Source organism: Pelomonas aquatica, assembly GCF_026712205.1.
GTDB classification, from domain to species: domain Bacteria; phylum Pseudomonadota; class Gammaproteobacteria; order Burkholderiales; family Burkholderiaceae_C; genus Pelomonas; species Pelomonas aquatica.
This window is the reverse complement of the sequence record NZ_JAPPUW010000018.1, coordinates 1-56,134: the sequence shown is the minus strand read 5'-3', so window position 1 is coordinate 56,134 and position 56,134 is coordinate 1. Positions and strand designations below refer to the sequence as shown.

Below are 56,134 nucleotides of genomic sequence, written 5' to 3'. Positions count from 1 at the left end.
CGTTGCAGGCGGCCTCGGGCAGGCCCGTGGCCACGCAGGCCGCGAGGCCGCCGAACAGCTCCGCCTCCGTGAAGCGTTGTGCGGCGCCGTCGTGGATGAAGCGCTCGAAGCGGTCCGCAAAGGCATCGAAGGCGGCCAGGTTGGCGTTGTGGCTGCGGCCGGCAGGCAGGGCCGCGTCGCTCTGCTCCTGCAGCACGACGCTGTCCCAGCGCCGGCTCGCGACATTGGCGCGCAGCGGCCAGTCGGCGTTGTAGGCCTGCAGGAAATGGCCGCGCAGCGAGGCCGCGTTGCGCGTGGACAGCGATACGTCCCAGGCCAGGCCGGCCTCGTCGGCCATCTTCTTGACGATGCCGGGCACGCCGCCCCAGGGATGGGGCTCGAAGCTGCCGGCGCCCGGCGTGCCGGCCGGGTGGCTGTTGGTGCCGGCCGGGTTTGCGGCGTTGAAGCCGGCCGTCAGGTCGTGCACGGCGGCGGCGTTGTAGCCCATCACCGGGTCAGCGCGACCGAAGGTGTAGCTGTTGCCGACGAAGAGCACGGCGACGGGCTCGGCGGCGATGGCCGGCCCGGCGAGTACCGCCGCGAGCGCGAGGAGCGGCAGGCCCCGGTTCATGGGCTCAGGCCCGCTTGAGCGCCGGGTAGTCGGTATAGCCCTCGGCGCCGCCGCCGTAGAAGCTCTCCTTCTGCGGCACGGCCCAGGGCAGGTCGTGGCGGATGCGCTCGACGAGGTCGGGGTTGCCGATGAAGGGCCGGCCGATGGCCACCGCGTCGGCACGGCCGCCGGCCACGGCGTCCAGGGCCATCGCGCGGTCGTAGCCGTTGTTGGCGATGTAGGGGCCGGCAAAGCGGCGGCGCAGCGCGGCGTAGTCGAAGGGCGCGTGGTCGCGCGGGCCGCCGGTGGCGCCCTCGACGACCTCCAGGAAGGCCAGCTTCAGCGGCGCGAGCTGCTCGGCGACGTGGTTGAAGAGGGCCTGCGGGTCGCTGTCCTGGCCGATGTCGTTGCTGGGCGTCACCGGGCTCAGGCGTAGCGCCGTGCGGCCCGCGCCGATGGCGTGGGCCACGGCCGTCATCACCTCGACCAGCAGCCGCGCGCGGTTCTCGATGGAGCCGCCGTATTCGTCGCTGCGGTCGTTGGCGCTGTCGCGCAGGAACTGGTCGAGCAGATAGCCGTTGGCGGCGTGCACCTCGACGCCGTCGAAGCCGGCGGCCATCGCGTTCTTCGCGGCCTGCACATAGTCGGCGATCAGCTGCGGCAGCTCATGCGTGGCCAGCGCGCGCGGCGCGTCGGTCGGCACCAGCTCGCCATGGGCGGCGTAGGTGCGCGTCTTGGCTGCGCGGTGGGTTGACGATACCGGCGCCTGACCGCCCGGCTGCAGGCTGTTCACCGAGATGCGGCCCACATGCCAGAGCTGCACGACGATCCTGCCGCCCTCGGAATGCACCGCGTCGGTCACCTGCTTCCAGGCGGCCACCTGCTCGGGCGTGTGGATGCCGGGCGTGTCGAAATAGCCCTGGCCGTCGGGGCGGATCTGGGTCGCCTCCGTGATGATGAGGCCGGCGCCGGCGCGCTGGCGGTAATACTCGACGTGGAGGGCCTGCGGCGTCTGCTGCGTCGCGCGGTTGCGCGTCAGCGGCGCCATGACGACGCGGTTGGCCAGCGGGATGTCGCCGAAGCGGATGGGGTCGAAGAGGGTGGTCATCGCAGGGAAATGGGGATGAAACGAATGGCCGCAAGGCTAGCGGCGCCACGGCTTTCCCCGGCCGAGCGGGGTTGATGGGGGTGTGTTAGCGACAATCACGCCATGCTCGCCTACCGCCACGCCTTCCATGCCGGCAACCATGCCGACGTCCTCAAGCACCTCGTGCTGACCCGCGTGCTGCGCTATATGGGTGAAAAGGACAAGCCCTACACGCTGATCGACACGCATGCCGGCGCCGGCGGCTACTCGGTCGAGGGCCGCTATGCGCAGAAGAATGCCGAGTACGCCGGTGGCATCGCCAAGCTCTACGACGACAAGGATCTGCCCGCGCCGCTGGCCGACTACGTCAGCCTGGTGCGCGCCTTCAACCCCGACGGCCAGCTGCGCCAATACCCCGGCTCGCCGGCCATCGCCAACTTCGTGCTGCGCGAGGCCGACCGGCTGCGCGCCTACGAGCTGCACCCGACCGACCACCGCATCCTGGCCAGCTACCTTGAGGCGCGGCCCAACACCCAGGTCAGCGACCGCGACGGCTTCGCGTCCATCAAGGCCGAGCTGCCGTCGCCGACGCGCCGCGCGGCCCTGCTGATGGACCCGCCCTACGAGATCAAGACCGACTACGCCAAGGTGCTGGCGGCGCTGCGCGAGGCGCTGGAGCGCGCGCCGGACACGGTCGCCATGGTCTGGTACCCGCAGCTGCAGCTGCTCGAATCGACGCAGCTCGCCCAGCGCCTGAAGGCCAGCGCCGATGCCCTGGCCAAGAAGGGCTGGCTGCATGTGCGCCTGACCGTGGCCCAGGCCGACGAGCGCGGCTTCGGCATGATGGGCAGCGGCATGTTCATCGCGAACCCGCCGTTCACGCTGCACGACGAACTGGCCGAATGCCTGCCGCTGCTGGTCGAGCGGCTGGGGCAGTACGACGGGGCGAATTACGTGCTGGAACAAAAGGCGGTATGACCACCGAGTCAAAGCCCGTCACGATGGAGCAGATCGCCGCGCTGGCGGGCGTCAGCACCATCACGGTCTCGCGTGCGCTGCGCGACAGCCCCTCGGTCACGCCGGCCACGCGCGAGCGCGTCAAGACGCTGGCCGAGGCGGCCGGCTACCGCTTCAACCACCATGCCCGCAACCTGCGCCTGCGCCGCAGCCACATGGTCGCCGTCATGCTGGAGATGCAGCCCGACACCGACCGGCCGATGACCGACGCCTACCCGCTGCAGCTGCTGGGCGGCATCACGCAGGAGCTGACCTCGCGCGGCTACAGCGTGCTGCTGTCGGCCCTGCAGAGCCCGGGCCAGGGCGTGGCCAGCTCGGCGGATGGCGTCATCCTGCTCGGCCAGGGCGCCAACGGCTCGGCCGTCAAGTCGGTCGCGGCCATGGGCCTGCCGCTGGTCGTCTGGGGGGCCGAGCATGGGCGCGGCGACTCGGTCGTCGTCGGCGGCGACAACGCCCACGGCGGCGCCAGCGCGGCCGAACGGCTGGTGGCGCTGGGCCGGCGCGAGCTGCTCTTCCTGGGCGATGTGCGCCATGCCGAGATCCGCGACCGCCAGCAGGGCTTTGCGAAGGCGCTGAAGAAGGCCGGCATCGAAGGCATCCGGGCCCAGACGCTGACGCCGGCGGCCTTCACCTTCGGCGCCGGCTTCACGGCCGTGCAGGCCCATCTGGCCAGGGGCGGGCGCGCGCCGGACGGCCTGTTCGCCGCCAGCGACCTGCTGGCCATGGGCGCCGTGCGCGCCTTCACCGACGCCGGCCTGGCCGTGCCCGAGGCCGTGTCCGTCATCGGCTACGACGACTCCCCCGCCGCGCAGAGCTTCGCGCCGCCGCTGACCAGCGTGCGCCAGGACTGGCACCACGGCGGCGTGCTGCTGGCGCGCAAGGTGCTGGACCTGATCGCCGGCCAGGCCGCGGCCAGCGAGATCATGCCGACCGAACTCGTCGTCCGCGCGACCTGAGCGGGCCGAGGGCGGACAATCGCGCCCATGAGCACCCTCCAAGACCTGACCGACGCCGAGTTCGCCGAGCTCGACGAACTGCTGGCCGCCACGCCCGCGCCGCTGCAGCCGCTGGACGCCTCCATGCTGGACGGCTACCTCTGCGGCGTCATCGTGCAGCCCCGCCTGATCGAGACGGACGAGTGGCTGCCCAATATCTTCGACTACGACGGCGGCCTGCTGCCCGAGAGCGTCGATGCGGCCTGGCTGGACAAGCTGACCCAGCTCGTCGAACGCCGCCATGCCGCGCTGAACCGCAGCCTCGTCGAGGACGGCTGGTTCGACCCCGTCATCCTCGACATCGACGAGGAGCGCGAGCCCGAGCCCCTGCCCGAGGACGCGACCGAGGAGGAACGCGCCGCGCGCGAGAGCTATGACGCCCTCGGCCCGGTGTCGCGCGCGCTGATGCCCTGGGTGGCCGGCTTCCAGCATGCGGTCCTGTGCTTCCCCGAGCTGGCCGACCTGCCCAACGACGATGTCGCCGCCGCGCTGGCTCGGCTCTACCGCCACCTGCCGGCCGAGACGCCCGAGGAGAAGGAGGTCGTCGCGACGTTGAACCGCGAGCATCCGCTGAAGGACCTGGACGACGCCATCGAGGAGCTGGTCGTCGCCGTGGCCGACCTGGCCGACCTGACCGAGGAAGAGCGCTACCGCGTCGAGACCATCCGCCGCGACGCGCCCAAGGTCGGCCGCAACGACCCCTGCCCTTGCGGCTCCGGGCGCAAGTACAAGCAGTGCCACGGTAGCAACTAATGACTTTGCGGGACAGACCGACGGCGCGTAGCGCCTAGCTCTGTCCTCAACTGACTTGAAAATCCAGCTTCTCTCCGACCTGCATCTGGAAACCGAGTCCTACCAGCCGCTGCCCGCCCCGGGCGCCGAGCTGCTGGTGCTGGCCGGCGACATCGACACGAGCTGGCGCAGCTTCGAGCTGTTCCGCGGCTGGCCGGTGCCGGTGCTCTTCGTGCCGGGCAACCATGAGTTCGACCAGCGCGACGTCGACGAGGCGCGCGAGGCCCTGCGTGCCCATGTCCACGGCATCGGCCTGCGCATGCTCGATGACGAGTCCGTCGTGTTGAGCGACGCCGGGGGCCGCCGCGTGCGCTTCGTCGGCAGCACGCGCTGGTGCGACTTCGACGCCTTCGGCCCCGCCGGTCGCGAGCGCGCGATGCGGGCCGGCGGCTATTTCCAGAAGGTCATGCGGGCCGAGCGCCACGGCCAGCCCTTCGGCGTGGACGCGGTGCGCGCGCTGGCGCTGGAGAGCCGCGCCTGGCTGGCCGGCGAGCTTGCGCGCACGGGCGACTGGGACGCCACCGTCGCCATCACCCATTTCGCGCCCAGCCTGAAGAGCGCCGATCCGCGCTACGGCCGCCAGCCCGGCACGGCCAGTTTCTGCAACGACGACGAGGGCCTGCTGCCGGGTGCCGGGCTCTGGCTGCACGGCCACCTGCACTGCCGGCACGACTACCGCATCGGCGACACGCGCATCGCGAGCAACGCGCGCGGCCATCTGCGCCGGGGCGAGGCCGATGGCTTCGACGGCCTGCGCACTATTCAGGTGTTCGCACCGGCTTGATCCTCAACGCCCAGACCACGCCGGCGATCAGCAGCGCGATGCCGGCCAGCGTGGCCGGCGGCGGCAGGCGCTGCTGCCACGCGAAGGCATAGGCCAGCGCGGCCAGCGTCTCGAAGACGATGAGCTGGCCCGACAGCGAGGTCGGCAGGCGCTGGCTGGCCTCGTTCCAGCACAGCGTGCCCAGCCATGACGAGCACAGGCCGATGGCCACCATCAGGCCCGCGTAGGCCCAGGGCTTGTCGCCGAAGGGGAAGGCGTAGCCGGTGGGGATCAGCGTGCCCGGCGCCATCAGCTGCAGCAGTGCCAGCAGCAGCACGCACGCCAGCGCCATTGGCAGCGTGACCAGGCCCTGCGCCGTGGCCCAGGCGCGTGGGCTGCGGTCGGCATGCGCCCGCAGCCAGTCGGCATTGCGGATCGGGTACCAGGTCCAGCAGGCCACGGCCGCGATGGCGAGCAGCGCGCCCTCGGCATAGCGGCGCGGGTCGCCGGCCCCGGCCTGCAGCGCGGCCAGCTCGTCGCGGTTCACGAGGGCCAGGCCGGCGGCGATCAGCGCGAGCGACGGGGCCAGCCGCGGCCACGGCAGATGGCCGTCGCGCACGCGGTTGCGGTGGTTGGCGCACAGCGCGATGACGACGGGCAGCGTGCCGATGATCATCGTCGGCAGCGGCGCGCCGGCGCGCTGGATGGCGGCCGACAGGCAGAGGTAGTACAGGAAGTTGCCGATCAGGCTGAGCCGGGCCGCCTCGCGCCAGTCGCCGGGCTGCAGCTCGCGCAGCGCGCGCCGGTCCAGCAGCAGGCCCAGCGGCAGCGCGATCAGGCCGAAGGCGAGGTAGCGGCCCACCGTCAGCAGCGCGGGGGCATAGCCGGGCAGCATGACGGGGGCGACGAAGACCAGGCCCCACATCAGGCCGGCGACGAGGGCGAACAGCAGGCCGAGCAGCATGAGACCGCCTTGCAGGCTCAGCGGGTGCCGAACCAGGTGGCCACGGCCGCGCGCTGCTCGGCCGTGTAGTGCAGGCCGAGCTTGCTGCGCCGCCACAGCACGTCCTCGGCGTCGCGCGCCCATTCGGCCTCCACCAGATGGCGCAGTTCGGACTCGAACAGCCCCGGCGCGACCTCGGCGCCGGTGGGCGCTGCGAGCAGCCCGGCCGCGCGGCTGCCATAGGCGCCGGCGATGCGGCGCACGTCGTCGGGCGCGCGGCCCGGGTGGCGGGCCTGCAGCTCGGCGGCGAAGGCGGCTATGTCCACGCCATGCCGGCCGAGGTCGCCGCCGGGCAGGTGGGCGCCGGCCGTCCAGGGCTTGCGGGCGTCGCCAAGAAGTTGGCCGAGCTGGCTGGCGCCGTCCTCGGCGAGCTTGCGGTAGGTCGTCAGCTTGCCGCCCCAGACATTGAGCAGCGGCGCGCCGCCGGCCGCGTCGGCCTCCAGCAGGTAGTCGCGCGTGACGGCCGAGGCCGAGCCGCCCTCGTCGAGCAGCGGGCGCACGCCGGCATAGCTCCACAGCAGGTCGGCCGGCCTGACCGGCTGGGCCAGGTAGCGGCTGGCCTGGGCGCAGAGGTAGTCCACCTCGGCCTGCTCGATCTCGGCGCGGGCGGGCGGGTCCTCGTGCTCGGGCAGCTCGACGTCGGTCGTGCCGATCAGCGTGAAGCGGCCCTGGTAGGGGATGGCGAAGATGATGCGGCCGTCGGGGTTCTGGAAGATGTAGGCGTGGTCGTGCGTGAAGCGCTGGGCCACGACGATGTGGCTGCCCTTCACGAGGCGCAGGCCGCGCGTCGGCAGTGGCTGGCCGCCGGCGCCCTGCGTGTGGTCGCGCAGGAAGCGCTCGGCCCAGGGGCCGGCCGCGTTGACGAGGGCGCGGGCGCGCAGGCTGCGGCCGTTGGCGAGCGTGATCTGCCAGGCGTCGGCGCCGCGCACGGCCCGCGTGACGGCGCAGCGCGTCAGCACCTCGGCGCCGCGGGCCTGGGCGTCCTGCGCGTTCAGCACGACGAGGCGGGCGTCGTCCACCCAGCCGTCGGAGTAGACGAAGCCGCGCGTGAACTCGGGTTTCAGCGGCGCGCCATAGGGGCTGTTCGACAGGCGCAGGCCCTGCGAGCCCGGCAGCAGCTCGCGGCGCGCGAGGTGGTCGTACAGGAAGAGGCCGATGCGGATCATCCAGGCCGGGCGCAGATGCGGCGCATGCGGCAGCACGAAGCGCAGCGGCCGGATCAGCTGCGGCGCGCTGCGCAGCAGCACCTCGCGCTCCTGCAGCGCTTTGCGCACCAGCGAGAACTCGTAGGTCTCCAGGTAGCGCAGGCCGCCGTGCACGAGCTTGGTCGATGCGGACGAGGTGTGCGAGGCGAGGTCGTCGCGTTCGGCCAGCAGCAGCTTCCAGCCGCGCCCGGCCAGATCGCGCGCCAGCCCCGTGCCGTTGATGCCGCCCCCCACCACCACAACGTCAAAATGATCCATACAACCACTCTAAGTGAACAACAGCCATGGACGCACTGCTCGCGCTGGATCAGGGGACTTCTAGTTCGCGCGCTCTAGTTTTCGACCGCTCGGGCCGGCTGCTGGCCGTGGCCCAGCGCGAGCTGACCCAGCATTTCCCGCAGCCCGGCTGGGTCGAGCACGATGCGGAGCAGATCTGGGCCGACCAGATCGCCTGCGCACGCGAGGCCGTGGCCAAGGCGGGTATCAAGGTGGCCGCCATCGGCATCACCAACCAGCGCGAGACCGTCGTGCTGTGGGACCGCAAGACCGGCCAGCCCCTGCACAAGGCGTTGGTCTGGCAGGACCGCCGCACGGCCGCCTTCTGCGAAAGCCTGAAGCAGCAGGGCCTGGAGCCGCGCGTGCGCGAGCTGACCGGCCTGGTGCTGGACCCTTATTTCTCGGCCACCAAGCTGCGCTGGCTGCTCGACAACGTGGCGGGCGCGCGCGAACGCGCCGAACGCGGCGAGCTGGCCTTCGGCACCGTCGACAGCTGGCTGCTGTGGCAGCTGACCGGCGGCAAGGTCCATGCGACCGACGCCAGCAATGCCTCGCGCACGCTGCTGTTCGACATCCACCGCGGCGACTGGAGCGACGAGCTGCTGGGCCTGTTCGGCATCCCGCGCGCGCTGCTGCCCGAGGTCAGGCCCTCGGCCGGCGTCTACGGCATGGCCGAGGAGTTCGGCGTGCCCATCTCGGGCATCGCGGGCGACCAGCAGGCCGCGCTGTTCGGCCAGGCCGCGCTGCAGCCCGGCCAGGCCAAGAACACCTATGGCACCGGCTGCTTCCTGCTGATGCACACCGGCGATCAGGCCCGCACGTCCACGCAGGGCCTGCTGACGACGCGCGCGGCCCAGGTCGGCCCGGCCGCGCAATACGCGCTGGAGGGCAGCGTCTTCGTCGGCGGCGCCGTCGTGCAGTGGCTGCGCGACGGGCTCAAGGCCATTGGCGGCAGTGGCGAGGTGCAGGCGCTGGCCGGCAGCGTGGCGGATGCCGGCGGCGTGATGTTCGTGCCGGCCTTCGCGGGCCTGGGCGCGCCCTACTGGCGGCCCGATGCGCGCGGCGCGCTGCTGGGCCTGACGCGCGGCACGACGCAGGCCCATATCGCGCGGGCCGCGCTGGAGAGCATCGCCTTCCAGAGCGCGGCCGTGCTGGCGGCCATGAATGCCGACGTCGGCGAGCGCGACCGCCTGACCGAGCTGCGCGTGGACGGCGGCGCCAGCGCCAACGACCTGCTGATGCAGTTCCAGGCCGACCTGCTCGGCATCCCGGTGCTGCGGCCGCGGGTCATCGAGACGACGGGCCTGGGCGCCGCGCTGCTGGCCGGCATCGGCGCCGGGGTCTATGGCGCGGCCGAGGAGGTCGGCGCCATCTGGCGGCTGGACCGCGCCTTCGAGCCGCGCATGTCGCGCGACGAGGCCGGTGCACGGCTGGCGCAGTGGGGCAAGGCCGTGCGCCAGGTGTTGGCCGACTAGGGCTGAGCCACGGCGCCGCTGCTGACACGCGCTGGCAGCCGGGCCGGCGCAGCATGCCGGCATCGTCACCCCAGGAGCCGCGCATGAACTTCGCCTACACCATCGTCTATGTGCCCGACGTGGCCGCGGCGCTGGCCTTCTTCGACCGCGCCTTCGGCCTGTCGACTCGCTTCCTGCACGAGAGCGGCGCCTATGGCGAGGTCGAGACCGGTGCCGGCGGCGCGCGGCTGGCCTTTGTCGACCACGCCACCGCGCGCGACAGCCTGCAGCACGACTATGTCGCCGCTGACGCCAGCCCGCGGCCGCTGGGCATGGAGATCGGTTTCACGGTGGCCGACGTGCAGGCCGCCTACGACCGCGCCGTCGCTGCCGGCGCCCAGCCGCTCGCGGCGCCCGTGGCCAAGCCCTGGGGCCAGGTCGTGGCCTATGTGCGCTGCCCGGACGGTTGCCTCGTCGAGCTCTGCACGGCCTTGGGTTGAGGCTTGGCTTTCGCAGAGCGGCGCAGGGAGCCATGAGCGGGGGCGGCGTCGTTGCCGGTGACACATGCCTTCCGCAAGGGGCATGCCGGCTGACCCACAATGCCCGCCCATGCGCCGTGCCGACCGCCTCTTCCAGATTGTCCAGCTCATCCGTGGGCGCCGCCTCACGACGGCGGACTACCTCGCCCAGCGGCTGGAGGTGTCGATGCGCACGGTCTACCGCGACATCGCCGCGCTCGGCCAGCAGGGCGTGCCCATCGAGGGCGAGGCCGGCGTGGGCTACCGCATGCGGGCCGGCTTCGACCTGCCGCCGCTGATGTTCAGCAAGCAGGAAGCGCAAGCCCTGGTCGCCACCGTGCGCATGGCCGAGTCGCGGCTGGACGCGGCGCTGGCCCGCCAGGCCGAGAACGCGCTGTCCAAGATCCTCGCCGTGCTGCCGCTGGACGCGCGCGCCGCGGCCGAGAGCCTGGCCCTGTATGCGCCGCTGCCGGCGCTGGACCCGGCCACCAGCGCCCACCTGACCGCGCTGCGCGAGGCCACCGAGGCCAGGCGCAAGCTGAGGATGGGCTATCTCGACCTCGGCGGCGTGAAGAGCGAGCGCACCGTGCGCCCGCTGGCCTGCCTGTTCTGGGGGCCGGTCTGGACCGTGGCCGCCTGGTGCGAGCTGCGCAACGACTTCCGCAGCTTCCGCGTCGACCGCATCGAGACGCTGCAGGCGCTGGACGAGAGCTTCCGCGACGAGCCCGGCAAGACGCTGGCCGACATGAACCGCCGGCGCGAGGCGCAGGAGAGCGGCGGCGCCTGAAGCCCAAATCAAAGGCAACCACAGAGGCACAGAGCCACAGAGGAAGCCCGGAGAAGGCTTTTCTCTGTGGCTCTGTGCCTCTGTGGTTGCATTTCTGTATTTGCTTCTCTATCCGCTGCGGATGGAGAGCCGAGCCATGGCTTGGCCCGGAAGCGTCGGACTGAGCCACGCTTACTTCGCGCCCGGCGCGTAGATCTGGTCGAACACGCCGCCGTCGTCGAAGTGGGTCTTCTGCGCGTTGCGCCAGCCGCCGAAGAGCTCGTCCACGGTGAACAGCTCGACCTTGGCGAACTGCCTGGCGTATCTGGCCGCGACCTTGGCGTCGCGCGGGCGGTAGAAGTTGCGCGCGGCGATCTCCTGGCCCTCGGGGCTGTAGAGGTAGTTCAGATAGGCCTCGGCCTGCCTGCGCGTGCCGCGCTTGTCGACGACCTTGTCGACCACGGCCACCGGCGGCTCGGCCAGCACCGAGACGGCCGGCGTGACGATCTCGAACTTGTCCGGCCCCAGTTCCTTCACGGCCAGATAGGCCTCGTTCTCCCAGGCGATCAGCACGTCGCCGATGCCGCGCTCGACGAAGGTCGTCGTCGCACCGCGGGCGCCGGAGTCCAGCACCTTGGTGTTGGCGTAGATGCGCTTCACGAAGGCCTTGGCGCTCTCGGCGTTGCCGCCCGGCTGCTTCAACGCGAAGCCCCAGGCCGCCAGGTAGTTCCAGCGCGCGCCGCCGCTGGTCTTGGGGTTGGGGGTGATGACGTCGACGCCCGAGCGGGCCAGGTCCGGCCAGTTGGCGATGTGCTTGGGGTTGCCCTTGCGCACCAGGAAGACGATGGTGGACGTGTAGGGGCTGGCGTTGGCCGGCAGCTTCTTCTGCCAGTCGGGCGCGAGCAGCTTGCGGTCGGCCAGCGCGTCGATGTCGTAGGCCAGGGCCAGCGTGACGACGTCGGCCTCCAGGCCGTCGATGACCGAGCGGGCCTGCTTGCCCGAGCCGCCGTGCGAGGCCTTGAGGCTCAGCGTCTCGCCGGTCTTGGCCTTCCACTGTGCGGCGAAGGCCTTGTTGAAGTCCTGGTAGAGCTCGCGCGTCGGGTCGTAGGAGACGTTCAGCAGCGAGCCCTGGGCCAGGGCGGGGAGGGCGGCAGCGAGGCCAAGGGCGAGGGTGGCGAGCAGGCGGCGGCGCATGAAGTGAAGGCTTGGAGTGCTTGGACGCCCGCACTCTAGGCAGTGGCCCGAGTGCTGGCAAAGAACAAGAAATCACAAGCTCATGCGTTCACAGCTTGTAGGTCGCTCCCACGTTGAAGCGGCGGCCGAACTGGAAGTTCTCCTGGCGGTAGGGGTCGTTGGAGTAGGTGTAGAAGACCTTCTGGCTGGTCGCGTTCTCGATGCCGAAGCGCACCGAGACATGCTCGTTGAGCTTCTGCGACAGGTTCAGCGATACCCAGGTCTCGGCACCGTTCTGCTGGATCAGTGTCGAGTCCCAGGTCGGCGCGCGGTTGTAGGCCGTGTGGTGGTTGGCCGACAGGCGGGCCTCGAAGCCCTTGTGCTCATACCAGGCCGTCAGGCCGCCGTTGCCCTTCATCAGGCCGTTGGCAGAGATGGGCGCGAAGGTCTTGCCGCTCTGGTCGCCGTTCTCCTTGATGTTGCCGGTGCTGTAGGTGTAGTTGGCCATCAGCCCGAGGCCGCTGGCGAAGGACTGCTGGTAGACCAGCTCCAGCCCGTGCACGTTGCCGCCGTCACGGTTGACCTGCTGCGTGCAGTAGGCCGCCTTGCCGGCATAGCTGCAGGCCACGGAGGCGAGGCCGATGTAGTCCTTCACCTGCTTGTAGAACAGGCCGGCGGAGAAGAAGTTGCCCTTGCCGAAGTAGTGCTGGTAGGCCAGGTCGAGCTGGTCGGCCATCATGGGTTTCAGGCGCGGGTTGCCGCCGGAGACGATGGTGGGGTTGACGCCGTTGGGGTCGGTCGTGACGGTCTGCGCGGAGGTCATCACGTCCAGCGGCGCACGCGACAGCGCACGGGCCAGGCCGAAGCGCAGCTGGTTCGCGTCGTTCTCGTCCAGGCTCAGCACCAGGTTGAGGCTGGGCAGCGCGCGGGTGTAGCCGATGCCGTCCTGCGTGGGCGTCACGACGTTGTCGATCAGCGAATTGCCATAGCCCGTCTGGCTGGTGTGCACGACGCGCAGGCCGACGTTGCCGCGGTAGTTCAGGCTGCCGACGGTGCCGAGCAGGTCGCCCTGGACATAGGCGGCCGTGCTGCTCTCCTTGGCGCGCCAGTCCTTGGCCACGAGGTCGCTGGTCGTGGGCGTGCGGCCATCGGCGCTCAGCGTCGATGCGCCGAAGAGCTGGGTAATCGCGTCCTCGACGTTGCCGAAGGCGACGAAGTCGGGGCGGCCGGACACGGCCACGCGGTGCAGGTCGCCGGTGTTGAACTGGACCCAGTTGTAGTCCCAGGAGGTCTGGTCGTAGCGCTTCTCGCGTTGCGTTGCGCGCAGGCCGAACTTCAGCTTGTTCAGGTCGCCGAAGTTCAGTTTGCGCGTGAAGTTGAGCTGCTCGGAGTCCAGCTTGTCGTGCAGCGTACCCGCATAGGTCGGGCCCCAGGTCTCGCCGGTCCAGTTGTTGAAGTTGGCGGGGTTGCCGCTGTCGGCGCTGAAGTTGTAGGTGCTCCAGCCGTCCTTGGGGAAGCTCCAGCTCAGCGTGCCGGTGCCGGGGTTGTTCATGTCCAGCTCGACGGCCGTCCAGAGCGTGTCGCGGTCCGCGGTGGAGTGGGCCAGGTCGGCGTCGATCTGCCAGTCGTCGAGCTTCCACTTCGCGTTCAGGCCGGTGGCGAAGTCCTTCATGTCCTGCTTCCACAGGCCGTTGATGGTCTTCAGCGCGGCGTTGGGCAGGGTGCCGCCGGTCACATAGCCGCCGCTGATGGTGGGCGGCGTGCCGTAGGCGGCCGCGCAGCCGGCGTTGGCCCACTGGCAGGTGTCGGCCGTGTGGATGTATTGCTGCTCCTTGATGTTGGAGCGGGCCGCGTAGACGTCGCCGGTCAGCGCGAACATGCCGTTGGGCTTGTATTCGACCTTGCCCAGCAAGCTGCTGCGCTTGTTCGTGCCGTTCTTGACAGCGTTCTGGAAGCCCCAGGACTCGATGGCGGCGTTCTTGTTGCCGTTGCCGCTGTCGAAGCCCCAGTTCTGCACGCCGTCCTGCAGCACCGGCTGGTCGTAATAGCTGAAGGCCAGCGCCACGCCGATGGTGCGGCCGGCGAACTGGTCGACGTAGATGCCGCCCAGGCGCGGCGACCACTTCTTGGCGCCGGCTATGCTGGCGGCAAGCTGGTAGTAGTTGGCGTCGGCCTTCAGCGACAGCTCGCGGCCCTTGTAGTCCAGCGGGCTGACGGTCTGCAGGTCGATGGTGGTGGCGATGCCGCCCTCGGCGATGTCGGCCTGCTGGGTCTTGTAGATGGTGGCGCCCGACACCGATTCGGCCGGGAACATCTCGAAGCGCACCGCGCGGTCGGGCTCGGAGGACGCGAACTCGCGCCCGTTCAGCGTCGCGCCGACGAAGCGCGGGCCCAGGCCGCGCGCGACGATCTGGCTGGCGTTGCCGCGGTCGATGCCGGCCGACAGGCCCGGCAGCCGCGCCAGCGACTCGGCGATGGTCGTATCCGGCAGCTTGCCGATGTCCTCCGACGCGATGACCTCGATCTGGCCGTTGGACGCCTCCTTGGTGTCCAGCGCCTTGCGCACCGAGGCGCGGATGCCGCTGACGACGACGGTGTCCAGCCTGTCGGCATCGGCGGGCGCGGTCTGGGCGGCGGCGGGCAGCAGCATGAGGGCCTGGATCAGCAGGCACAGCCGGGTCGGGGTGAAGGGAATCTTGGGCATGGGGTCTCCGATTTCTTTGTGGCAACGGCCCACGAGGGGCCGGTGCGAGCCATGGTACGGAGCGGTTACAGCCGGCAGATATGACTTCTTTGCGTCTTCGTATAGTGATTTCGGATGCGTCGGCGCGGGGGCTTCACGGGCCCCCGACAAGGCGTGCGGGGCGGGCCGCCTAAACTTCCAGCCCCGAATCCTCCATGTTGCGCGGCCTGCGCCGGCACTGTCTTCCCGATGCGTCTTCATGTTCTTGCCGCGGCCCTGGCGCTGCTGACCGCCTCCGGCCAGGCCCTGGCGGACCGTGACGTGCTCTGGAAGATCATCGACGGCGGCTGCGTGCCCGGCGCGGCCAGCGGCCAGATACCGCCGCCCTGCAAGCGCGTCGAGATGCCGGCCGGCCGCGAATACGGCTGGGCCGTCATGAAGGACATCCGCGGCGTGCTGCAGTACCTGCTGCTGCCCACGGCCCGCATCAGCGGCATCGAGAGCGCGGAGCTGCTGAAGGCCGGCACGCCCAACTTCTTCGCCCAGGCCTGGCATGCGCGCGACCTGCTCGACCAGCTCAACGGCCGGCCGCTGCCGCGCGACGCCGTGTCGCTGACGCTGAACCCGGTGCGCCGCCGCACCCAGGACCAGTTCCACATCCACATCTCCTGCACCCAGCCCGAGCTGCGCGCGCGCCTGCTGGCGGCCGAGTCCGAGCTGTCGACGAACTGGGCGCCGCTGCCGGGCGGCTGGCTGCGCCACGGCTGGCTGGTGCGCCGCGTCGACGGCGAGGCGCTGGACGGCGTCAACCCCATCACCGACATCGCGGCCCATGTGCCGGGCGCGGTGGACGACATGGGCAGCGTCGGCATCGGCGTCGTGGCCATGAGCTTCAAGGGCGGCAAGCCCGGCTTCGTGCTGATGGCCACGCGCAGCGACGACGCCGACCTGAGCAGCGGCCTGGCCGAGCACGACATCCAGGACCACGACTGCGCCATCGTGAAGGCCGAGTCCGACACCGCTTCGCCGGCCGCGCGCTGACGGGGTTTCCGGCCGTTGGCTGCCGGACTGGTTGCGCTATCATTTTTGATCGCATACCAGGAGCGGCAGGGCCATGACTGAAGCTTCGAACGCCGGCCGCCGGCCCCGCATCGGTTGGGCGGCGCTGCTGCTGGCCCTGGCCGGCTGCGCCGGCCCGCTGCAGCGCGGGCCGGGCGATGGCTGGGTGGCAGCCTGGGGCAGCGCGATGCTGGGGCAGGCGCCGCCAGCGCCGGCCGCGTCGGCGCCCTGGCAGCAGCCGATGCGCGATGTCAGCCTGCGCCAGGTCGTGCGCGTCGACGCCGCCGGCACGGCGCTGCGCGTGCGCATCAGCAATCTCTTCGGCGCCGAGCCGCTGCTCGTCGGCGCCGCCAGCGTGGCCCGCGTCGCCGAACTCGCGCCGCAGCCGCGGCTGGACGCGGCCAGCCTGAGGCCGCTGAGCTTCGCGGGCCGGCGCGAGCTTGTCGTCGCGCCGCATGCGGAGGCCTGGAGCGACCCCGTCGAGATCGCGCTGCCGCGCCAGGCCGACGTGGCCGTGCAGCTGCACCTGCTGCGCGGGCCGGCGGTGGCCAGTGTGCACCTGGGCTCGCGCATGCGCAGCTGGGCCGTGGCCGGCAACCGCGTGGACGCCGCCGCCTGGCCAGAGGCCGTCGTCGAGGAGGGCTGGTGGCATCTGGCTGCGGTCGATGTGCGCGCCAGCCCGCGCGCCGTGCTCGTCGCGACGGGCGACTCCATCACCGACGGCTATGGCGTGCCCTCGGGCAGCTACCAGCGCTGGACCGATGCGCTGTCGCGCCGGCTGGCCGCGCAGGGCCGCGACGCGGTGGTGGTGAACACGGGCATCGGCGGCGGCCGGCTGCTGCGCGACGGCCTCGGCCCCAGCCTGGCCGCGCGCTTCGAGCGCGACGTGCTGGCGCGCAGCGGCGTCACGCACGCCGTCGTGCTGATCGGCGTGAACGACCTCGGCGTCAGCCACCGCGGCCGGGCGACGACGCCCGAGTCGCGCGCCGCGCTGCTGGCCGAGCTGCAGGCCGGCTTCGCCGATCTCGCCAGGCGCGCGCGGGCCCGCGGCGTCTGCCTGATCGGTGCGACCCTCATGCCCTATGCGGGCAGCGGCTACTACGCCCCCGGCCCCGAGAACGAGGCCGACCGCCAGGCGCTGAACGCCTGGCTGCGCGAGCCGGGCCGCTTCGACGCGCTGCTGGACTTCGACGCGCTGCTGCGCGACCCGGCGCGGCCGGCCCGGCTGCGCGCCGAGGTCGACAACGACGGCCTGCATCCGTCGCTGGCCGGCTACCGCGCGATGGCCGCGGCCTTCCCGCTGGAGGTGCTGGAGCGCCGCTGCGCCACCGCCCGGTAAGCGGCTCAGCGCGCGTCGAACTCCAGCCGCATCCAGCGCGACAGGCGCTGGCCGGGGCGCAGCACGCAGCCCTGCTCGCGCCAGGCCGGCTGGTTGGGCGCGTCGGGGAAGAACTGCGGCTCCAGTGCGATGCCGGCGTGGCGCGCGAACGGCCGGCCGTCGCGGCCGCGCGAGTTCTGCACGAAGTTGCCGCTGCAGACCTGCAGCCCGGGGTAGTCGGTGTAGAGGCGCATTGCGAGCCGGCCGTCCGTGGACGCGAGCTCGGCCGCCGCCAGCTCGCCGCGCGCGGCCGGCGCATCCAGCGCAAAGCAGTGGTCGTAGCCGCCGGCCAGCAACTGCTGCCCGCCCCGGCCGAGGCCGTCGCCGAGGCGCCGGGCCTGGCGCAGGTCGAAGGCCGTGCCGGCCACCGGCGCGAGCTCGCCGGTGGGGATCATGTCGGCCCGCACCGGCAGCATCGCGGCGGCGACGACGCTCAGGCGGTGCCCGCGCACGGAGGCGGCGTCGCCGTCGAGGTTGAAGTAGGGGTGGCTGGTCAGGCTGACGGGGCAGGGCGCGGTGACGCGCGCGCCGAAGCGCAGCGTCAGCGCGGGGCGAGCGGGGTCGACGCGGTACTCGACCTCGGCGTCCAGCGCGCCGGGGTAGCCCTGGTCGCCGTCGGGCGAGTGCAGCGCCAGGCGCAGATGCCGGGGGCCGTGGTCGACGACGCTCCAGCGGCGGCGGTCGAAGCCCTCGGGGCCGCCGTGCAGCTGGTTGGCGCCTTCGTTGGCCGTCAGCGCGTGGCGCCGGCCGCCGAGCGTGAAGGCCGCGCCGGCCAGGCGGTTGGCATAGCGGCCGACGACGGCGCCGAAGTAGCCGGGCTCGCGGGCATGAGCCGCGACCGTCGCGTGGCCGAGGATGGCCTCGCGCCGGCTGCCGTCGGGCAGCGGCACGAGGCAGGACAGCCAGCGCGCGCCAAGGTCGCTGACCTGGATCTGCAGGCCGCCGTCGGCCGTGCCGAGCGTGAAGACCGCGGGGGCCGGGTGGGCGCCGGGCGGCGGCACGGGATTGCGGATCATGGCTGGGTGACGGGCGTGGCTGTGCCGGCTGCGGTCGATGGGCAAAAGGTTACGCTACCATAAATCTGCTGATGCGCCGGCCTGGCTGGTGTTGATTGCGTAACCATCGATGGCGAACGAGCGCCCGCCCAGGTCGCCGGAGTCTGGAGGCAAGCGGTGATGCGTTTCTTGAAATCGATGGCCGGCCTGCTGGCCCTGGCCTGCGGCACGGCCCTGGCCTGCGGCACGGCCCTGGCCTGCGAGGCGCCGGTGTCGGTCTGCGACCACGACCCGGGCCGTGGCCTGGCCCTGGTGCGCGCCGGCGAGCCGGCGGCCGTCTTCGTCGAGGCCGATGCCGACCCGGCGCTGCGCCATGCGGCGGCCAATTTCGCGGCCGACCTGGCGCGCGTGTCGGGCCGCGCCGCGCCGCGGCCGGCCAGCCTGGCCGATGCGCGCGGCGAGCTCGTCGTCATCGCGGCGCTGGGCCGCAGCGCCGTACTTGACGATCTCGTCGCGCGGCGCAAGCTGCAGCTCGACGGGCTGCAGGGGCAGTGGGAGGCCTATCGCCAGGTCGTCGTCGAGCAGCCCTGGCCGGGCGTCGCCCGCGCGCTGGTCATCGCCGGCAGCGACCGGCGCGGCGCGGTCTTCGGCACCTACGAGCTGTCGGCCCGCATCGGCGTCAGCCCCTGGGCCTGGTGGGCGGACGTGCCCGTCGAGCGCAAGGCCGATGTCTTCGTCGGCGCCGGCGCCGGCGCGCGCGGCGACCGGCCTACGGTCAGGTACCGCGGCATCTTCATCAACGACGAGGCGCCGGCGCTGAGCAGTTGGGCGCAGGCGAAGTTCGGCGGCAGCAACGCGGCCTTCTACGAACATGTGTTCGAGCTGATCCTGCGCCTGCGCGGCAACACCCTGTGGCCGGCGATGTGGCCGCCGCGCGCCTTCGCCGCCGACGACCCGCGGAACGCGGCCCTGGCCGACGAGATGGGCGTCGTCATGGGCACCTCCCACCACGAGCCGATGATGCGCGCCCACGACGAATGGGCCCGCTCCAAGGGCGGGGCCTGGGACTATGCGAAGAACGCCGAGCGGCTGCGCGAGTTCTGGCGCGGCGGCCTGCAGCGCATGCTGGGTCGGCCCGACGGCACGCCCTTCGACAGCCTCGTGACCGTCGGCATGCGCGGCGACGGCGACGAGCCGATGGGCGAGGGTACGGCCATCGGCCTGCTCGAAGGCATCGTCAGCGACCAGCGCCGCCTCATTGCCGACGCGACCCACCGGCCGGCCGAGCGCACGCCGCAGGTCTGGGCCCTCTACAAGGAGGTGCAGGACTACCACGACCGCGGCATGCGGGTGCCCGACGACGTGCTGCTGCTGTTCTGCGACGACAACTGGGGCCAGCTGCGGCGCCTGCCCGAGCCGGGTGCCAGGCGCCCCGGCGGCTACGGCGTCTATTACCACTTCGACTACGTCGGCGCGCCGCGCAGCTACAAGTGGTTCAACACCAACGCCATCGGGAAGACCTGGCAGCAGCTGGACCTCGCGCACGAGCGCGGCGCCGATGCGCTGTGGATCGTCAATGTCGGCGACATCAAGCCGATGGAGTTCCCGATCAGCTTCTTCCTGGACATGGCCTGGTCGCCGGAGCGCATGACGCCGGCGGCGCTGGCGGCCTACCCGCGCGACTGGGCGGCGGCGAACTTCGGGCCGGCCCGGGCGGCCGAGATCGGCGACATCCTGACGCGCTACGGCCAGTACGCCGCGCGGCGCAAGCCCGAGCTGGTGGACGAGAACAGCTTCACGCTCGGCCGGGCGACGCCCGAGGCGCTGGACGGCGGCGACTTCGGCCGGCGCGTGGCCGAGTGGGCCGCGCTGGAAGCCCGCGTGGCCCAGGTCAAGGCCGCGCTGCGGCCGGATCAGCTGGACGCCTATTTCCAGCTCGTCGAGCACCCGGTGCTGGCGCTGGCCAACCTCTACCGCCTTTACGAGGCGGTGGCCTGGAACCGCCGGCTCGCCCCGGCCGGCGACGCACGCGCCAATGCCTTCGCCGACCGCGCCGAGGCCGCCTTCGCCCGCGACCAGGCCCTGGCCGACCAGTACCACGCCCTGCAGGGCGGCAAATGGGCCGGCATGATGCTGCAGACCCATATCGGCTACACGGGCTGGCAGCAGCCGGAGCGGAATGTGATGCCGGCCGTGCAGCGCGTGGCCGGCGCGGCGGCCCATGCCGCCGTGGCGCGGCAGCTGGAACCTGCCGCGCCCGCGCAGGCCATCACGCTGGAGGCCACGCGGTTCAGCCGCGCCGTCAACGGCCGGGGCCTCGCCTGGACGGCCATCCCCCATCTCGGCCAGGGCCTGGGCGCCATGGTGGCCCTGCCGCAGGGGCGCGCCGCGACGACGCTGGCCGACGGCCTGCGGCTGGACTACGACGTCGAACTCCCGCAGGGCGCGGACCTGCGCCTCGACCTGCACCTGCTGCCCGCGCTGGACACGCGCGGCAGCGGCGGCCTGCGCCTGGCCGTGGGCCTGGACGAGCGCCCGCCGCAGGAGCTGCGGCTCGGCCTGCAGCCCACGGCCGGTGCCGAGCAGACCGCCGCGGAAAAGGCCTGGGCCCAGGCCGTCAAGGACAACGACGCCGTGCTGAGCGCGCGCTTCGACGGCGTCGCGCCCGGCCGCCACGTCGTGCGCGTCTGGCGCCTGGACGACAACGTCGTGCTGCAGAAACTCGTGATCGTGCCGCTGGCCGGCGAGGCTGCACCACGGGGCGCGGCGCTGACCGGCCATTACCGCAACCTGCTGCGCGAGATCCGCCCCGACATCTCCGAGGCCGACATCGGCGCCAGGCTCGCCGGCTACTGGCGCTCGCTGTTCGAGGGCGATGCCGAGCACCGCGTCGTCTACCCCGCCGCGCCCACGGCCGACGGCCCGGCCGCCTATGTGCTGGACGTCGGCAACGCCGATGTGCGCAGTGAAGGCATGTCCTACGGGATGATGATTGCCGTGCAGATGGGCCGCAAGGCCGAGTTCGACGCGCTGTGGAACTGGGCCGCGACGCATATGCGCTATGCCTCGGGCCCGCGCGCCGGCTACTTCCGCTGGCAGTGCCAGCCGCAGGGCTGCGCCCGGGATGCCGTGCCGGCCTCGGACGGCGAGGAATATTTCGCCACCGCGCTGCTGATGGCCGCCTCGCGCTGGGGCAAGGGCCTGGGCCTGTACGACTACGACGCCCAGGCCCAGGCTCTGCTTGCCACGATGCTGCACAAGGAGGACATGAACGGCGGCATCGTCGACGGCGTGCGCTCCATGTTCTCGCCCGCGCATGGCCAGGTCGTCTTCGTGCCGATTGGCGACGCGGCCGACTTCAGCGACCCGTCCTACCACCTGCCCGCCTTCTACGAGCTCTGGGCCCGGCGCGCCGCCCGGCCCGAGGACCGCGCGCGCTGGGCCGAGATCGCGCAGGCCAGCCGCGCCTACTTCTCCAAGGCCGCCAACCCGGAAACCGGGCTGACGCCCGACTACGCCGAGTTCGATGGCCACCCGCATGTGCACGAAGGCCACGAGGACTTCCGCTACGACGCCTTCCGCACGGCCGTGAACTGGAGCGTCGACCAGGCCTGGTGGGACGAGAACCCCGCCGCGCCCGAGCTGAGCCGCAGGCTGCTCGGCTTCTTCGCGGCCCAGCCGACCCAGCCCTATCCCCACCTCTACACGCTGGCCGGCCAGCCGCTGAATGACGAGCCGTCCAAGGGCCTGGTCGCCAGCAATGCCGTCGCGGCCCTGCTCGTGGACAAGCCGCTGGCCACGCGCTTCGTCAACGACCTGTGGGCGCTGGACCCGCCCGCCGGCCGCTGGCGCTACTACGACGGGTTATTGCAGTTCATGGCCCTGCTGCATGTGACGGGGCGGTTCCGGGCCTGGTGAAGCTGGCCGGACAATGCGCCGGATGAGGAGCGAGGGCATCCCCACCACGGAGCAGGGAGCGGCGGCGTGCGGCTGAGCGCTGCCGGCGTGGCTTCGGCCCCGGTTCTCGGCTCGCGCCTGAACCGGGCGCTGCTGTTCTCGCTGCTCGTCCACGGCCTGCTGCTGAGCCTGAGCTTCGGCCAGGGCCTGGGCCTGCCGGGCCTGGATTTCCCGTGGCAGACCCGCCGTGGCGAGGCGGCGGAACTGCGCGTCGTGCTGGCACCGGCCGCGGCGCCCGAGCCCGAGGCGGTCATGCCGCCGCCGGCCCATGCCGATGCGCCCAACGAGCCGGCGGCCGCGACGCTGCGGCTGGCCGAGCCGGCCGGCGACGTGGCGCCGCTGCCCGAGAGCGGCCTGGCCGTGCTGGCCGTCGAGCGGCCGGCCGCCTGGACCGTCGCGGCGGCGTCGGCGGTGCCGACCTCGGCGATCGCGGCCTTCTCGAGCGCATCCAGCCCCGTCGTGCCGGCGCTGAGCCGCGAGGCGCTGCGTCCGCCCGAGCGGTCTGTTGAATCGGCATCGCTGGACGCAGCCCGGCAGGCGCCGCCGACGGGCGCCATCGCGGCCTTGCCGGGCGCATCGAGCCCGGCCGTCGACGCGCTCGACCGCGCCGGCGTCGACCTGCGCCCGCGCACGGCCGACCGCGCCACGGCGCTGGCCGAGCTGGAGAACGCGCGGGCGCCGGACAAGCCCGCCGCCATCGCCGCATTCGCCAGCGCATCCAGCCCGGCCGTGGAGACGCTGCGCCGCGCGGGCGACGCGCTGCGCGTGCGCGCCGAGCCGGCCGAGCGCAGTGCCGAGCTGGCCCGGCTGGACGGCTCGCGCCAGCAGGCGGCCCGTGCCGACGCCGCACGCCAGGACGCCGCGCGCGCGGACGCGGCCCGGCTGGCGGCGGCCCAGCAGCAGGCGCAGGCCGAGGTGGAGCAGCGCGAGGCCCGGCTGCGCGCCATCGGCCGCCAGCTCGACGAGGAGGCGGCGCGGCGCGATGCGGCGGCGCGCGGCCCCTCGTCGGCCCTGCCGACGTCCTACAGCAGCCCGCGCCGCGGCCGGCTGTTCGGGCTGATCGACGCCAACACCGAGCTGGTGCTCTACGCCGAGGCCTGGGCGCGCAAGATCCAGCTCAACCAGACCTTCGAGCGGGTCCGCGAGGCCGCGCGGGCGGAGCACACCGACCCGCTGGTCATCGTGGCCATCCGCAGCGACGGCTCGGTGGAGTCGGTCAGCTTCGTGCGCTCCAGCGGCGCGCCGGCGCTGGACGAGGCGATCCGGCGCGTCGTGCTGGACCTGCAGAACTATCCGGCCTTCCCGCCGGCGCTGGCGCGGGACTACGACGTCATCGAGATCCGCCGCACCTGGCGCTTCGACTCGGCCATCCGGCTCTACTAGGGCCTGTTCACACGGCGGCAGGCGACCTGCTGCCGTCGTGTGAACAGGCCCTAACCAAACTCGGCGCGCAGCGCGCCGTACAGGCGCTGGAAGCGTTGGTGGCGAGGCCGCAGTGCCGCCGCCAGCGCGGCATCGGGCTCGGCGACGCGGGCGATGTCGGGCGTGCGGCAGACCTCGCCCGGCGTGCCGCCGCAGGCAAGCCAGGCCAGCCGCGCCGCGCCCAAAGCGCCACCGGCTTCGGCGCCGACGCCGTTGACGAGACGGGTGCCCAGCAGCGACGCGAGCAGCCGCGCCCACCAGGCGCTGCGCGCGCCGCCACCGACCAGCCAAAGCGACTCCGCCGCGCCGCCTCCCGCCTGCAAGGCCTGCCAGCCATCCAGCAGCCCGAAGCCCACGCCCTCCAGCACCGCATAACCCAGCGCCGCCGCGTCATGCTCGTGCGTGAGGCCGAAGAACACGCCCTGGGCGTTGGCGTCGTTGTGCGGCGTGCGCTCGCCGCTGAGGTAGGGCAGGAAGAGCGGCGCCCGTTCGCGCTGGGCCGGCGTCAGCCGGGCGACCTGGTCGATCAGCACGGCCTCGCCCGGCTGGCCCAGCGTCTGCGTGACCCAGCGCAGCGCACTGGCCGCGCTGAGCATGACGCTCATCTGGTGCCAGGTGCCGGGCAGCGCGTGGCAGAAGGCGTGCACCGCGCGGGCCGGGTTGGGGCTGAAGCTTTCGTTGCACAGGAAGATGACACCCGACGTGCCGAGCGACAGGAAGCCCTGGCCCGGCTTCACGACGCCCATGCCGACGGCGCTGGCCGCGTTGTCGCCGCCGCCGCCCGCGATGGGAATGCCGGCGCCCAGGCCCCAGCGCGCGGCCAACGCGGGCTTCAGCATCGCGCTGGCTTCGCTGCCTTCGACGAGGCGCGGCATCCGGCCCTCGTCCAGGCCCGTCAACGCCAGCGCCTCGGGCGACCAGCGGCGCTGCGCCACGTCCAGCCACAGCGTGCCGGCGGCGTCGCTCATCTCGCTGACGTATTCGCCCGACAGCTGCAGGCGCAGCCAGTCCTTGGGCAGCAGCACCCGGGCGACGCGGGCGAACAGCTCGGGCTCGTGCTGGCGCATCCACGCGAGCTTGGGGGCCGTGAAGCCCGGCATCGTGAGGTTGCCGGTGATGGCCGGCAGCTCGGGGCAGGCGGCCATCATCCCGGCGCACTGCGCGCCGGCCCGGCCGTCGTTCCACAGGATGGCCGGGCGCAGCACCTGGCCGGCCGCGTCCAGCGTGACGGCGCCGTGCATCTGGCCCGACAGGCCGATGCCGCGCACCGCGGCCAGATCGGCGCCGTGGTCCTGCCTCAGCCGCGCCATGCCTTCGTCGAGTGCGGCCCACCACGCGGCCGGGTCCTGCTCGCTGCACAGCGGCTGCGGGCGCTGCACGGTGAGGGCCACGCCGGTGGTCGCGGCGATGCGGTGCTGCTCGTCGAGCAGCAGCAGCTTCAGCTCGGAGGTGCCGAGGTCGATGCCAAGAAACATGGATCAGACGAAGGCGTTGACGATGTTTTCCAAACGCTCTTGGCGTCCCGAGCGCGGTTGAGGCGAGATGCCCTGCGCGTGCACGACGGCGGCCAGGTCGTCGAGGCTGGCGCCGGCCTGGATCCGCCGGCCCAACGCGCCGTTCCAGCCGGCATAGCGTTCGCTGACGGCGTTCTCAAGCTGACCGCTTTCGTACAGCGCGGCGGCGCTGAGGAAGGCGCGGGCCATGGTGTCCATGCCCCCGATATGGCCTTCGAGCTGGTCGATGGGGTCGATGCTCTGGCGGCGCACCTTGGCGTCGAAGTTGGTGCCGCCCGTCGTGAAGCCGCCGGCGCGGATGATCTCCAGCATGGCCGGCACCAGGGCCGCGTGGTTGTTGGGGAACTGGTCGGTGTCCCAGCCGAGCTGCTCGTCGCCGCGGTTGGCGTCGATGGAGCCGAAGATGCCCAAGGCGCAGGCGGTCGCGACCTCGTGCTCGAAGCTGTGGCCGGCCAGCGTGGCGTGGTTGACCTCGAGGTTGACCTTCACCTCGTTCTCCAGCCCATAGGTCTTCAGGAAGCCGTGGACCGTGGCGCTGTCGTAATCGTACTGGTGCTTGGTGGGCTCCTGCGGCTTGGGCTCGATCAGGATGCTGCCCTTGAAACCGATCTTGTGCTTGTGCTCGACGACGGCCGTGAGAAACCGGCCGTACTGGGCCAACTCGCGCTTGAGGTCGGTGTTCAGCAGGGTCTCGTAGCCCTCGCGGCCGCCCCAGAGCACATAGTTCTCGCCGCCGAGGCGGTGGGTCCACTCCAGCACGTGCTTGACCTGTGCGGCCGCGTAGGCGAAGACCTCGGGGTCGGGGTTGGTGGCCGCGCCGCTCATGTAGCGGCCGTTGGAGAACAGGTTGGCCGTGCCCCAGAGCAGGCCGACCTTGCCGTCCTGCATCTTGCGGGCGGCGGCTTCGAGCAGGCCGTCGAGGATGCGGTTGGACTCGGCCAGCGTCGCGCCCTCGGGAGCCACGTCGCGGTCATGGAAGCACCACCAGGGCAGGCCCAGCCTGGCGAAGAAGTCGAAGGCGGCGTCGAGCTTCAGGTGCGCGGCCTTGACCGGGTCGCTCTCGGCGAACCAGGTGCGCTGGAAGACGGTCTGGCCGAGGCCGAAGACGTCCTCGCCCTTCCAGCAGAAGTTGTGCCAGTAGCAGACGGCCGGGCGCAGGTGCTCGGCCAGGGTCTTGCCGAGCACGACGCGCTGGGCGTCGTACCAGCGGTAGGCCAGCGGGTTGGTGGATTGGGGGCCTTCGTAGCGGACGACGGGGAGATCGGAATAGGCGGTGCTCATGGCGAGGTCCTTGACTAGCGGGAAAGTGGTGGTGATGGAAGGTCAGGCGGCGGCCGGCGCAAGGCCAGCCTGCAGGCGCCGTTGGGCGAGGTCGTCGGCCATCTTCAGCGTCGTCCGCTTGTTCAGCTTGTTGGCCAGCATGCAGATCGTGCAGGCGGCGAACAGTGCGCCGACGCCGAAGCTGGACATGACGCGGTAGCCCTCGATGGCGTTGGGCGCCGTGGGGTGCTGGGTGTCGTAGCCGAAGAAGCCGGCCAGGCACCACAGCAGGCCCGCCGAGCCGAGGGCCAGGCCCGACTTCAGCGAGAAACCGATGGTGGCGAAGACCATGCCGGTGAAGCGGCGGCCGGTCTGCCATTCGGAGTAGTCGGCCGCGTCGGCGTACATGGCCCACATGACGGCGATGGTCGGTGCGTAGAACACGGAGCCGAGCATGTGCAGGAACAGCATGCCCCAGACGGCCGTCGGCGGCATGAGGTAGAGCGCGCAGGCCTGCAGCGATGCCAGCGCGAAGCCCGCGATCGCGACGGTGCGCTTGCCGAAGCGCGCCGACAGGCCCGAGGTCAGCATGATGACGACGATGGTCGTTCCGAAGCCGGCCATGTTCAGGATGCTGTTGTAGACGTCGGCCACGTTGGACTGGGCCAGGCTGTCGCGGGTGCCATGCACGATGTAGCCCAGCGTGTCGGCAAGGCCGCCCGTGCCGGCGGGGTCCGGCGTCGTGAGCCCCAGAGCCGCGACGAAGTCGAACATCGCGGCCTTGTCGACGTAGTGGTGATAGAAGCTGTAGTGGGCGCCGCCGCGCAGGGACAGCATGCCGAAGTTGAAGACGGTGTAGGCCACCAGCGCGATCCACGGCGCGTTCTTCAGCAGGTCGGCGAAGTCCTGGCGCGGCGAGGAGTGCGTCTCGACGATGGGCTTGATGCGCTCCTTCGTCGTGAAGACGGTGACGAGGAACAGCACCAGGCACAGTGCGGCCCAGATCGTCATCGTGACCTGCCAGCCGTGGGCGCGGTCATGGCCTTGCGCGAACTTGGCCACCAGCGGCAGCGTGAAGCCGCCGACGATGAACTGCGCCACGTTGACCGACACGAAGCGGTAGGAGTTGAGCTTGGTGCGTTCGTTGAGGTCGCCCGTCATGACGCCGCCGAGCGCGGAGTAGGGCATGTTGTTCATCGAGTACAGCGTCATCAGCAGCGTGTTGGTGATGCCGGCGTAGGCGATGACCATGCCGGTGCTCCAGCCCCAGCTCGGGTCGGGCGTCGTGTAGGCGGCGACCATGACGACGCACCAGGGAATGGTCGTCCACAGCACCCAGGGGCGGAACTTGCCCCAGCGGGTGCTGGTGCGATCGGCCAGCACGCCCATGACGGGGTCGAAGATGGCGTCCCACAGGCGCGGCCACAGCAGGATGGCCGCGGCCGTGTTGGCCGACAGGCCGAACACGTCCGTGTAGAAGTTCAGCTGGAACAGCACCATCGTCATGAAGACGAAGTTGGCCGCCGCGTCGCCGCAGCTGTACCCCGCCTTTTCCAGGAAGGAAAGTCGCTGGTTCATAGGTCTCCTCTTGTGTTTTTCTGAGCTTGTCTCCGCCCGTTGGCGGGTCTGGCGAGGATCAGGCCTTGGCTTCGTAGCTGAAGTGGTCGAAGTCCGCCGTCTTGCGCGTGCCGGCCAGGTCCTGGCAGGCGATGCCGATGAAGTTGCCGGTGAAGCCGAAGCTGTTGGCGAAGCCATTGAGGAAGCGGGTCGCGAATTCGTCGCTAAGCATCGCGGCGTCCAGCGCCGGGCCGATGGCCTGCCATGCGTCGCTGCCCTGGCGGAACTGGAACTGGTAGGTGTCGTGGCTGAACTCGACGGCCAGGTCCACCGGGCCGGCAGCCAGCGCGACGGGCGCGGCCGGGCCGCTGATCTGGCCGTCGCGGTTGACGGTCAGGTAGACGACGCGCTGCTCGCTGTCGAAGTCCCGCGTGACGTGCAGGTAGGCGTGGTTGCGGGTGTTGTAGTAGGCGACCAGGCCGGCCGTCTGGTGGAAGCTGTCGGGCTCGAAGGCCACGCGCGTCTCGACGCGGCAGTTGAAGTGCTGCTGGCGGCGCGCGACCAGGCTCTGGTCGAACAGGCTCATCAGCGACTCGCGGCCCGTCAGGCGCAGGTGGCCGGGGCGGGCGCTGAGGGAGGCCCAGCTCTCGTCGAAGGGCTTGCGCAGCGAGTTCAGGTGGCCGTTGAACGTGGTCGAGTCGAAGTCGTCGCGGGCGGCCTCGGCAGGGAAGGGGTGGGGCGGCAGGTCGGGCAGCGCGACGTGGGCGCCGGGCTGCTGGCTCGCCTGGCCGTCCGCACCGACCACCTCCGGCCAGTCGTCGTCGCGCCAGCGAATGCGCTGCAGCGCGGTCTCGCGGCCCAGCGGGCAGTGCAGGCCGGCGTAACCGTCCTCGGGTTTGTTGTTGGCGGCGTTGGGACCGCTCCACTCCAGCGGTCGGCCGGCCAGATGCGCCATGAACCACTCGCCGCTGGCCGTCTCGACGAGGCTGGCGTGGCCGCTGCGCTGCAGGCCGTCGGTCTTCTTCTGCCAGGCGGTCAGCAGCGGGTTGCCGGGCAGGGTCTCGTAGGGGCCGTCGATGAGGCGCGAGCGGGCCAGCGTGACGGCATGCTCGTAGAAGGTGCCGCCCTCGGCCGTCAGCAGGTAGTACCAGCCGTTGCGGCGGTAGAGGTGCGGGCCCTCGACGACGCCCAGCTCCGTGCCGCGGTAGATGTTCTTGACCGGACCGACGGGCTGCTTCGCCTCGTGGTCGTACTCCTGCAGCAGGATGCCGTTGAAATGGTTCTTGCCGGGCCAGTGCGTCCACTGCTGGTTGACCAGCCAGTGGCGACCGTCTTCGTCATGGAACAGGCTGGGGTCAAAGCCCGAGCTGTTCAGGTAGATGGGGTCGCTCCAGGGGCCGTCGATGCCGGGCGCCGTGATCAGGTAGTTGTGCGTGTCCTTGAAGGCGCCGATGGTGGAGCGCACGTCGGTGTAGATCAGCCAGAACTGGCCGTTCGCATGGCTGAGGCAGGGCGCCCAGACGCCGGCCGAGTCGGGGTGGCCGGTCAGGTCGAGCTGGCTGCGGCGAGTGACGGCGTAGCTGTGGTGGCGCCAGTGCTTGAGGTCGCGCGAGTGGTGGATGCGCACGCCGGGCCACCACTCGAAGGTGGAGGTGGCGATGTAGTAGTCGTTGCCAACGCGGCAGATCGAGGGGTCGGCATGGAAGCCCGGCAGGATGGGGTTGGTGATCATGGGGCAGGGGCCTGTTTACACGGCGGGAATCGGTGCGAGAGGGTCTGCGCGGGCGCATGGCGTCGTTGCGCGCCTTGCCTGGGCATGAGCCCAGGCGGCGTCGCACGCCTAGCCCTGCACCCGCGCAGACCCTCTCCCGAAGGGTTGTTACTCAAAAGCCCGCGCGCGGCGTTGCGAAGCCTCGCTGGGGATGACCCCAGCTTCGACTTCGCGCCTTGCTCGCGGGCTTTTGAGTGACAACGCATCCGATCCCCGCCGTGTAAACAGGCCCCTAGGCGGCCGCGGCCAGGCGGCTGGCGGCGATCAGGGGGCGGGTGAGTCGGTAGCGGGCCAGCGCTGCGGCGCCCACGGCGACCGCGTCGGCGCCGAAGCGCGAGACGGTCACCAGCGGCGGCCGCAGGCCGGCGGCGCCGGCATGGCGCTCCAGCATCTGGAAGGCGGGTTGCAGCAGGGTCGCGCCGAGCTCGACGGCGGGGCCGCCGAGCACGATGCTGCCGGGGTCGTAGGCGGCGCAGAGGTTGCCCAGCAGCATGCCGAGGTAGCGGCCCGCGCGCGCGATGGCGGCGGCGGTGTCGGCCGGGGCGTCGGCCAGCCGGCGCTGCACCTCGGCCAGGCCGGCGCCGGCCGCGTCGGCGGGCAGCATCGCGCGAAAGCCCACCAGTGCCTCGGCGCAGCCCAGGCGGCCGCAGGAGCAGGCCGGGCCGTCGAGCTGCAGCGTCGTGTGGCCGACCTCGCCGGCCAGGCCGCGCGCGCCGGTCAGCAGCCGGTCCTCGACGACGACGCCGGCCCCGACGCCCAGGCCGAGGCTCAGGTAGACCAAGGGGTCGGGCCGGCGCTCGGCGGCGAACTCCAGCTCGCCGATGACGGCCGCGTCGGCCTCGTTCTGCAGGTAGAGGGGCGCGGCCTGCAGCGCCGTGCCGCGCAGATGGCCGGCCAGCAGCCGCGCGGCGGGCAGGTCGCGCCAGCCGAGGTTGGGCGCGAAGTGCAGGTGGCCGCTGGGCTCGTCCACGCCGCCGGGCAGGCCCACGCCGATGCCGACGACCCTTTGGCTGGCGCCGTCCAGCGGCGCCTGCAGCTGCAGCAGCAGGCGCGCGAGCCGGGCCAGCGCCGCGTGCGCGTCGTGGCCGGCGTCCAGCGGGCTGCGCAGCCGCGCGAGGATGTCGCCGGTCAACGAGGTGGCGATGGCGTGCACGCCGTCCACGCCGACCTCGGCGCCCAGCAGCACGAGCCGGCCCTGGTGGATGAACAGCGGCGTTGGCCGGCGGCCCAGCTCGCCGGTGGCGACGACCTCGCGCTCCAGCAGCCAGCCCTCGTCGATCAGCTCGCGCACCAGGCCGCTGACGGTGGACTTGGTCAGCATCAGCGCCTCGGCCAGGGCCGCGCGCGACTGGCCGGGGTGGGCGCTGAGCCGCCGCACGATGGCCATGCGGTTCAGGGTCTTCAGCAGATGCTGGTCGCCGGTCAGCTGCATGGTGGGGGCGGGGTGCGGTCGGCGGCGCGTGGGCTCAAGGGGGTCTCCGGCGTGCGGCGCTAGTGGCGCGGCGGGTTTGCGGGCTTAAATGTAGCGCTACCATTTTGCTTTGCGCAAGCCTGGAATCTCTAACATCCGGGCAAAACCCGATCTGGGCAGACCGCTGCCGGCCCGGGCACTTCCAAGCCGTCGCGGCATCCGCCCGGTGCGACACTGGTTCGCGGTCTATGATTGCGCAACCAAATCGCGCCGCCGCCGGCCCGCTACATTGGCCGGATCAACACTCGAAAGACCCCTTTGAAGCCAACCGCTCGTGCCGGGCGCAGCCCCAAGGTCGCCACCATCGCCGACGTGGCGAGTCTCGCCGGGGTGTCGCCCATGACGGTGTCGCGGGTCATCAACGGCGAGCAGAACGTGCGTCCCGGCACGCGCGAGAAGGTCCAGGCCGCCGTCGCCGAGCTGAACTACGTGCCCAATCAGGCCGCCCGCCACCTGGCCGGCTCGGAGCCCATCCGCATCGGCATGCTCTACATCGACCCGACGGCCGGCTACCTCAACGAGTTCCTGATCGGCCTGCTGAACAAGGCCAGCCTGCGCCATGTGCAGCTGGTGGTGCAGCGCTGCGAGGCCGCGCGCGACGGCGAGGAGAAGCCGGTCGCCGAGATGATCGCCAACGGCATCGACGGCCTCATCCTGCCGCCGCCCTTCTGCGACTCGCAGCCCCTGCTCAAGCTGGTGGCCGACACCGGCACGCCGGCCGTCGTCGTGTCCAGCGGCATGCCGCCCGAGGCCGTCTGCGCCGTCGGCATCGACGACTACCAGGCCGCCTACGAGATGACGCGCCATCTGCTCAGCCTGGGCCACCACCGGCTGGGCTTCATCATCGGCGACCCCTACCAGAGCAGCAGCGCGCGCCGCCTCGCGGGCTTCCATGCGGCGATGGCCGATGCCGGCCTCGACATCGCCGAGGAGGAGGTCGTCGCCCAGGGCATGTTCACCTACCGCTCGGGCCTGGACGCGGCCGAGCAGCTGCTGGCGCAGGAGCGCCGGCCCACGGCCGTCTTCGCCAGCAACGACGACATGGCCGCCGCCACCGTCGCCATCGCGCACCGCCTGGGACTTGACGTGCCCAGCGACCTGACCGTCGTCGGCTTCGACGATGCGCCGCTGGCCACGACGATCTGGCCCGAGCTGACGACCGTGCGCCAGCCCATCATGGAGATGGCCGGCGCGGCCGTGGACCTGCTGGTGCGCCACATCCGCGCGCGCCGCGCCGGCGAGCCGCTGGCGCCCGAGCACGAGCTGATGGACTTCGAGCTCGTGCGTCGTCAGTCCGACGCCGCGCCGCGGCTGCGGCCGCCGCTGCGCCTGGGCGCCTCGGCCTGAGCGGCACTCGCGGCGGCCGGCCGGTTTCCTGTTTCAGCAACGCATCGGAGGGAGTTGGACATGAGGTGGACCAGCATTGCCGAGACCAGCGAACTCATCCCCTTGCCGGCCGGCTATGCCTTCAGGCAGCTGCGCCGCGAAGACGTTCCCGAGCTTGCCGCGAAGGTGCGCCAGTGGCACCCGGACATCGTCGTCGGCGCGGGCAGTTGCTATGTGCGCGAGGCGTTCTACCTGGACAAGACCTGCCTGGCCGGCGAGGCCGAGCGCGACATCTATGTGCTGCTGATCGAGTGCGCCGGGGAACTGGCGGGCATGTGGTCCTTCGAGCGCGAGGACGACGCCTTGTCCATCTACGGCCGCATCCTGATCGTCGCCCCCGAGCACCGCGGCTCGAAGGTGGCGGTCAGCTGCATGCTGGGCACGGAGCGCGTCTGCCGTGCCTGCGGCGCCGAGTTCGTCTACACGATGGCGACGCTGAAGACGCCGCATATGCAGATGGCGCTGGAGCGCGCCGGCTACCAGCTGGTCGGCTTCGCGCCGGGCTATGACCGCGAGGTCGGCCGGGACGGGCTCGTGAAGCGGGTCTACGAGGCCGTGTTCGGCAAGATCCTCGTGTCCGACGCCGAGATGCTGCGCCCCGATCCGGCCCACCTGACGCCGCGCACCCGGGCGCTGTTCGAGCTGATGTTCCCGCCGGCGGCCTAGCGCGCCGTATCAGTCGTCCGAGCCCATGAAGCCGAACAGCTGCAGCAGGCTCGTGAACAGGTTGAAGACCGACACGAACAGGCTGACCGTGGCCAGCACATAGTTGGTCTCGCCGCCGTCCACGATCTGCCGGGTCTCGAACAGGATCAGGCCCGCGGACAGCAGGGCGACGACGGCCGAGACCGCCAGCGCCAGCGCCGGGATCTCGAAGAACACGGCGGCCAGGCCGGCCAGCAGCGCGACGACCATGCCGGAGAACAGCAAGCCGCCCATCCACGACAGGTCGCGCTTGGTCGTCGTTGCATAGGCCGACAGCGCCAGGAAGACCGCGCCGGTGGCGCCCAGCGCCAGCATGACGGCCTGGCCGCCGGCAGGCATGGCCAGCGTGCGCGTGAGCAGCGGGCCCAGCGTCCAGCCCATGAAGCCGGTCAGCGCGAACACGAGGCCGACGGCGGCGCCGCGGTTCTTCAGCCTGTGGATGCCGAACAGCAGGCCGAAATAGGCCGCCAGAGTCAGGATCGGGCCTGGCGCCGGCAGCCGGAAGGCCACGGCCGCCGCGGCGACGGCGGCGCTGAGCAGCAGCGTCATGGCCAGCAGGGCATGGGTGTTGCGCAGCACGCGGTGGGCGGTGCCGCGGTCGAGCGTGGTGCCGTGGGGCAGGGCCACGGCAGCGGAGCGGGTTTGCATGGCAGACCTCCAGCTGGAAGAAACGGCGCAGCTTAGGCAGGCCATGCAGCAAATAAAAGCAGAGAATCAGGAAGCATTAATTCTGGATAACTTGCTGAGTCCGCGATGAGCCTGAGCTTCAGCTACCGCCACCTGTACTACTTCTGGGCCGTGGCCAAGGAGGGCGGCCTGACGCGCGCGGCGACCAGGCTGGGCCTGTCGGTGCAGACGGTGTCGACCCAGGTGCGCGAGCTGGAGCAGGCCCTGGGCGCGGCGCTGCTGAAGCCGGCCGGCCGGGGGGTGGCGCTGACCGAGGCCGGCAGCACGGCGCTGGACCTGGCGGAGCAGATATTCTCGCTCGGCGAGACCCTGCCCGAGCGCGTGCGCGAGGCCGTCGACGTGCCGACCCTGCGCCTGGCCGTGGGCATCTCGGACGGCCTGCCCAAGCTCGTCGCGCAGCGCCTGCTGGCCCCCATCCTCGACACGCCGCAGCTGCGCCTGCTCTGCCACGAGGACGAGTTCGACGACCTGCTCGGTGACCTGGCCCTGCACCGGCTCGACGTCGTGCTGGCCGACCGGCCCGCGCCGTCCAACCCCAATCTGCGCGTCTACAGCCATTCGCTGGGCAGCTCGCCCATCGCCTGGTATGCGCATCCGCGCTGGGCCGCGGACGCGGCGCGTGACTTTCCCGCCTCGCTGGCCGATGTGCCGCTGCTGCTGCCGACCTCGCACGCGGCGCTGCGCCCGCGCCTGGACCAGTGGCTGGCCGACCTCGGCCTGCGCCCGCGCGTGGCCGGCGAGTTCGAGGACAGCGCGCTGCTGGCGACCTTCGGCAGCGAGGGCTTGGGCGTGTTCCCGGCGGCGACGGCCGTGGACGATGCGCTGACGAGCCGCTACGGCGTCGTCAACGTCGGCCGCGCCGAGGGCCTGGCCGAGCAGTTCTACGCGGTCGGCACCGACAAGAAGATCAGCCACCCGCTGGTGCGTCGGCTGCTGCCGCAAACGGCCTGAGTCAGCCGCGCTTGCTACAGTTGACGTTTACGTCAATTAACGAGCGCCCGGCGCCCCGCCACCCGCGGGTCAGGCCTGGCGGACAGGAGACTCCACCATGAATCTGCCCGGCCTCAACTTCCAACTCGGCGAGGACATCGACGCACTGCGCGACGCGGTGCGCGCCTTTGCCGAACAAGAGATCGCGCCGCGCGCGGCCGAGATCGACCGCAGCGACCGGTTCCCGATGGACCTGTGGCGCAAGATGGGCGAACTCGGCGTGCTCGGCATCACGGTGCCCGAGCAGTACGGCGGCGCCAACATGGGCTATCTGGCCCATATGGTCGCGATGGAGGAGATCAGCCGCGCCAGCGCGTCGGTGGGCCTGTCCTATGGCGCGCACAGCAATCTGTGCGTGAACCAGATCAAGCGCAACGGCAACGACGCGCAGCGCGCCAAGTACCTGCCCAGGCTCATCAGCGGCGAGCATGTCGGCGCGCTGGCGATGAGCGAGCCGGGCGCGGGCTCCGACGTCATCAGCATGAAGCTGCGCGCCGACGACAAGGGCGGCTACTACGTCCTCAACGGCAGCAAGATGTGGATCACCAACGGCCCCGACGCCGACACGCTGGTGGTCTACGCCAAGACCGAGCCCGAGCTGGGCGCGCGCGGCGTGACGGCCTTCCTGATCGAGAAGGGCATGAAGGGCTTCTCCATCGCGCAGAAGCTCGACAAGCTCGGCATGCGTGGCTCGCACACCGGCGAGCTGGTGTTCCAGGACGTCGAGGTGCCGGCCGAGAACGTGCTGGGCACGGTGAATGGGGGTGCCAAGGTGTTGATGTCGGGCCTGGACTACGAGCGCGCCGTGCTCACCGGCGGCCCGCTGGGCATCATGCAATCGGTCATGGACAACGTCGTACCCTACATCCACGACCGCAGGCAGTTCGGCCAGAGCATCGGCGAGTTCCAGCTCATCCAGGGCAAGGTGGCCGACATGTACACCGTGCTGCAGGCCGGCCGCAGCTTCGCCTACACGGTGGCCAAGAACCTCGACATGCTGGGCGCCGAGCATGTGCGCCAGGTGCGCAAGGACTGCGCCTCGGTGATCCTGTGGTGCGCCGAGAAGGCCACCTGGATGGCCGGCGAGGGCGTGCAGATCTTCGGCGGCAACGGCTATATCAACGAGTACCCGCTGGGCCGGCTGTGGCGCGACGCCAAGCTCTACGAGATCGGCGCCGGCACCAGCGAGATCCGCCGCATGCTGATCGGCCGCGAGCTGTTTGCCGAGACCATGTAATGGTCGAGGGGACGGACAACAAGCCGCAGAGCGGCGCCGTTGCGGCGAAGGGTCATATCCGCAAAGCGGATGTGTGCCGTAGCCAAACGATGTAACCCCTGGATGAGAAAATGGCGGCATGACGACGACCAATCACGAACTGCAGGATCTGCTCGACAACAACAAGCGCTGGGCCGCGGAGACCGAGGCCGGCGAGCCGGGCTTCTTCTCGCGCCTGCTCAAGCAGCAGACGCCGCAATACCTGTGGATAGGCTGCGCCGACAGCCGCGTGCCGGCCAACGAGCTCGTCGACCTGCTGCCCGGCGAGCTGTTCGTGCACCGCAACGTCGCCAATGTCGTCGTGCACTCGGACCTGAACTGCCTGTCCGTCATGCAGTTCGCCGTCGACCAGCTCCAGGTGCGCCACATCATCATCGTCGGCCACAGCAACTGCGGCGGCGTCGTCGCGGCGCTGAAGGATCTGCGCGTGGGCCTGGTCGACAACTGGCTGCGCCATGTGCAGGACGTGCGCAATGTGCACCAGGAATGGCTGGACACGCTGCCCGGGGCCAGCCGCGTGAACGCGCTGTGCGAGCTCAACGTGCTGCACCAGGCGCGCAACGCCTGCCACACGACGGTGGTGCAGGACGCCTGGGCGCGCGGCCAGCCCGTGGTCATCCACGGCTGGGTCTACGGCCTGCACAACGGCCTGCTCAACGACCTCGCGATGACGGTGGACGACGCATCGGCCGTCGAGCCCTCGTTCAGGCGCGCGCTGGCGGCCCTGAAGGCGCGCTACCCGGCCCCGGGCGCCCCGGCCTGAAGGCGTGCCGGCGCCGGCCTTGCGCCGAACCGGCCACCCCCGCGCCCGATGACCGCCGCCGCCTTCCCTCCCAAGCTCACCGACCCGCGCGCCTTCGAGATCGCGCTGGCCCTGCTCGAAGGCTTCGACCGCCATTACCGGCTGTTCCGCGCCACGTCCGCCGAGGCCAAGGTCCGCTTCGAGCGCGGCGACTGGCAGGGCCAGCAGCGTGCGCAGGCGCTGCGCATCGAGTTCTACGACACCCGCGTCGCCGAGGCCAGTGCGCTGCTGGAGGCGCGCTTCGCGGCGTCCGGGTTGCCGATGGCGGTCTGGCAGCAGGTCAAGCTGCACTACATCGGCCTGCTGACCAACCACCACCAGCCCGAGCTGGCCGAGACCTTCTTCAACTCGGTCTGCACGCGCATCCTGCACCACGCCTACTTCCACAACGACTTCATCTTCGTGCGGCCGGCCATCTCGACCGAGTACATCGAGAACGACGAGCCCGCCGCGCTGCCGACCTACCGTGCCTACTACCCGGCGCCCGGCACGCTGCGCGACACGCTGCGGCGCGTCATCACCAACTTCCAGCTCGACGGCGAGTTCGCCCACCTGGACGCCGACGTGGACCGCGTGCTGGCCGCCGTGAAGCAGCAGCTCGGCGAGTTCCGCTGGCGCGCCAACTTCCAGCTGCAGGTGCTGTCCAGCCTGTTCTACCGCAACAAGGGCGCCTACGTCGTCGGCAAGATCATCAACGGCTTCAGCGAGACGCCGTTCGCGCTGCCCATCCTGCGGCGCGACCGGGACGGTGCGTTCTTCATCGACGCGGCGCTGTTCGGCGAGGACGACCTGCTGATGCTGTTCAGCTTCGCGCGGGCCTACTTCCTCGTCGACATGGAGGTGCCCAGCGCCTATGTGCAGTTCCTGCGCTCGATGATGCCGCGCAAGCCGCGCTCCGAGATCTATTCGGCCCTGGGCCTGCAGAAGCAGGGCAAGAACCTCTTCTACCGCGACTTCCTCTACCACCTGAAGCACAGCAGCGACAGCTTCCGCATCGCGCCGGGCATCAAGGGCATGGTCATGCTGGTGTTCGACCTGCCGAGCTGGCCCTTCGTGTTCAAGGTCATCAAGGACTTCTACCCGCCGCAGAAGGACACCAGCCGCGAACTCATCCAGAGCAAATACCTGCTCGTGAAGACCCACGACCGCGTCGGCCGCATGGCCGACACGCTGGAGTACACGCGCGTGGCCTTCCCGCGCCACCGCTTCGAGCCGGAGCTGATCGCCGAACTGCGGCACTTCTGCCCCAGCCTCGTCGAGGAGACGGGTGACGACCTCGTCATCCGCCACCTCTACATCGAGCGCCGCATGGTGCCGCTCAACATCTATCTGCAGGACGCCACGCCCGAGCAGGTGGCGCGCGTCGTCGTCGAGTACGGCAACGCGATCAAGGATCTCGTCGCGGCCAACATCTTCCCGGGCGACATGCTGTGGAAGAACTTCGGTGTGACCCGCCACGGCAAGGTCGTGTTCTACGACTACGACGAGATCGAATACCTGAGCGACTGCAACTTCCGCCGCCTGCCCGAGCCGCGCAACGAGGAGGAGGAGATGTCGGGCGAGGTCTGGTGGCCGGTGGCGCCGCGCGACGTCTTCCCCGAAACCTTCGGCCCCTTCCTGCTCGGCAACCCGCAGGTGCGCGAGAGCTTCATGCGCCACCACGCCGACCTGCTGGACGCCGGCTTCTGGCAGGCCCACAAGGAACGCATCCTGGCGGGGCATGTGCACGACGTGTTTCCGTACGACCCGGCGCGGCGGTTTGCAGCGGGTTGAGGGAAGCCGGCGTAGCGTTTGGTGTCCTGGGCCGTTGGCGAAGTAGCGGCCGGCCGTGCGTACCATCACTACGCAATGGCAGCGCTGATTGCCGCCCGCTCGACTGAGGGAGAAGCGCCATGGACAGCGATGACGACACCCCGCTCAACACCCGATTGGTCCGGGTGTATGGCCGCGTGCAAGGCGTCGGCTACCGCCATGCCTGCGTGCAGCAGGCGCTTGCGCTGGGCATCACCGGCTGGGTACGCAACCGCATGGACGACTCCGTGGAAGCGATGCTGCAGGGCACGCCACGGCAATTGGCTCTGATGTGCACCTGGATGCGCGATGACATGCCGGCGGCGCTGGTCGAGAGAATGGACACTACTGAGTTGCCGCCCCCCTTTCCAAAGTTCGATCGATTCGAGCAGCGACCGACGGCTTGACGATGTCGTGGCGCGGTCGGTGCAGACGCGCTGAAAAGGGGGGCGAACATCCGGCGGGTGCCGGCCATGCTCAGACATCGATGAATGTCAGCTTCCAGCAGACTATGCTCGTGTCCGACAGGATGGAGACGCGATCGCCCATCTCCCGCGCCCACAAATCAACATGACGAAGTCCTGGTCACGCGCTCTTATCGTCCTGCTCATCGGCTTCGCCCCTGTCCTGGCACAGCCCCAATGCGCTCGTCCGCTGCAGATACCAGTGGCACCGATCGGTTTTGCGGTCACGGTGGTCGGCCAGCAAGTCGGCGGCATTTACCCTGATCTGTTACGGGTCGAGGCGGCCAAGGCAGGCTGCACGGTCGAATTCCAGGTCGTGCCTCGCTCGCGCCAGGAGATGTTGTTCGAGATCGGCCTGGCAGACCTGCTGATTCCGGCACGACGCTCGGCGCGGCGCGACGAGTACGGCATCTTCGTTCCTATGATTCTCAGCCGTGCTGAGCTACTGTGGATGCAACCGCGTTCACTGACTGTCCATAGCCTGGCAGAGCTTCTCGATCATCGTGAACTGCGCGTTGGCGTTGTACGTGGCTATGACTACGACGCGAGCTACCAGTCGCTGCTCAAACAGCTCCTCGCGCAGAGTCGGCTGACAATGACCGCGGATCCCGTGTCGCTGGCCCGCATGCTGGACACCGGCGCAATCGATCTGGCCGTGGTCACGCCCACTGCCGTCACGGGCGCGCTGCGCGGCGACAGCAAGTGGGGCCACCTGATCGAACGCTTGCGCTCAGAGCCCGTGGAAGAGTTGTCCTGGGCCGAGAGCGGCGCCTACGTGGCGCGGCACTCTTCGTTGAATGCCGCCGATCGCCAGCGCGTGCGGGCGATGCTTCAGAACATCGACCGGTCCGGCGCGGCGTGGCGCGAATTCCAGCACTACTACCCGGAACGCAATCTGAGCGATTCGGTGCGGGCGCGTTGATTGGTCGAAGCAGGCTTCTTTCAACCTGATGCGGATATTCACTTGCGGCCATTTGCGGCTGTTCGCGACCGGCCGGTTTCAACAGCGCCTTGTCCATCGTTGCCGCATCCACGGGGGCACATCGCTGCGGGATCAACCGCGAACATGCCTAGGGCGTTGATCCGATAGCGCTTCAGAATCGCTCCTTCATGCGGCTCGTGCTTCTGTGGCAAATAGGCGAGCGTCCTGTCGACACAATGGCGAGCGACGCGCTCGGGAATGAAGCGACCAGCAGCCCGCAGACTGCGGTCGCGCTTAACGGAATCGCCTCAAGCGTACTGCGCGAGACCGTTGCCGAGGGACCAGTTCTCTTTCGCGACCTCAACAAGGTTCACAAACACGTCCTCCGGCCGGATGCCGGGGCGGTCGCGGAGCAGCTCCGCGATCCGCCGAAACAGCGCTTTCTTCTGTTCGACGGTGCGGGTGTTGTTCACCGTGATCTGGATGAATACGACATCGTCGCTGCGGGCGACGCCAAGATAAGACGCGCCATAGCGGAAGTCCGCGGCGTCATGCTCCCTGAGGGTCATGAACTCGTTGTCTTCGGGCACGTTGAATGTTTCGTGCAGCGCCCGGTAAAGGCTGTCGAAGATCGCCTGCCGGTAGGCCTCAGGCTTTCCAGCGCGTAGAGAGATGTGGGTGAGCGGCATCGCGCGTCCTTTCCATGTTGTCCTGGCCAAACGGTAAATGCCGCTAGCTATTTCAACAAACTATTGAGAGAGATATCAGAGATAATGTTCTGAAATGATGGAGCGTCCCCTCGACCTGGATGCCGTCCAGGCTTTCGTCCGCATTGCCGAGCTTGGAAGCTTTACGCGCGCGGCTGAAGCCATGCGGACGACGCAGGCCGCGGTCAGCTTGAAGCTGAAGCGGCTCGAGGAGAGGCTCGGTTTCCGGCTCGTCGAGCGGACCCCCCGGTACGTGGAGCTTTCGGCGCGAGGTGCGGCCTTCCTCGAACACGCTCGCGAACTCTTGGAGGTACACGATCGCGCGCTCGCCGCATTTGCCGGAGCCCGGCAGCGCCTCACGATTGGCATCAGCGACCATGTCGCGGGGCCGGAACTCCCCGCGCTGATCGCGCGCATGAACTCGCAAGACCCGCAGCTGTTGATCGAAATCCGGATCGGATCGTCGGGCGATCTGCTTCAAAGCTTCGACCGGCGGGAGCTCGACACGGTGATCGTCCGCCTGCATGCCGGGCGCAGCGACGGGGAAATCCTGACCGAAGAAAAGTTCGGCTGGTTCGCAGCGCCACGCTGGCAGCATCGCGCGGGCGAGCCCTTGCCGGTTGCCACGCTTGCCGAGCCCTGCGGTGTGCGTGCGTTGGCCGGGCAGTTTCTTGATGCCGCAGGCGTAGCTTGGACGGAAATTTTCGTCGGCGGTGGCGTTGCGGCGGTCGCCGCGGCCGTTATGGCCGGGCTCGGCATTGCCGCGCTAGCTCCGCGCATGCTGCCATTTGGCGCGGTTGACGTCGGCGCCAAGCTCGGGCTTCCCGATTTACCGCACTTGCCAGTTCTGCTTCACTCAAGGGGCGGCAACGGTCGAGCGCGCGATGCACTGGCCGCACTTTCAGCTGCCTTCAAAAGCGCGGTGCGCGGCTAGGGCGCAAGCTGCCACTTGCATCGAACGTTGAGCGACTGCTGATGGGCGCCGAATCCGACGGCGCCAATGACGGCAACGGGTCGGATGCAGGCATAGCCGGCCTTTCTAGACGACCAGCCGGTGACCATGAACCCGCTGCCGTCTGAAACAGGCGCCGCCGCGCAATTGCTCGGCCCTTCAGCCCTGCGTCGGCCGGAATACCCGCACGCGATGCCCGTCCGGGTCGGCCGTCACGGCCGTGAAGCCGAAGTCCATGGCCGTCGGCGCCTGCAGCACCGGCCAGCCCGAGGCCTTCCAGGCAGCGACGGCAGCGTTGACTTCGTCGTCGCTGCCGACCGTGATGCCGATCTCCGCGCCGCCGCCGCGATGCGGGCCTGTCGGCCGCACGTCGTGCGCGGCCCAGAGGCCGAGCAGGGTCTTGTCGTTGAGCATGAACATCGCGAAATTGGGGCTTTGCTCGATGGGCTCGCGGCCCAGCAGCGAGCGATAGAAGAGCACGCTCTCGGCGGGGCTGTGCACGTAGAGGATGAGGCAGTCGGGTTGCATGTCGGTCTCCGGTGTGGGTGAGCACCGCCATGCTCGGCGCCGGCTGCGACAGGACCTGTCAGCAGGCACGGCCACAATGTCGCCTCAACAGGTTTCAGACCCGCAGCACCATGACCGAACCCCGCCCCGAACTGCCCGACCATCTCAGCGTCGACCCGCGCAGCCCCCACCACGTCGCCGCCGTGTTCGAGCACGACATCGGCATCCGCTTCAACGGCAAGGAGCGCAGCGACGTCGAGGAATACTGCATCAGCGAAGGCTGGATCAAGGTGCCCGCCGGCAAGACGCTGGACCGCAAGGGCCGCCCGCTGACGATCAAGCTCAAGGGCCAGGTCGAGGCCTTCTACCGCTGAGCCGCAGGCTCAGCCCGCCCTCGGGCCGCAGCGTGACCGCCATGCGCGGCTTGGGCGCCGCGTGCCCGACGGGACTCAGCTCGAAGCGCTGCAGCAGCAGCGCCGCGATCAGCGTCATCTCCAGCACCGCGAAATGCTGGCCCAGGCAGACCCGCGGCCCGAGGCCGAAGGGGATGTAGGCGCCGCGCGGGATCTCGTCAGGGGCATCGGGCATGAAGCGCTCCGGCCGGAAGCCCTCGGGCTCGTGCGGCCACCAGCGCGGGTCGCGGTGCAGCAGCCAGGGCGTCACGCGGATCAGCGTGCGCGCCGGCAGCCGCACGCCGCCCAGCGTGATGTCGCGCGTCAGCCGCCGCGTCAGCATGGCGGCCACCGGCGGGTAGAGGCGCATCGCCTCCTTCAGCGTCGCCGACAGCAAGGGCAGGGCGCCCGCGTCGTCGGCCGTCGGCACGCGGCCGCCCAGCACGGCGTCGACCTCGGCCCGCGCCCGCGCCTGGGCCTCGGGGTGGGCGGCCAGCAGCCAGCTCCACCACAGCAGGGCCGTCGCGCTGGTCTCGTGGCCGGCCTGGAAACTCACCATGCACTGGTCGTAGACCTCCTGCGCCGACAGGGCCTCGCCGCTGGCCTCGTCGCGCAGAGTCATCAGCATGCCGAGCAGGTCGCTGCGGCTCTCGCCCCCGGTCTGCAATGACTGGCGCCGCGCGGCGATGTGGCCGGCCAGCAGGCCGTGCATCAGCCGCTGCGCGCGGCGCTTGGCGGCCTTGCCGGGCAGGGGCAGCCAGTCCGGCAGCGTGAAGGGCCAGAACATCTCGGCCAGGGCCGTCTCGCTGAGCACCTGCACCGCGTGGGCCGCCACCGCGGTGTCGTCGCCGATGGGCGTGCTGAACAGCGTGCGCGAGATGACGTCCATCGTCAGATGGCTGAACAGGCCGTCCATCGCGACCTCGCCGCCGCGCACCGCGTCCAGCCCGGCCACGGCGGCCTCGGTCATCAGCGCCGCATAGCCGGCCACGCGCCGGGGCGTGAAGGCCTGCATCAGCATGCGGCGCTGGCGTTGCCAGGTCGCGCCCTCGGTGACGAGGACGGACTGGCCCATCAGCTCTTCGAACACCTCGGGCCCGCGCTCCCAGCGCACCAGCGCGTCGGCATGCTCGACCATGACCTCGCGCAGCAGCTCGGGGTCGAACACGTCGACGCCGCGTTCGGCCAGGATGCGCTGGCCGACGAGGTCGCCCAGCGGCTGCTGCCGCGCGATGACGGCGAGGTAGTCGCGCCGCATCGCGGCGAGCACGGGCAGGCCCCACCAGCGGTCGGGGTGGGCGGGCAGGTCGTTCCAGCTCAGGCTTGTCATGGCCGCCATGCTGCGCTTGCGCGGCGGCTGCGGTCTTGAACGAATGCGACACTGACCGGCATGGACGACGCGGGCACCCGGCTCTGGCTGCCGCCGCTGGCCCTGGCCGGCTGCGTGCGCGGCGTGATGCTGCGCGACACGCGCGGCCGCGGGCTGGATGCCGTGCAGCGCGAGAACTACTTCCCCGCGACGCCGCTGGTCGCGCTGTTCTGGTGGATCGCCGGCAGCAGCGAGTGGCTCGCGACGCTGGGCTTCTCGCCGCCGCCGGCCGAGCGCCGGCATGCCAGCCTGCTGTTCGCCGGGCCCTTCACGCTGCCCACGCACACGCGCAACCCGGGCGAGATGTGCGCCTTCAAGTTGCTGCTGCTGCCGGATGCGTTCACGGCGCTGACGGGCGTCGCGGTGGATCGCCTCGTCAACCAGGTCGTCGATGCGAACAGGCGGCTGCCGCCCGACTGGCTGGCCTGGGCCGAGGCCGTTGCCGGCGCGGCCGACGACGCGGCGCGACTGGGCCTCGTCGAGGGTTTTTTGCAGCCGCGCTGGCAGGCGCTGGGCGCCCAGCGACCCGGCCACCGCTACGCCGACTGGACCGAGGCCCTGGCCGTGCGCGCCGCAACGAGCGCCGCCGGCCGCAGCCTGCGCCAACTGGAGCGCCGCATCAAGGCCTGGGCCGGCCTGCCGCTGCGCGAACTGCGCGCCGTGTCGCGTGCCGAGCGGGCCTTCCATGCGGTGGCCGCGGCCGACGGCCGGCCCGGCTTCAACTGGGCCGACATCGCTGCCGAGACCGATTACGCCGACCAGAGCCATCTGTGCCGCGAGACGCGCCGCCTGACCGGTTTCAGCCCCGAGGAACTGCGCCGCCGCATGCAGGCCGAGGAGGCCTTCTGGGCCTACCGGCTGTGGCGTTGAGTGGCCCTGCGGGCATTGAAACCCGTCCGGCCGGCCAAGGCATTGCGTCGCAATTGACGCGAACGTCAATTGATCGCGCAAAATGGCGCATCTGAACGACCCACGGAGTATTGCCATGTCCGACCCCATCGTCATCGTGTCCGCTGCCCGCACGCCCATCGGCGGCCTGCTGGGTGATTTCGCCGGCCTGGCCGGCTGGGAACTGGGCGCCGTCGCGATCAAGGCCGCGGTCGAGCGCGCCGGCGTGCCCGGCGATGCCGTCGACGAGGTGCTGATGGGCAACTGCCTGATGGCCGGCCAGGGCCAGGCCCCCGCCCGCCAGGCCATGCGCCGCGCCGGCCTGCCGGACTCGGCCGGTGCCGTCACGCTGAGCAAGATGTGCGGCTCCGGCATGCGCGCGATGATGTTCGCCCACGACATGCTGGCGGCCGGCAGCGCCGAGGTCATGGTCGCCGGCGGCATGGAGAGCATGACCAATGCGCCCCACCTGATGTTGTTCGCGCGCAAGGGCATCAAGTACGGCGCCAGCGCCGTCTACGACCACATGGCCCTGGACGGTCTGGAAGACGCCTATGAGCGCGGCAAGGCCATGGGCGTGTTCGCCGAGCAGTGCGTGGCCAAGTACGCCTTCACGCGCGAGGCCATGGACCAGTACGCCATCTCGTCCACGCAGCGCGCCAAGGCCGCCAACGAGAACGGCAGCTTCGACTGGGAGATGGCGCCCGTGACGCTGTCCAGCCCCAAGGGCGACACCGTCATCAAGTTCGACGAGCAGCCCTTCAAGGCCAAGCTCGACAAGATCCCGACGCTCAAGCCCGCGTTCAAGAAGGACGGCGCCATCACGGCGGCCACCTCGTCCAGCATTTCCGACGGCGCCGCCGCGCTGGTGCTGATGCGCGAGAGCACGGCCAGGGCGCGCGGCCTCGCGCCCATCGCCCGCATCGCCAGCCATGCGGTGCACGCCCAGGCGCCCGACTGGTTCACGACCGCCCCGGTCGGCGCCATCCAGAAGGCGCTGGCCAAGGCCGGCTGGCAGGCGGCCCAAGTCGACCTGTGGGAAGTCAACGAGGCCTTCGCCGCCGTCACGATGGCCGCGATGGCCGAGTTCAAGCTGCCGCACGACATCGTCAACGTGAACGGCGGCGCCGTGGCGCTGGGCCACCCCATCGGCGCCAGCGGCGCGCGCATCGTCGTCACGCTGCTGGGCGCGCTGAAGCAGCGCGGCCTCAAGCGCGGCATGGCGGCGCTGTGCATCGGCGGCGGCGAAGCCACGGCCCTGGCGGTGGAAATGTTTTGAGGCCTGGGTGGCTGTCGTGCTTGTGCAGGGCTACGTGGGCCGTGAGCTGCCGTCTCGCGCAGGTAGCCTGCTCGCGATCCTTGCACGGCACGGATTCGCAGCAGAGGCCAGTGAAAGATTTTCGGGCCTCACCGTCAACTTGATTCGTGGCGGGGAGCGCTGCGGCTATATCAATCAGACCGTCATTGGCCGAGGTGGGGTGGTTGGCTACAGGTTTTCGGATTGGCGTGGAAAGGCGAGCAATGGTTGCCCGTCTGAATTCGTGGACAGCCTTGTGCCAGCGTTTTGTTCCCGGTACGGCTGTGCGCCAGCTGATTTCACAACGCATCAGGTGCGTCGGGGTGGAAGGACAACCACCTACCTGATCATCACGAACCCCACGCTGGCGCTTCGAGTCCTCTTTCAGGACCATGGTCTTGCGGCCGACGAAGACCTGCTGATGGTCGAGAGTGGTGACCGATTCGTCGAGGGAGCGCTTCGGGATGTGTCCATGCAGCGCCTCGAGCGCTCCGCCAAGGCCCGCCAAGCATGTCTGGCGCATTACGGTTTCGACTGCCAAGTTTGCGGAACCAACTTGAAGCAGACTTACTGCGGCCTGCCGCTTGAGCTGATTCACGTCCACCACGAAGTTCAACTGTCCACGCGCGAAGGCGAGCATGAGGTCGACCCCGTTGCCGACTTGAAGCCTGTCTGCCCGAACTGCCACGCCGTCATTCATTCGCGGACGCCCGCCTACTCGCTGGTTGAAGTCAGGGCGATGTTGAGCGGACTGCACCTCTCCCAGGCGAGCCCGTCGGGAATTGGCTTGTGCTAGTCTTCATTACCAAGTAAGGAGCGTCGCATGACCACCGCCGCCGTGACCCTCAAAGGCCAAGTCACCATTCCCGTCGAGATCCGCCGCAAGCTCGGCTTGCGCCAGGGCAGTCGCGTCGAGTTTCGAGTGTTGGAGGATCGTGTCGAATTGGCGGTCGCACACCGACCGGGCGACCTGAACACCCAAGGATTTGGAATGCTCAAGTCCAAACGCAAGCCCGTGGCAGCTGACTTTGACGCGGCTCAGTTGCTGCGAGGTTCCAGGTGAGGGACTGCGTTGGCCTCGACACCAATGTGCTGGCGAGATATTTCGTCGAAGACGACGCCGATGCGGTGACCCAGAAACAACGAGAGGCCGCCCGGAGGCTGATCGAGTCAGGCCGCCCACTGGCTGTGGCCAAAACGGTTTTGCTGGAATTCGAGTGGGTGCTACGGGGGCACTACGAGTTGGAGCGCCGCGACGTTGGTGCTGCCATGCTGCATCTGCTGGCGCTGCCTCAGGTACGCATCGAGGACCGCGAACGGGTGTCGGCTGCGGTTGACATGCTGCTGGATGGCTTCGACTTCGCGGATGCCCTGCACCACGTCAGTTACCGCGACTGCGAGAGCGTTGCCACCTTCGACGACCGCCGCTTCGCCCGCCGTGCTCAAGCTCGGGCGTTGGTGCCTCGCATCTACATTCCTGTCTGACTGCCGTCACCATGCTTGGCACCCACGACCTCCCCCTCTTCGCCGCCACGGTCTTCATCCTGAACGCCACGCCCGGCGTCGACATGGCCTATGCGGTCGCCAGCACGCTGCGGGGCGGCTGGCGCCAGGGCGTGGCAGCGGCCCTCGGCATCATGGCCGGCTGCGTGCTGCACACGCTGGCGGCGGCCTTCGGCCTGGCGGCGCTGCTGGCCACGTCGGCCGAGGCCTTCACGGCCGTCAAGCTCGTCGGTGCCGCCTATCTGCTCTACGTCGCCTGGGGCATGGCGCGCGCTGGGCTGAGGCCGGCCTCCGCCGCGGCCGAGATCGCCGCGCCGACCTCGCCGTGGCGCACGGCCCGCCAGGGCTTCTTCACGAATGCGCTCAACCCCAAGGTGGCGCTGTTCTTCCTGGCCCTGCTGCCGCAGTTCATCGCAGTTGATGCGCCGGACAAGACGCTGGCCTTCCTCTTCCTCGGGGCCTGGTTCATCGTGCAGGGTCTGGCCTTCCTGCTCGTGCTGGTCGCGCTGGTGACCCCCTTGCGCCGCAGCCGGCCGCGGCCCTGGGTCGGGCGCGGCCTCAACCTCGGCGGCGCCGGCCTCTTCACCGTGCTGGCGGCCAAGCTGGCACTGACCAAGCCATGAACGTCCTCATCGTCGGCGCCTCGCGCGGCCTGGGCCTGGAATTCGTGCGCCAGTATCGCGCCGCGGGCGCACGCGTCACCGCGACGGCGCGCGACGATGCCGGCGAGCAGCGCATCGCCGAGCTCGGCGCCAGGCCGCTGAGGCTGGACGTCGCCGACGCGGCCAGCGCATCCGGCCTGGCCTGGCAGATCGACGGCGAGCGCTTCGACGTCGTCGTCGTCAACGCCGGCGTGTTCGGGCCGCGCGCCGATGCGCTGCAGACGCCCACCGAGGCCGATTTCGATGCCGTCATGCGCACCAATGTGCTCGGCCCCATGCGCCTGCTGCCCCAGGTCGCCGACCACCTCGCCGACGGCGCCCGCGTGGCGCTGATTTCGTCGCGCATGGGCTCCATCGGCCTGCGCACCGGCAGCAGCGGCTGGCTCTACCGCGCATCCAAGGCGGCGCTGAACTCGGTCATGAAGGACGCGTCGCTGGCCCTCGCGGCCAAGGCCACCGTCATCAGCTTCCACCCTGGCTGGGTGCGCACCGACATGGGCGGCAGCGGCGCCGACATCGACGCGCCCACCAGCATCGCCGGCATGCGCACCGTGCTGGCCAGCGTGAAGCCGGCCGACACCGGCAGCTTCTTCAACTACGACGGGCAGCGGCTGGACTTCTGACGTCGCGCCTCCCACAACAAGAACAGGAGACCTCCATGCTGTTGAGCGACGACCACCTGGCCGTCCAGGACGCCATCCGCGCCTTCGTGCAGGCCGAGATCGCCCCCCATGCGGCGGCCTGGGACAAGAACCATCACTTCCCCGCCGAGCAGCTCAAGGGCCTGGCCGCGCTGGGCTGCTATGGCGTCGCCGTGCCCACCGAGTGGGACGGCGCGGGCCTGGACTATCTCGCGCTGTCCGTCATCCTCGAGGAGATCGCGGCCGGCGACGGTGGCACGAGCACGGTGGTCAGCGTCAACAACTGCCCGGTCTGCTCCATCCTGATGGCCTTCGCCAACGACGCGCAGAAGGAACGCTTCCTGAAGCCGCTGGCGCGCGGCGACATGCTGGGCGCCTTCTGCCTGACGGAGCCCCATGTCGGCTCCGAGGCCGGCGGCCTGCGCACGACGGCCCAACGTGTCAATGATGGCGATGGCGACGACTATGTGCTGAACGGCGTCAAGCAGTTCATCACCAGCGGCAAGCATGGTGACGTGGCCATCGTGATGGCCGTGACGGACAGGACCGCCGGCAAGAAGGGCATCAGCGCCTTTCTCGTGCCGACGGACACGCCCGGCTACACGGTCGCGCGCATCGAGGAGAAGATGGGCCAGCACAGCAGCGACACGGCGCAGATCCTGTTCGAGAACTGCCGCGTGCCGGCCGCCAACCGCCTCGGCGACGAGGGCCAGGGCCTGAAGATCGCGCTGTCGGGCCTGGAGGGCGGGCGCATCGGCATCGCGTCGCAGTCGGTGGGCATGGCGCGCGCGGCCTTCGAGGCGGCGCTGCGCTACAGCAAGGAGCGGGTCACCTTCGGCGAGCCCATCTTCAACCACCAGGCGGTGCAGTTCAAGCTGGCCGAGATGGCCATGCAGATCGAGGCCGCGCGCCAGCTGATCTGGCATGCCGCCAGCCTGAAGGACGCCGGCCGGCCCTGCCTGAAGGAGGCGGCCATGGCCAAGCTGTTCGCCAGCGAGATGGCCGAGAAGGTCTGCTCCGAGGCCATCCAGATCCACGGCGGCTACGGCTATCTCAGCGACTTCCCCGTCGAGCGCATCTACCGCGACGTGCGCGTGACCCAGATCTACGAGGGCACGAGCGAGGTGCAGAAGATCCTGATCGGCCGCGCGCTGGCCTGAGCATCACCCCGGCCGCGGTGCGAACGGCGGGCGGTTCTGGCGTGAAACCTCCACGCCGCCGCGCAGCCCGCTGGGCTACATTGCTGCGCACCACCCGCAAGAGGAGACAAGCCCGATGTTCGCCAACCTGTCCATTGCCCAGCGCCTGGCCCTCTACCTGGGCCTGTCCCTCGCGCTGCAGGCCTGGGTCATCGGCGGCGTGCTCTACGGCATGCCGGCGGGCTGGCTGATCGGCGGCAGCCTGCTGCTCGGCGCGGCCATCGCCTTCGTCTACCTGGACGGCGCGAAGAGCGTCGGCGACTTCCTCGGCGACCTGCTCAGCGGCGCCCACCGCATGAGCGAGGGCGACCTGCGCGAGGACATCGTGCTGCGCGGCAACTCCAGCGCCCGCGCCGGCATGTCGGCCCTGGTGCGGCTGCAGGACACGCTGCGCAACATGATGGGCACGCTGCGCGACGGCGCCGAGCAGGTCAACACGGCGGCCAGCGAGATCGCCGCCGGCAACCTCGACCTGAGCCAGCGCACCGAGCAGGGCAGCGCCGACCTGCAGCAGGCCGCCAGCTCCATGCGCCAGATGACCGAGGCCGCCCGCCACAGCAGCGAGGCCATGGGCGAGGCCAGCGCGCTGGCGCAGACCACCTCGGCCCAGGCCCGCCAGAGCGGCGCCGTGGTGCTGAACGCGGTGGAGGCGATGAATGGCGTCAGCCAGAGCAGCCGCAAGATCGCCGACATCATCGGCGTCATCGACGGCATCGCCTTCCAGACCAATATCCTCGCGCTGAACGCGGCCGTGGAAGCGGCCCGCGCGGGCGAGCAGGGCCGCGGCTTCGCCGTCGTCGCGGCCGAGGTGCGCAGCCTGGCCCAGCGCTCGGCCGGCGCGGCCAAGGAGATCAAGACGCTGATCGGCGCCAGCGTCGAGCAGGTGGACGCCGGCTCGCGCCTCGTCAACGATGCCGGCACGCAGATGCAGGAGGTGGTGGGCAGCGTCGAGCGCGTGGCCCATCTGATCAAGGACGCCACCGAGCTGGCCCGCACCCAGAGCGCCGGCCTGCGCGAGATAGCCGATTCGGTGGACCGGCTGGACCAGTCCATGCAGCAGAACGCTGCGCTGGTGGAAGAGGGCGCGGCGGCGGCCGAGAGCCTGAAGTCCCAGGCCCACCGGCTCAACGAGCTGGTCGGCAGCTTCCGCACCCGCTGATCGACGGCGGCCTTACTTCAGCACCAGCTCGCGGATCAGTTCGCTGCCCAGCACCTCGCGCATCGGGCCGCGCTCGATGGCCGCCTTGTTCTGGGCCGCCGTGTTGCCCAGCAACTTGGCCATGACGGCCTCGGACTCGTCAATGCGGTCCAGCGCGGCCATGTTGGCGTAGGTGATGGCCAGGATCAGGTCGGGCTCCTGCGGCGTGCGGGCCTGCTTGCCGAAGATCTTGTAGCCGAGGATCAGGCCGGCCTTCTTCTGTGCCTCCATATTGGCCCGGTAGGTGGTGGACAGGAACTGCATGTAGTCGTCGAAGCGGCCCGGCTTGATCTTGATGTAGGAGACCTCGGTGACGGGGCCTTCCTTGTAGGGCTTGGTGTCCTGCGCCCAGCCGAGGGTCGCGGCACCGGCCAGCGTCAGCGCGAGGAGGATCGTAGACAGTCTCCGCATGAGGGGCTCCTTTGTGGTGTCGAGGAATTCGACCCCCTAGCTTTTAAGAGGAACGCCCGTGGCGGTGTTGCCTCGGCCGTGGCGCTCATCCACAAGCCTGGGGATGCACCCAGCCTAGATCCGGCAGTTGACCGCTTCCTACTCATCGAAAGTCTCGTCGCATCAAGGCCTTGGCGCTGGTGCGACGGTTACCACTTCGGTGGGCAACGCTGCAGGCCCGCTGGTCTGGCGTTTCGGCCCGCTGACTGCGTTGCTTCTCCTCGTGGGCAGCAGCCCACTTCGTCGGCGCGCCTTGCCAGCCGGCCGCCTCGCCAGCCCCTCGGGCCCGCCCAACTGCCGAATCTAGGCTGCTCAGCCGGCCAGCGAGCCGAAGGCCGCGCCCAGCACGGCGGCGGATGCGGCCAGCGCGTCGCGCTCGGCCGCGTCCAGCGTCGGCGCGACGACCTGCAGCGCGCCGCCCGCGCCCACCAGCGCCGGCAGCGACAGCGCCACGCCGTGGATGCCGCAGGCGCCGGCCTGCACGCGGCTGACCGGCAGCAGCCGGTGCTCGTCGTTGACGATGCAGCCGATCAGCTCGGCCGTCACCAGGCCGATGGCGTGGTTGGTGGCGCCCTTGCGCCGGATGACCTCGTAGGCCGCGCGCCGCACCTGCAGGCCGAGCGCCGCCTCATCGCCGGGCTGCCAGCCGGCCCAGTCGCGCAGCGCCATGCCGCCGACGCGCGCGCTCGACCACAGCGGCACCGACGAGTCGCCATGCTCGCCGACGACCTGGGCATGCACGGACTGCGTGGACAGGCCCAGCCGCACCGCCAGCCGCTCGCGCAGCCGCGCGCTGTCCAGCAGCGTGCCGGTGCCGATGACGCGCTCCACCGGCAGGCCGCCGGCCTCGGCCACCACGCGGGTCAGCACGTCCACCGGGTTGGTCACGACGATGACGATGCCGCCAAAGCCGGCCAGCGCCCGGCCGAAGCCGGCGGCGGCGCGGGCGTTGTCGCGCAGCAGGTCCAGCCGGCTCTCGTCCGGCCGGCCGTTGCGGCCCGCGGCCAGCACGACGATGTCGGCCTCGCGCATCCGGGCCAGCGGCACGGCGCTGACCGCGCAGCGCGGGTAGAAGGCCGCGCCGTCGGCCAGGTCCATGGCCTCGCCCTCGGCCACGTCGGCGCGCAGGTCGTGCAGCCAGAGCTCGCCGGCATGGCCGGCCAGCAGCGTCGAGAACGCGACGCTGGTGCCGACCCAGCCGGTGCCGATGATGCCGATGCTTGCCTTCATGCCGCCAGTATTGCCGTTGGCGGCGGGCGCTGTCGATTCGTCGCAAGCTGGCCGGCGCAGCCGGGCCGCCGCCCTAGCATCCGCCCCGGTTCAATCTGGGAGACGGCGACATGAGCGACGAAGTGCTGGTGGCCCGGGGCCTGCGCAAGGCCTATGGCGACAGGGTGGCGGTGCAGGAGGTCGGCCTCGTGCTGCGCGCGGGCGAGGTGCTGGGCCTGCTCGGCCCCAATGGCGCGGGCAAGTCGACGACGGTGGGCATGATCTGCGGCCTGACCGTGCCGGACGCGGGCACGGTCACGCTGTCCGGCGGCGTCGGCCTCGCCAGCGACGCGGTCGGCTACAAGCGCCGCATCGGCCTCGTGCCGCAGGACATCGCGCTGTACGAGGAACTGCCGGCGCGCATGAACGTCGAGCTGTTCGGCGCGCTCTACGGCATGGCGCCGGCCCTGCTGAGGCGCCGCGCCGGCGAGGTGCTGGACATGGTGGGCCTCGCCGACCGCGCCCGCGACAAGCCCGCCACCTTCTCCGGCGGCATGAAGCGGCGGCTGAACATCGCCTGCGCGCTGGTGCACGATCCCGAGATCCTGCTGCTCGACGAGCCCACGGCCGGCGTCGACCCGCAGAGCCGCAACGCCATCTTCGACAACCTGGTGAGGCTCAAGCGCGCGGGCAAGGCCCTGGTCTACACGACGCACTACATGGAAGAGGCCGAGCGCCTGGCCGATCGCATCACCATCATCGACCACGGCCGTGTCGTGGCCGAGGGCACGCAGGCCCAGCTCTTCGCGCGGCTGCCGGCCGCGCAGACCCTGCATGTCGAGATCGACGGCGAGCCCGACGACGCGCTGCTCAGCGGCCTGCCCGGCGTGCAGCGCGTCGGCCAGCGGCTGGACATCAGCGTCGGCGACATCGGCAGCGATGCCGGCCCCCTGCTCGCGGCCCTGGCCCGGCGCGGCATCGCCGTGCGCGGCCTGGCCTCGGCCCGCGCCACGCTCGAAGACGTCTTCCTGCAACTCACCGGCCGCGCACTCCGCGACTGAAGAGGACTCCGACATGCAAGCCTTGCTCGCCCTCGTCCGTGCAGAGATCAAGCTGCACTTTTCCAACCGCCGCGCGGTGCTGATGAGCATCGTCGCGCCCATCCTCATCGCGGCCTTCTTCGACAGCCTGTTCGGCGGCTCGTCCAAGCCGGCCGGCATCGCGGTCGGCGTCGTCGACCTGGACCACAGCCCGCTGTCGCAGCGCGTCGTCGCCGCGCTGCAGGCCGAGGCCACGCTCAAGACCACCGTCACCGACGCGGCCGACGCGCTGGCCCAGGTGCGCGCGGGCAAGCTGCGCGCCGTGGCCATCCTGCCGCGGGGCCTGGGCCGGCAGGCGCCCGGCGCGATGTTCGGCGGCGCCGACAAGCCCGAGATCGCGCTGCACTACGACCCCTCGCAGGCCAGCGCGCTGGCCATCGTGCGCGGCCTGCTCGCGCAGACGCTGATGCAGGAAGTCAGCCGCGCCACCTTCGGCGCCAACAGCCCCGTGCTGGCCGACCTGAAGCAGCAGGTCGAGCAGGCCCGGGACCTGGATCCCGAACGCCGCGCCGCCCTGGCCCGCATGTTCGACGGCATCGCCGCCGTGCAGCAGCGCGAGGCCGCCCAGCCCCAGGCCCAGGCCGCATCGGCGCCGCGGGCCGGTGGTCTGTCCCTGCCCTACACGACGCGCGAGATCGAGGCCGTGCAGTCCGGCGCCAATGCCGCGCCCGTGGCCTACAACAGCTATGCCCACTCCTTTGCCGGCATGGGCGTGCAGTTCATCCTGATGGCCGGCATCGACATGGCCCTGGGCCTGCTGCTGATGCGCCGCCTGGGCCTGTGGAAGCGGCTGCGCGCGGCGCCCTTGTCGCGCGCCCAGCTGCTGGGCAGCCGCATCGTCGCCAGCGCACTGATCTCGCTGATCGTCTTCGCGGTGCTCTATGCGGTCGCCATCGCCGGCTTCGGCGTGCGCGTGCTCGGCAGCCCGGCGGGCCTCGTGCTGGTGCTGGTCTGCTTCGCGCTGCTGACGGCCAGCTTCGGCCTGCTCGTCGCGGCCCTGGGCCGCACACCCGAGGCCACGCGCGGCCTCGCCATCCTGGCCACGCTGCTGATGGTCATGCTCGGCGGCGCCTGGGTGCCGGCCTTCATCTTCCCGGACTGGCTGCAGACCCTGTCCTTCGCCGTGCCCACGCGCTGGGCCGTGGACGCGCTGGACGCGATGACCTGGCGCGGCCAGGGCTTCACGGCAGCCCTGCTGCCCAGCGCCGTGATGCTGGGCTTCAGCGCGGTGTTCGCGGGGGTGGCGGTTTGGAGGTTCAGGTGGGAGGAGTGAGGGGCGGCTTCGGGCTGAGAGCAGTCGGCCGTGTCAGGCCTCGCGGCGGGCTGTTTTCAACCCAGTGCGGTCGTCGGCGCCTGTGACTTGGTTGCACCGAAACGATTGCTCAGCGTTCAAGCTAGCCGGCCCGCTACGACGAGTGCCTTAGCGGGCCGGTTGTGTTAGCCCTCTGCCGAAACGTACGGGAAGAACTTTGAAATGGAGCGCAGCAGAAGAACGGGGAACTTGTTCTCGAACGCCGATAGGTATTTTCTCGTAATCAGGGAGATGTCTGATCGCACTTCATTCAAGAGAACGTCACCCCAATGATCGGGCGAGTAACGCATGATGTTGCTGAAAATATTGGTAAGCAGAAAGTGCAAACATGTCTCCGGCATGACGACAGGGAAGAACGGATTTTCGATGTACCAGAAACGACCTCGAATATCTGTATAAATCGTCGCGCGGCATTTGTGGGCGTCTGCGATAGGAAAGGTCACAACGAACTTGCCGTGCCGCTCGCTCACATCTGCTCCAGGAAATGACTGGGCAACGTCGTCAGCAGCTGGACGAGCCTCTCCATCTCCGACTTGCAACTCCCACTTCACGTTTCTCGGATCCTTTGTCGTCGATATTTCTAGTGGATAGGTTCTAGATGGTCGACCAGTGACCAATGTGTAGTACTCCCGAATCTCAGGGATCATGCTTAGCAGCGTCCCGCACGACGCAGTGTAGCGATTGTTAAAAAACGCCAGAATTGACGCTTCGTTGTCTTGGAAAAAGTCAACTTGCCGGCCAAAGACCTGTGTAGTTGGGAATGCAGCGAACAGATCGCTGAAGGTACCCTGTGGCATGTCGCCACCAAACTGTGTCTTGATATCGTTGGGCAGGTAGTTGATGCCGTGCGATCCTGGCAAATTCTCCAGCGAATATCTGATTGGATTGTTGAGAATTACAACGACGTATGAGTATGCTGTCAGTGCGTAAAAGAAGTTTAGCGGCTTGACCATTAGGCTGCCCGCGAGGCCGGACGTATAAAGTTCTCGGCCCTGTCGCATGCAGTTCTTGAGGCGGGTC

General features: G+C 70.2%; 51 protein-coding genes (1 of these 51 cut by a window edge). 32 read left to right on the top strand and 19 right to left on the bottom strand.

Going from position 1 to position 56,134, the window contains the following annotated elements; translation table 11 throughout:
• Together NYP07_RS18080 and NYP07_RS18075 are read right to left on the bottom strand one after the other, a co-directional pair.
• On the bottom strand, positions 1-610 hold the 5' portion of the coding sequence (locus tag NYP07_RS18080) for a hypothetical protein (RefSeq protein ID WP_268152946.1). Its footprint begins 593 nt before the window's first position; the window shows 610 of its 1,203 coding nt (coding positions 1-610); its start codon is at positions 608-610; the stop codon falls past the left edge of the window.
• 4 nt (positions 611-614) lie between these two features.
• Positions 615-1,697 carry an alkene reductase gene (locus NYP07_RS18075; protein WP_268152944.1) on the bottom strand — a complete coding sequence of 361 codons (1,083 nt, stop codon included), beginning with the start codon at positions 1,695-1,697 and terminating at the stop codon, positions 615-617.
• Positions 1,698-1,799: 102 nt separating this feature from the next.
• Between NYP07_RS18075 and NYP07_RS18070 the strand changes: the two genes are divergently transcribed.
• From NYP07_RS18070 to NYP07_RS18055, 4 genes are read left to right on the top strand one after another with little or no spacing between them, the layout of a single operon-like run.
• Complete coding sequence (locus NYP07_RS18070; RefSeq protein WP_268152942.1) at positions 1,800-2,654, top strand: 23S rRNA (adenine(2030)-N(6))-methyltransferase RlmJ; 855 nt, start codon at positions 1,800-1,802, stop codon at positions 2,652-2,654.
• Positions 2,651-3,649, top strand: a complete 999-nt coding sequence (locus NYP07_RS18065; protein WP_268152940.1) for a substrate-binding domain-containing protein — start codon at positions 2,651-2,653, stop codon at positions 3,647-3,649. The genes NYP07_RS18070 and NYP07_RS18065 overlap by 4 nt, the downstream gene beginning before the upstream one ends.
• 27 nt (positions 3,650-3,676) lie before the next feature.
• Positions 3,677-4,441 (top strand): UPF0149 family protein, encoded by a 765-nt coding sequence (locus NYP07_RS18060; RefSeq protein WP_268152938.1) that lies wholly within the window; start codon positions 3,677-3,679, stop codon positions 4,439-4,441.
• Positions 4,442-4,496: 55 nt separating this feature from the next.
• Positions 4,497-5,264 carry a metallophosphoesterase gene (locus tag NYP07_RS18055; protein ID WP_268152936.1) on the top strand — a complete coding sequence of 256 codons (768 nt, stop codon included), beginning with the start codon at positions 4,497-4,499 and terminating at the stop codon, positions 5,262-5,264.
• Here the strand turns inward: NYP07_RS18055 and NYP07_RS18050 are convergent.
• Entirely contained in the window at positions 5,239-6,207 is a 969-nt protein-coding gene (locus NYP07_RS18050) for a DMT family transporter (protein ID WP_268152934.1), read from the bottom strand. The genes NYP07_RS18055 and NYP07_RS18050 overlap by 26 nt on opposite strands.
• A gap of 17 nt (positions 6,208-6,224) precedes the next feature.
• A complete protein-coding gene (gene glpD, locus NYP07_RS18045; RefSeq protein ID WP_268152933.1) occupies positions 6,225-7,709 on the bottom strand; it encodes a glycerol-3-phosphate dehydrogenase in 1,485 nt (494 codons plus the stop codon).
• Between the two features lie 26 nt (positions 7,710-7,735).
• Between glpD and glpK the strand changes: the two genes are divergently transcribed.
• The 3 genes from glpK to NYP07_RS18030 all read left to right on the top strand — a co-directional run bounded on the left by glpK (position 7,736) and on the right by NYP07_RS18030 (position 10,486).
• On the top strand, positions 7,736-9,202 hold the full coding sequence (glpK, locus tag NYP07_RS18040; protein WP_268152931.1) for a glycerol kinase GlpK: 1,467 nt from the start codon (positions 7,736-7,738) through the stop codon (positions 9,200-9,202).
• A gap of 83 nt (positions 9,203-9,285) precedes the next feature.
• On the top strand, positions 9,286-9,681 hold the full coding sequence (locus NYP07_RS18035; protein WP_268152929.1) for a VOC family protein: 396 nt from the start codon (positions 9,286-9,288) through the stop codon (positions 9,679-9,681).
• Between the two features lie 109 nt (positions 9,682-9,790).
• The gene (locus tag NYP07_RS18030) at positions 9,791-10,486 is read left to right on the top strand and encodes a helix-turn-helix transcriptional regulator (RefSeq protein WP_268152927.1); all 696 of its coding nucleotides are present in this window, start codon (positions 9,791-9,793) and stop codon (positions 10,484-10,486) included.
• Positions 10,487-10,657: 171 nt separating this feature from the next.
• On the opposite strand, the gene NYP07_RS18025 is transcribed toward NYP07_RS18030, so the two are convergent.
• Both NYP07_RS18025 and NYP07_RS18020 read right to left on the bottom strand, forming a co-directional pair.
• Entirely contained in the window at positions 10,658-11,659 is a 1,002-nt protein-coding gene (locus NYP07_RS18025) for a sulfate ABC transporter substrate-binding protein (RefSeq protein WP_268152925.1), read from the bottom strand.
• 88 nt (positions 11,660-11,747) lie between these two features.
• On the bottom strand, positions 11,748-14,342 hold the full coding sequence (locus NYP07_RS18020) for a TonB-dependent receptor (protein WP_268152923.1): 2,595 nt from the start codon (positions 14,340-14,342) through the stop codon (positions 11,748-11,750).
• Positions 14,343-14,570: 228 nt separating this feature from the next.
• Here NYP07_RS18020 and NYP07_RS18015 point away from each other — a divergent pair, with 228 nt between their 5' ends.
• Both NYP07_RS18015 and NYP07_RS18010 read left to right on the top strand, forming a co-directional pair.
• A complete protein-coding gene (locus NYP07_RS18015) occupies positions 14,571-15,362 on the top strand; it encodes a CDP-diacylglycerol diphosphatase (protein WP_268152921.1) in 792 nt (263 codons plus the stop codon).
• A 73-nt stretch (positions 15,363-15,435) separates the two neighbouring features.
• Positions 15,436-16,719, top strand: coding sequence for a GDSL-type esterase/lipase family protein (locus tag NYP07_RS18010; protein ID WP_268152919.1), 1,284 nt, complete (start codon positions 15,436-15,438; stop codon positions 16,717-16,719).
• A gap of 5 nt (positions 16,720-16,724) precedes the next feature.
• Here the strand turns inward: NYP07_RS18010 and NYP07_RS18005 are convergent, their stop codons facing one another.
• A complete protein-coding gene (locus NYP07_RS18005) occupies positions 16,725-17,774 on the bottom strand; it encodes an aldose epimerase family protein (RefSeq protein ID WP_268152917.1) in 1,050 nt (349 codons plus the stop codon).
• Positions 17,775-17,933: 159 nt separating this feature from the next.
• Here NYP07_RS18005 and NYP07_RS18000 point away from each other — a divergent pair, with 159 nt between their 5' ends.
• Positions 17,934-21,671: a glycosyl hydrolase family 8 gene (locus NYP07_RS18000; RefSeq protein ID WP_268152915.1), complete on the top strand. Its 3,738-nt coding sequence runs from the start codon at positions 17,934-17,936 to the stop codon at positions 21,669-21,671.
• Between the two features lie 66 nt (positions 21,672-21,737).
• On the top strand, positions 21,738-23,093 hold the full coding sequence (locus NYP07_RS17995; RefSeq protein ID WP_268152913.1) for a TonB family protein: 1,356 nt from the start codon (positions 21,738-21,740) through the stop codon (positions 23,091-23,093).
• A gap of 50 nt (positions 23,094-23,143) precedes the next feature.
• Here the strand turns inward: NYP07_RS17995 and xylB are convergent, their stop codons facing one another.
• From xylB to NYP07_RS17970, 5 genes are all read right to left on the bottom strand, one after another.
• Positions 23,144-24,607, bottom strand: coding sequence for a xylulokinase (xylB, locus tag NYP07_RS17990; RefSeq protein ID WP_268152911.1), 1,464 nt, complete (start codon positions 24,605-24,607; stop codon positions 23,144-23,146).
• Between the two features lie 3 nt (positions 24,608-24,610).
• A complete protein-coding gene (gene xylA / locus NYP07_RS17985) occupies positions 24,611-25,927 on the bottom strand; it encodes a xylose isomerase (RefSeq protein WP_268152909.1) in 1,317 nt (438 codons plus the stop codon).
• Between the two features lie 42 nt (positions 25,928-25,969).
• Positions 25,970-27,484, bottom strand: coding sequence for an MFS transporter (locus NYP07_RS17980; protein ID WP_268152907.1), 1,515 nt, complete (start codon positions 27,482-27,484; stop codon positions 25,970-25,972).
• 58 nt (positions 27,485-27,542) lie between these two features.
• Positions 27,543-29,195: a glycoside hydrolase family 43 protein gene (locus tag NYP07_RS17975; protein ID WP_268152905.1), complete on the bottom strand. Its 1,653-nt coding sequence runs from the start codon at positions 29,193-29,195 to the stop codon at positions 27,543-27,545.
• A 271-nt stretch (positions 29,196-29,466) separates the two neighbouring features.
• Positions 29,467-30,666 (bottom strand): ROK family transcriptional regulator, encoded by a 1,200-nt coding sequence (locus tag NYP07_RS17970; protein ID WP_268152903.1) that lies wholly within the window; start codon positions 30,664-30,666, stop codon positions 29,467-29,469.
• Positions 30,667-30,963: 297 nt separating this feature from the next.
• On the opposite strand from NYP07_RS17970, the gene NYP07_RS17965 reads away from it, so the two are divergent.
• Together NYP07_RS17965 and NYP07_RS17960 are read left to right on the top strand one after the other, a co-directional pair.
• Entirely contained in the window at positions 30,964-32,052 is a 1,089-nt protein-coding gene (locus NYP07_RS17965) for a LacI family DNA-binding transcriptional regulator (RefSeq protein ID WP_268152901.1), read from the top strand.
• A 60-nt stretch (positions 32,053-32,112) separates the two neighbouring features.
• Positions 32,113-32,757, top strand: coding sequence for a GNAT family N-acetyltransferase (locus NYP07_RS17960; RefSeq protein WP_268152899.1), 645 nt, complete (start codon positions 32,113-32,115; stop codon positions 32,755-32,757).
• A gap of 9 nt (positions 32,758-32,766) precedes the next feature.
• On the opposite strand, the gene NYP07_RS17955 is transcribed toward NYP07_RS17960, so the two are convergent.
• Positions 32,767-33,444, bottom strand: coding sequence for a Bax inhibitor-1/YccA family protein (locus tag NYP07_RS17955; RefSeq protein WP_268152897.1), 678 nt, complete (start codon positions 33,442-33,444; stop codon positions 32,767-32,769).
• Positions 33,445-33,549: 105 nt separating this feature from the next.
• Between NYP07_RS17955 and NYP07_RS17950 the strand changes: the two genes are divergently transcribed.
• From NYP07_RS17950 to NYP07_RS17925, 6 genes are all read left to right on the top strand, one after another.
• Positions 33,550-34,434, top strand: a complete 885-nt coding sequence (locus NYP07_RS17950) for a LysR family transcriptional regulator (protein WP_268152895.1) — start codon at positions 33,550-33,552, stop codon at positions 34,432-34,434.
• 97 nt (positions 34,435-34,531) lie between these two features.
• Positions 34,532-35,710, top strand: a complete 1,179-nt coding sequence (locus tag NYP07_RS17945) for an isovaleryl-CoA dehydrogenase (protein WP_268152893.1) — start codon at positions 34,532-34,534, stop codon at positions 35,708-35,710.
• Between the two features lie 118 nt (positions 35,711-35,828).
• The gene (gene can / locus NYP07_RS17940) at positions 35,829-36,512 is read left to right on the top strand and encodes a carbonate dehydratase (RefSeq protein WP_268152892.1); all 684 of its coding nucleotides are present in this window, start codon (positions 35,829-35,831) and stop codon (positions 36,510-36,512) included.
• 48 nt (positions 36,513-36,560) lie between these two features.
• The gene (aceK, locus tag NYP07_RS17935; RefSeq protein WP_268152890.1) at positions 36,561-38,324 is read left to right on the top strand and encodes a bifunctional isocitrate dehydrogenase kinase/phosphatase; all 1,764 of its coding nucleotides are present in this window, start codon (positions 36,561-36,563) and stop codon (positions 38,322-38,324) included.
• Between the two features lie 119 nt (positions 38,325-38,443).
• Entirely contained in the window at positions 38,444-38,749 is a 306-nt protein-coding gene (locus tag NYP07_RS17930; protein WP_268152888.1) for an acylphosphatase, read from the top strand.
• Between the two features lie 163 nt (positions 38,750-38,912).
• Complete coding sequence (locus NYP07_RS17925; RefSeq protein ID WP_268152886.1) at positions 38,913-39,728, top strand: substrate-binding periplasmic protein; 816 nt, start codon at positions 38,913-38,915, stop codon at positions 39,726-39,728.
• Positions 39,729-40,036: 308 nt separating this feature from the next.
• On the opposite strand, the gene NYP07_RS17920 is transcribed toward NYP07_RS17925, so the two are convergent.
• Positions 40,037-40,417: a tautomerase family protein gene (locus NYP07_RS17920; protein ID WP_268152884.1), complete on the bottom strand. Its 381-nt coding sequence runs from the start codon at positions 40,415-40,417 to the stop codon at positions 40,037-40,039.
• 94 nt (positions 40,418-40,511) lie between these two features.
• Between NYP07_RS17920 and NYP07_RS17915 the strand changes: the two genes are divergently transcribed.
• The gene (locus tag NYP07_RS17915) at positions 40,512-41,369 is read left to right on the top strand and encodes a LysR family transcriptional regulator (RefSeq protein WP_268152882.1); all 858 of its coding nucleotides are present in this window, start codon (positions 40,512-40,514) and stop codon (positions 41,367-41,369) included.
• Between the two features lie 177 nt (positions 41,370-41,546).
• Here the strand turns inward: NYP07_RS17915 and NYP07_RS17910 are convergent, their stop codons facing one another.
• Positions 41,547-41,915 carry a VOC family protein gene (locus tag NYP07_RS17910; RefSeq protein WP_268152880.1) on the bottom strand — a complete coding sequence of 123 codons (369 nt, stop codon included), beginning with the start codon at positions 41,913-41,915 and terminating at the stop codon, positions 41,547-41,549.
• 110 nt (positions 41,916-42,025) lie between these two features.
• Here NYP07_RS17910 and NYP07_RS17905 point away from each other — a divergent pair, with 110 nt between their 5' ends.
• Entirely contained in the window at positions 42,026-42,268 is a 243-nt protein-coding gene (locus tag NYP07_RS17905; RefSeq protein WP_268152878.1) for a DUF3297 family protein, read from the top strand.
• On the opposite strand, the gene NYP07_RS17900 is transcribed toward NYP07_RS17905, so the two are convergent.
• Complete coding sequence (locus NYP07_RS17900) at positions 42,237-43,616, bottom strand: cytochrome P450 (RefSeq protein ID WP_268152876.1); 1,380 nt, start codon at positions 43,614-43,616, stop codon at positions 42,237-42,239. The two genes, NYP07_RS17905 and NYP07_RS17900, sit on opposite strands and share 32 nt — an antisense overlap.
• 60 nt (positions 43,617-43,676) lie before the next feature.
• Between NYP07_RS17900 and NYP07_RS17895 the strand changes: the two genes are divergently transcribed.
• The 9 genes from NYP07_RS17895 (at position 43,677) to NYP07_RS17855 (ending at position 51,004) form a co-directional block, all read left to right on the top strand.
• Positions 43,677-44,525 carry an AraC family transcriptional regulator gene (locus NYP07_RS17895; RefSeq protein WP_268152874.1) on the top strand — a complete coding sequence of 283 codons (849 nt, stop codon included), beginning with the start codon at positions 43,677-43,679 and terminating at the stop codon, positions 44,523-44,525.
• Positions 44,526-44,640: 115 nt separating this feature from the next.
• A complete protein-coding gene (locus NYP07_RS17890; protein ID WP_268152872.1) occupies positions 44,641-45,822 on the top strand; it encodes an acetyl-CoA C-acyltransferase in 1,182 nt (393 codons plus the stop codon).
• A gap of 7 nt (positions 45,823-45,829) precedes the next feature.
• Complete coding sequence (locus tag NYP07_RS24065) at positions 45,830-46,636, top strand: HNH endonuclease (RefSeq protein ID WP_268152870.1); 807 nt, start codon at positions 45,830-45,832, stop codon at positions 46,634-46,636.
• A 27-nt stretch (positions 46,637-46,663) separates the two neighbouring features.
• Entirely contained in the window at positions 46,664-46,903 is a 240-nt protein-coding gene (locus NYP07_RS17880) for an AbrB/MazE/SpoVT family DNA-binding domain-containing protein (RefSeq protein ID WP_268152868.1), read from the top strand.
• Entirely contained in the window at positions 46,900-47,325 is a 426-nt protein-coding gene (locus NYP07_RS17875) for a type II toxin-antitoxin system VapC family toxin (RefSeq protein WP_268152866.1), read from the top strand. Before NYP07_RS17880 ends, NYP07_RS17875 begins: the two co-directional genes overlap by 4 nt.
• 11 nt (positions 47,326-47,336) lie before the next feature.
• Positions 47,337-47,966, top strand: coding sequence for a LysE family translocator (locus NYP07_RS17870; protein ID WP_268152864.1), 630 nt, complete (start codon positions 47,337-47,339; stop codon positions 47,964-47,966).
• The gene (locus NYP07_RS17865) at positions 47,963-48,628 is read left to right on the top strand and encodes an SDR family oxidoreductase (RefSeq protein WP_268152862.1); all 666 of its coding nucleotides are present in this window, start codon (positions 47,963-47,965) and stop codon (positions 48,626-48,628) included. Before NYP07_RS17870 ends, NYP07_RS17865 begins: the two co-directional genes overlap by 4 nt.
• 35 nt (positions 48,629-48,663) lie before the next feature.
• Entirely contained in the window at positions 48,664-49,806 is a 1,143-nt protein-coding gene (locus NYP07_RS17860; protein WP_268152860.1) for an acyl-CoA dehydrogenase family protein, read from the top strand.
• Positions 49,807-49,921: 115 nt separating this feature from the next.
• Positions 49,922-51,004: a methyl-accepting chemotaxis protein gene (locus tag NYP07_RS17855; protein WP_268152858.1), complete on the top strand. Its 1,083-nt coding sequence runs from the start codon at positions 49,922-49,924 to the stop codon at positions 51,002-51,004.
• A 12-nt stretch (positions 51,005-51,016) separates the two neighbouring features.
• Here NYP07_RS17855 and NYP07_RS17850 read toward each other — a convergent pair whose 3' ends face one another.
• Positions 51,017-51,454, bottom strand: coding sequence for a hypothetical protein (locus NYP07_RS17850; protein WP_268152856.1), 438 nt, complete (start codon positions 51,452-51,454; stop codon positions 51,017-51,019).
• A 351-nt stretch (positions 51,455-51,805) separates the two neighbouring features.
• On the bottom strand, positions 51,806-52,723 hold the full coding sequence (locus tag NYP07_RS17845) for a lactate/malate family dehydrogenase (RefSeq protein WP_268152854.1): 918 nt from the start codon (positions 52,721-52,723) through the stop codon (positions 51,806-51,808).
• A 110-nt stretch (positions 52,724-52,833) separates the two neighbouring features.
• On the opposite strand from NYP07_RS17845, the gene NYP07_RS17840 reads away from it, so the two are divergent.
• Entirely contained in the window at positions 52,834-53,763 is a 930-nt protein-coding gene (locus NYP07_RS17840; RefSeq protein ID WP_268152851.1) for an ABC transporter ATP-binding protein, read from the top strand.
• 13 nt (positions 53,764-53,776) lie between these two features.
• The gene (locus tag NYP07_RS17835) at positions 53,777-55,075 is read left to right on the top strand and encodes an ABC transporter permease (protein ID WP_268152849.1); all 1,299 of its coding nucleotides are present in this window, start codon (positions 53,777-53,779) and stop codon (positions 55,073-55,075) included.
• A gap of 164 nt (positions 55,076-55,239) precedes the next feature.
• Here NYP07_RS17835 and NYP07_RS17830 read toward each other — a convergent pair.
• Positions 55,240-56,134 (bottom strand): YaaC family protein (locus NYP07_RS17830; RefSeq protein WP_268152847.1); only part of this gene is annotated, 895 nt, incomplete at its 5' end.

Coding starts and splice junctions, on each gene's coding strand:
- NYP07_RS17840 (WP_268152851.1), top strand. CDS start 52,834: ATGAGCGACGAAGTGCTGGTGGCCCGGGGCCTGCGCAAGGCCTATGGC.
- NYP07_RS17945 (WP_268152893.1), top strand. CDS start 34,532: ATGAATCTGCCCGGCCTCAACTTCCAACTCGGCGAGGACATCGACGCA.
- NYP07_RS18000 (WP_268152915.1), top strand. CDS start 17,934: ATGCGTTTCTTGAAATCGATGGCCGGCCTGCTGGCCCTGGCCTGCGGC.
- NYP07_RS17855 (WP_268152858.1), top strand. CDS start 49,922: ATGTTCGCCAACCTGTCCATTGCCCAGCGCCTGGCCCTCTACCTGGGC.
- NYP07_RS18020 (WP_268152923.1), bottom strand. CDS start 14,342: ATGCCCAAGATTCCCTTCACCCCGACCCGGCTGTGCCTGCTGATCCAG.
- xylA (WP_268152909.1), bottom strand. CDS start 25,927: ATGAGCACCGCCTATTCCGATCTCCCCGTCGTCCGCTACGAAGGCCCC.
- NYP07_RS17910 (WP_268152880.1), bottom strand. CDS start 41,915: ATGCAACCCGACTGCCTCATCCTCTACGTGCACAGCCCCGCCGAGAGC.
- NYP07_RS17960 (WP_268152899.1), top strand. CDS start 32,113: ATGAGGTGGACCAGCATTGCCGAGACCAGCGAACTCATCCCCTTGCCG.
- aceK (WP_268152890.1), top strand. CDS start 36,561: ATGACCGCCGCCGCCTTCCCTCCCAAGCTCACCGACCCGCGCGCCTTC.
- NYP07_RS18015 (WP_268152921.1), top strand. CDS start 14,571: ATGCGTCTTCATGTTCTTGCCGCGGCCCTGGCGCTGCTGACCGCCTCC.
- NYP07_RS18065 (WP_268152940.1), top strand. CDS start 2,651: ATGACCACCGAGTCAAAGCCCGTCACGATGGAGCAGATCGCCGCGCTG.
- NYP07_RS18030 (WP_268152927.1), top strand. CDS start 9,791: ATGCGCCGTGCCGACCGCCTCTTCCAGATTGTCCAGCTCATCCGTGGG.
- NYP07_RS17970 (WP_268152903.1), bottom strand. CDS start 30,666: ATGCAGCTGACCGGCGACCAGCATCTGCTGAAGACCCTGAACCGCATG.
- NYP07_RS17900 (WP_268152876.1), bottom strand. CDS start 43,616: ATGACAAGCCTGAGCTGGAACGACCTGCCCGCCCACCCCGACCGCTGG.
- NYP07_RS17845 (WP_268152854.1), bottom strand. CDS start 52,723: ATGAAGGCAAGCATCGGCATCATCGGCACCGGCTGGGTCGGCACCAGC.
- NYP07_RS18050 (WP_268152934.1), bottom strand. CDS start 6,207: ATGCTGCTCGGCCTGCTGTTCGCCCTCGTCGCCGGCCTGATGTGGGGC.
- NYP07_RS17850 (WP_268152856.1), bottom strand. CDS start 51,454: ATGCGGAGACTGTCTACGATCCTCCTCGCGCTGACGCTGGCCGGTGCC.
- NYP07_RS17955 (WP_268152897.1), bottom strand. CDS start 33,444: ATGCAAACCCGCTCCGCTGCCGTGGCCCTGCCCCACGGCACCACGCTC.
- NYP07_RS17975 (WP_268152905.1), bottom strand. CDS start 29,195: ATGATCACCAACCCCATCCTGCCGGGCTTCCATGCCGACCCCTCGATC.
- NYP07_RS17980 (WP_268152907.1), bottom strand. CDS start 27,484: ATGAACCAGCGACTTTCCTTCCTGGAAAAGGCGGGGTACAGCTGCGGC.
- NYP07_RS17905 (WP_268152878.1), top strand. CDS start 42,026: ATGACCGAACCCCGCCCCGAACTGCCCGACCATCTCAGCGTCGACCCG.
- xylB (WP_268152911.1), bottom strand. CDS start 24,607: ATGTTTCTTGGCATCGACCTCGGCACCTCCGAGCTGAAGCTGCTGCTG.
- NYP07_RS17895 (WP_268152874.1), top strand. CDS start 43,677: ATGGACGACGCGGGCACCCGGCTCTGGCTGCCGCCGCTGGCCCTGGCC.
- glpD (WP_268152933.1), bottom strand. CDS start 7,709: ATGGATCATTTTGACGTTGTGGTGGTGGGGGGCGGCATCAACGGCACG.
- NYP07_RS18035 (WP_268152929.1), top strand. CDS start 9,286: ATGAACTTCGCCTACACCATCGTCTATGTGCCCGACGTGGCCGCGGCG.
- can (WP_268152892.1), top strand. CDS start 35,829: ATGACGACGACCAATCACGAACTGCAGGATCTGCTCGACAACAACAAG.
- NYP07_RS17880 (WP_268152868.1), top strand. CDS start 46,664: ATGACCACCGCCGCCGTGACCCTCAAAGGCCAAGTCACCATTCCCGTC.
- NYP07_RS17950 (WP_268152895.1), top strand. CDS start 33,550: ATGAGCCTGAGCTTCAGCTACCGCCACCTGTACTACTTCTGGGCCGTG.
- NYP07_RS18025 (WP_268152925.1), bottom strand. CDS start 11,659: ATGCGCCGCCGCCTGCTCGCCACCCTCGCCCTTGGCCTCGCTGCCGCC.
- NYP07_RS17860 (WP_268152860.1), top strand. CDS start 48,664: ATGCTGTTGAGCGACGACCACCTGGCCGTCCAGGACGCCATCCGCGCC.
- NYP07_RS17835 (WP_268152849.1), top strand. CDS start 53,777: ATGCAAGCCTTGCTCGCCCTCGTCCGTGCAGAGATCAAGCTGCACTTT.
- NYP07_RS18005 (WP_268152917.1), bottom strand. CDS start 17,774: ATGATCCGCAATCCCGTGCCGCCGCCCGGCGCCCACCCGGCCCCCGCG.
- NYP07_RS17890 (WP_268152872.1), top strand. CDS start 44,641: ATGTCCGACCCCATCGTCATCGTGTCCGCTGCCCGCACGCCCATCGGC.
- glpK (WP_268152931.1), top strand. CDS start 7,736: ATGGACGCACTGCTCGCGCTGGATCAGGGGACTTCTAGTTCGCGCGCT.
- NYP07_RS17920 (WP_268152884.1), bottom strand. CDS start 40,417: ATGCCGCTCACCCACATCTCTCTACGCGCTGGAAAGCCTGAGGCCTAC.
- NYP07_RS17865 (WP_268152862.1), top strand. CDS start 47,963: ATGAACGTCCTCATCGTCGGCGCCTCGCGCGGCCTGGGCCTGGAATTC.
- NYP07_RS18070 (WP_268152942.1), top strand. CDS start 1,800: ATGCTCGCCTACCGCCACGCCTTCCATGCCGGCAACCATGCCGACGTC.
- NYP07_RS17915 (WP_268152882.1), top strand. CDS start 40,512: ATGATGGAGCGTCCCCTCGACCTGGATGCCGTCCAGGCTTTCGTCCGC.
- NYP07_RS18010 (WP_268152919.1), top strand. CDS start 15,436: ATGACTGAAGCTTCGAACGCCGGCCGCCGGCCCCGCATCGGTTGGGCG.
- NYP07_RS17930 (WP_268152888.1), top strand. CDS start 38,444: ATGGACAGCGATGACGACACCCCGCTCAACACCCGATTGGTCCGGGTG.
- NYP07_RS18075 (WP_268152944.1), bottom strand. CDS start 1,697: ATGACCACCCTCTTCGACCCCATCCGCTTCGGCGACATCCCGCTGGCC.
- NYP07_RS17870 (WP_268152864.1), top strand. CDS start 47,337: ATGCTTGGCACCCACGACCTCCCCCTCTTCGCCGCCACGGTCTTCATC.
- NYP07_RS18060 (WP_268152938.1), top strand. CDS start 3,677: ATGAGCACCCTCCAAGACCTGACCGACGCCGAGTTCGCCGAGCTCGAC.
- NYP07_RS17925 (WP_268152886.1), top strand. CDS start 38,913: ATGACGAAGTCCTGGTCACGCGCTCTTATCGTCCTGCTCATCGGCTTC.